Genomic DNA, 55,120 nt, shown 5'->3' with positions numbered 1-55,120 from the left:
CTTCGAGCCAGCTTTCCGGCGTTTGGAACTGTGTTTCTCCGGTTTCCAAGGATACTGCCGCCTGCGTGGTCGATGCGCGGGTCAGTTTTTCGCCGGTTTGCTCATCGGACAAAGTGTAGTCGATACGCAGGCAAGTGTCGATTTCGACGATTGCCATATCGATGCGGATGGTTTGTCCGAACCGTGCGGGGCGTATGTATTTCAAGTCCATTTTGACGATGGGCCAACTGAAGCCCCGCCTGCCCATTTCACCGTAGCCGTAGCCTATGCTTTCAAGGAAGGCGCAGCGTGCGACTTCGAGGTATTTGACGTAGTTGCCGTGCCAGACGATCTGCATCGGATCGACATCGAAAAACGGGACTCGGACGGTGTGGCTGTGGCGGCAGAAAATGTGTTTTTTGTTCATCAGGGATGGTGCTCCGTGTGCCAAAAGTCGTAAAAATTGAACCATTGCAGCGGATTCAGACAGCATTCTTCTTCTAAAATGCGGGCGAAATGTTGCGCGGATTCTTTGATTTTTTGCGTGCGTTCTGACCGCGTCCAATCCGATGTGTCGGTCATAGGGCGAAGTTTCAGGCGGTAGCGTCCGTCCTCCTGTTTGATGCAAAACAGCGCGTTGACCTTGGTTTTCAGCAGCGATGCCAGAATCCACGCACCTTGCGGTATTTCGGTGCGGTGTTGCAAAAAATCGACGGTTACGGTTTTTTCGCCCCGGACGGGAATGCGGTCGGCGGCGATTGCCAACCATTCCCCTGCTTCAATGCGCCGGTTAAGCGTCATCATCAGTGATGCGTCCAAGTCGCTTACCTGTATCAGTTGGATTTTGTCCGCGCCCGCCTGTTGCAGGGCTTCGTTGAACATTTGTGCGTGGCGGCTATGTACGAGGACGTTGAGTTTGAAATTCCGGTGGTGGGAAACCAGTGCGCGGCAGATTTCCGTATTGCCCAGGTGCGAACAGGCAAAAATCTGTCCGCGCCCGTTTTGATACATGGCGGCGGTCAGGTTGTCGGGGTCTTCGATAATCAAGTCTTCGTAACGTATTTTGCGCTGCCATACGGCAAACCGGTCGCAAACGGCTTCGCCGAATGCCAAAAACTGCGCGAATATGCGGTTTTCAGACGGCATAGCGTCGGGAAAGGTATGCCGCAGGCGGTTTTGGTAGGTATGGAGGTTTTTCCGCGCCCGAGGCGAGGTCAGGTAAAAATATAGGACGACAAACCAAATACACGGTTTCATTAAAAAAGGGGGCAGATAACGGACAATTACCGCCGTCAGCTTGAGGAACAGGCGGTTGCCGCGTTCGTTTTGTTCCGCCCAGTGTCGGGATGCGCCGTTCATCGGAATATGCCTTTCAAGATGCGCCAACGCCATTTGAGCATACCGAAAAACAGCCGTGTGTGCATTTGGCTGATAAGGATGTTGTCGGCAAGGGCGCGGAAGTGGGAAATGCCGTCTGCGGCGTAACGGACGGGCGTGGGTATCCAAACGGTTTTGATGCCGCGCCAATATAGCCGGATCAGGATTTCGATGTCGAAGTCCATACGGTTGCCGACGTATTCTCCGCGTATGACCGCCAACGCAGGCGGCAACGGATAAAGGCGGAAGCCGCACATACCGTCTTTAATATCGGACGACCAGGTGTGAATCATATTCCAAAAGTCGGTAATTTTGCGCCCGTACAATCGGGATTTGGGCGCGTCGCCGCCGTATTGCGGCTGACCGCAGATGAGGGCTTCGGGATTGAGTTGCGCGGCACGGACGAACTTCGGCACGTCGTCCAAACAGTGTTGGCCGTCGGCATCGATTTGTAGGACGTGGCTGTATCCCAGCTCCGCCGCCGCCTCGAAACCTGTGCGTACTGCCGCGCCTTTGCCGCCGTTGCTTGTGCGGCGGATGACGCGGATGCCGTCTGAAGCCAGATTTTCTAAAACGGGTATGCAGTCGGGGCGGGAGCAGTCGTCCACGACCAACACGTCCAAACCGCAGGCGCGCAGGCCGCGCGCGACCGCGCCGACGGTTGCCGGGTGGTTGTAATGGGGGATGAGGGCGAGGATGTTCATATTTATATTAAGGTAAGGCGGTAATCTTATTTGCCTGTGCGAAGGCGGTTCATCGTTCTTCCCTTGCGGTTGGGTTGGGGCTGTCCTGCGGCGCGTCGAATACCAGTTTCCCCGAGGCGCAGGCGGCATCTTGTTTTCGGATGGTAAACGACAGTTTGTTTTTATCGGCATCGTATCCGAGTTCTACGGAAATGTCGTCATACGGGCGGATAAACTGTTGGTATTTCAGGTTTTCGATGCGGATAATGTTTTGCCTGCCGAAGGGGTGCCGTGCGGCAAGCCGGCGTACCCATTCCAATTCGACTGCGCCGGGGACGAGTGGAAAGGTGGAAAAATGTCCGCCGAAATAGGGTAAATCCGGCGGTACGCGGGTTTGATAGCGCAACCGGTTTCCTTCGGGCGGCAAGGTGTGCCATTGCGGCGCGGCGGGTTCTGCCAATGCCGTCTGAAAGTCCGCTGCGGTAATTTTCCCTTGTCCGTTGCGCGGCAGACGGTCTGTAAAACGCCAGTAGCGCGGCAGGGCGGCCGTGTCTTGCGTTTGGGCAAGGTGTTGCTTGAGTGCGGCGATAACGGCGGTGCGCCCCTGTTCCAGCCACGCCGTGATGCCTTCCGTATCGAGTGCCGCCCAAACGGCAATGCGCCCGTGTTCCGGATGCAGGGCGCAATGTGCGTCGGCAATCCAAGGGTGTTTCAGTAATTCGTGTTCGATTTGGTTGAGCGAAATGCGTTTGTCTGCCAATTTGATTATCCTGTCCTGCCTGCCCAGCAGGGCAAAACCGTCTTCGTGTGTTTCGATGCAATCGGCAATGTATTGCACGCCGTTTGTCCACGGCGAAGAGATTTCCACCGATTTGCCGGTATTGCGGACGGCAACATCGGGAAACGGCTGCCACAAGCTTTGTTTTTGGCGGGATGCAATGATGCCGGTTTCCGTACTGCCGTAAACTTCATAAGGGCGTACCGCATATTGTTCCAACAGGGCGGCGGTTTCCGGTGGGAGTTCCCCGCCTGCGGAAACGATGCCGGCCATCCTTCCGTTTAACGCCGCCCAATCCCGATTTTCGCCGAAACGGTTGAGCAGGGCGGGGCTGGCAATCCAGACATTTTGATAATCGGACGGCACGTTCAGGCTTGCCGACAGCAGCAGTTCGGGATAGGCGTTTTGCCTGCGGATCATCGCCCACCCCGTCAGCAGCGGAAGCGCGAAGCGGAAGGTCAGTCCGTACATATGTTGCGGCGATACGCTGCCGAGGACGGCGGTTTTGCCGCGTCCGAACGGAATTGCCGCAGCCAGCGCGCGGGCTTCCGATTCGATTTGCGCGGCGGTTTTGACGATTGTCTTGGCTTCCCCGCCGGAACCCGAAGTACGCAAATGCACTTCTGATTCGGGCAGGATGTCCAATGCTTTCGGTATGCGGCTTTCAGATGGCATACCGCCGCAAGGATCCAGTATTTGCCAAACGCTGATGCCGTCTGAAACAATATCGGTGTCGGTCAGCAGGATTTGTGCGGATTTCGCCCAAGTCAGGTTTCCGGGCGCGGTATTCGGCAGCAGCAGGGCTTTGCCTCCGCTATTCCAAACGGCAAGCAATGCGGTTGCGAACAGCGCGGCATCGTCAAACCACAATGCCGCCGAACGGATGTTGTTTTGCTTTAATTTTAACGACAGGGTGTGTACCGTACGTATAAAATCGGCGCGGGTCCATAGCGGGTCGAGGGCAATCGGCGTATTGTCGGAGAAGTTGATGTCAAACATTCGGGTCATATATTCCAAATGGCAGAACGGAGGGTGTCGTGCCGGATAAAAAAACAGTATTGCAGTGCCGCCTTGCCGATGCGTCGGCCGCTGCCGCTTATCGGGAATCCTGTCTGGACGATGCAGACAGGGCGCGTTTGCTGCGCGCACCGAAATTGGCAGGGCGGACGGATTGGCGGGTCAGCCGCTTCCTGAAGCAGCAGGGCGGCAAGATATGTTCGCTTTCGCACAGCAAAGGGCGGGCGGCGGTTTTGGTCTGCGGCGGCGGCACGGTTTGCGGCGTCGATATTGAAACGGTTCGTCCGCGCAATTTTCAGGCACTTGCCGAATGGGTTTGTTCCCCTGAAGAACGGGTTTTTTTGGCACGTTCCGGTTGGCAGGCAGAGGCTTTTTACCGCCTGTGGTGCATTAAGGAAGCACTGCTTAAAGCCTGCGGTTTGGGTTTTCCGCAAGATATGGCGAAAGTCGGTTATCTGACCGACGGTTCGGCAGTTTGCGGCTTGCGTGCGGATGGCGGGGCCGGTTGGCACGCCGTCAGCGCAATCTGGTGCGGCGACGCGGTTGTCGCCTGCGTGTGGCGCGGAGCTGCCGAATTGGCGTGGCAATATTGCGGAACGGATGCCGTCCGGACGGTTTGCCATATCGAGCGGATAGGCGGCAAGGAAGTCTGAAAGCGGCAGTTTGTTGTTTTATTCCGTTTTGAATCAATATGATGTAATCGGATTATGCGGCTTTATCCGTCCTTCCAACGTTTGAACACCAGCGAGGTATTCACGCCGCCGAAGGCAAAATTGTTGCTCATCACGTAATCGGTTTGGATTTCACGTCCGCCGCTTAAAATATAGTCCGCCTTGCCGCAGCGCGGATCGATGTTGTTTAAATTTAGGGTAGGCGCAAACCAGCCGCCGTTCATCATTTCAATCGAGAACCACGCCTCCAGCGCGCCGCACGCGCCGAGCGTGTGTCCCAAATAGCTTTTTTGCGAACTGATGGGCACAAATCCGAACACGGCTTCAGTCGCCAGCGTTTCGGCGATATCGCCTTTTTCGGTTGCTGTGCCGTGCCCGTTCACATAACCGATTTTGTCAGGCGTGATGCCCGCGTCTTGCAGCGCGAGTTCCATACATTTCTGCATCGTGTCTTTTTGCGGCTGGGTAACGTGGCTGCCGTCGCTGTTGGCACCGTAGCCGACGAGTTCGGCGTAAATTTTCGCACCGCGCCGTTTGGCGTGTTCCAATTCTTCCAACACGAAAATCCCCGCGCCTTCGCCGATGACCAGCCCGTCGCGGTTTACGTCGTATGGGCGCGGAGTTTTTTCCGGTTCGCCGTTGCGGCGGCTGGCGGCATAAAGCGAGTCGAAAACATAAACTTCGGACGGGCAAAATTCTTCGCCGCCGCCCGCCAACATCATATCGGTCAGCCCGTATTTGATGGCTTCGTAGGCATAACCTATGCCTTGGCTGCCGGACGAACACGCGCTCGATGTCGGGATGATGCGCCCTTTCAGCCCGAAAAAGATGCCGATATTGGCGGCGGTGGTGTGCGGCATCATACGTACATAGGTGTTGGCACTGAAGTTGCGCGACGTGCCGGTCAGCAACAATTCGCCCACATCGCCGATGTCTTTGGTGCTGCCGCTGGAAGAGCCGCAGGCAACGCCCATCCGTCCGTCGGTAATGCTTTCGTCCCCGAGCAAACCGGCATCCGTCAAAGCCTGCTCCGCCGCATCGACGCACAGGTACGACACGCGCCCCATACTTCTGAGCTGCTTGCGCGTCCAATGTTTCGGCGGCGCGTAATCCTCAATCGGCGCACCCAGTTGCGCTTCCAATTCGGGGAAACGTTCGTGCCAATCCATATATTTGACGGCGTTTTTTTCGGCTTTGAATGCTGCCTGTATGCTTTGCCAATCCCGGCCGAAGGCGGTAATGCCGCCTATGCCTGTTACTGCGACCCTTCTGGTATTCAACACAAACCTCCGTTCACCGCAATCACCTGGCGCGTGATGTACGCCGCTTTTTCATCCATCAAAAAGCGCACCGCGTGCGCCACTTCTTCCGGCAGTCCCATACGCGCTGCGGGGACGGCTTTCAAAATTTCTTCGACGGGTACATTTTCATCGACAATGTCCGTATCGATCAAACCCGGCGCCACGCAGTTGACGGTGATTTTGCGTTTCGCCAGTTCGACCGCCAAGGCTTTCGCCGCACCGATTAAGCCCGCCTTAGACGCGCTGTAATTGACCTGCCCGCGGTTGCCCGTCAAGCCGGACACCGACGCCATGCACACAATCCGCCCGGCTTTGCGGCGGCGTATCATCGGCATGGTCAACGGGTGCAATACATTATAAAAACCGTCCAAATTAGTTCGCAGCACCAAATCCCAATCGTCGTCTGAAAACGCGGGGAAGGCATTGTCGCGCGTCAGTCCGGCGTTCAACACCACGCCGTAATACGCGCCGTTTGCTTCGATGTCGGTAGTCAAAATATCGCGGCAGGCTGCGCGGTCAGACACGTCAAACTGCAACACCCTTGCCTGTCTGCCCAAAGCGCGGATTTCTTCCGCTACGGCTTCGGCTTCATCGCGGCGGCTGCGGCAATGGACGATGATATCAAAGCCGTCTTCTGCCAAACTGAGTGCGACAGCTTTGCCTATGCCTCTGTTTGAGCCGGTAATCAGGACGGTTTCGGTCATGGTTGTTCTCCGTATGTGTGTGCCTGTTCAGACGGCATTAAGTTATTTCGACAGGGTGTTCGGGACTGTACACGTTCAATGAGGCGCGTGCCAAAATGCCGTCTGAAGGGAGTGTTTCGGACGAAGTTTTTGGTGCGTCCGTCCAACGCAGTTCGCAGTCGAACACGCCCATTCCCCCGGCATCTTGAATAGACATATGCGCCGTTGCCAGCAGATGCGTGCCGACAGGGACGGATTGGGCGAAGATTTCAAGTTTGCGCGTGCCGAGCAGGAAGCCGAGCCGGACCGGCCGTGCGTTTTTTCGGGCTTGGATGCCGGCATATGCGCCGACAGCCTGCGCCATCAGTTCGATAAATGCCGTGTAGGGCAGTATGCCGCCGACCAGCAGGATGTGGTCGGGTTTTATCTGCGCCCCTGCTTCGACAAAATCATCGCCGTATCGGGTAATGCGGTCTATCAGAACCATACGCCCGCTGTGCGGCAGCAGGGAGGCGGTGTCGGTAATCGGGCATTCTGGCAGTGTGTCCATATATTGCGGCGGCAGGCTGGCAAATACGGGCATTATAATGATAAATGTAAATTCAGGCTAATTCCGGCGGTTTGCCGAGAGGCGGCGTTGTCGGAGAAAGGGGGCAGAAATGCGTTTGGCTTTCGGCATTGTCAGGCAGATAGGCTTTGGTTAGAATGTGGCACAGTGTAAATTTTTGAAAGAAACTATGCCGCCGATTATTTGCCGGTTCCACTTCGACATCGCCGACTGGCGGGTTTCGGGCAGCAAAATGCGCGATATGGCCCAGTGGGCAAAATGGGCGGAATGTCCGGATTTTGCCGACGGTTTGCCCGATGTCAGGCCGGAATTGCCGTTCCTGCCCGCTATGCAGCGCCGCCGTTTGAGTAAGGCGGCGCGTTTGGTATGCGACGCGGCTTGGGACATTGCCTCCGCCCATCCCGGCAGTCCGGTAGTTTATGCCTCGCACGACGGGGAAATGGCGCGCAGTTTCGATTTGTGGTTGGAACTGTTGAAATCGCATACCGTGTCGCCGACTTCGTTCGGTTTGTCGGTGCACAATGCAACGGCGGGGCAATGGTCGATATTGCGTCAGGATATGAGCGAGCAGACGGCATTGGCCGTGTGTGCCGACGGTGTGGAAACGACATTGGCGGAAGCGGCGTCCCTGTTGGAAGAGGGATGCGGGTCGGTTTTGGTTTTGGCGGCGGACGATCCGCTGCCGGAAGGATATGCCGTATCGGCAACGCGCGCGCCGTTTGCTTATGCTTTGGCGATGGTTCTGACCAAAGGGACGCGTTACAGCCTGACTTTGTCTGCTTCGGACGATATGCCGTCTGAAGCCGGTATGCTGCCCGAGGCATATTGGAGCGGTTTGGAATGGGTGCGTTTTCTGCTGAACGGCAGTCGGGAATGCCGCCGGGTATATCGCAATCGTGAATGGCTGTGGCAGCGGAATGGATAAATTGGATTATTGCCGCCGTTTTTTGGCGACTTGGTTGGGATTCGTGATTTTCGGTGTCGGCGGCATTATGATGAAATTGGTTTTGCTGCCTTACACTTTAAACGGCACTTCAGAGTCTGTCGCTCGCCAATTGGCGGCGCGCCGGATTATTGGAACATCTTGGCGTTTGTTCGTTGCTTATTTGAAATGGTCGGGCGTGTTGGAGGTATCGTTCAGGGGGGTTGAAAAACTCAACCGCCCGGGCCAGTTGATTTTGGCAAACCATCCGTCTTTGCTGGATGTGGTGCTGCTTGTCGGTCATGTGCCCGAAATGAACTGCATCGTGAAAAAAGATTTGCAGCACAATCCGGCAATGAGCAGCCAGATTAAAGGTGCGGGCTATATTCCGAACGAAGAGTCGGAAGCAATGCTGGAAATGGTAAAGGCGGTTTTTGACAGCGGGCAGAGCCTGCTGGTGTTCCCCGAAGGAACGAGAACGGGGTGGGACGGACGGGTCAAGATGAACCGGGGCGCGGTTTCTTTGGGACTGCGGTATGCCGAAGTGATTACGCCTGTATGTATCAAAATGAATCCGCCCAATTTTAAAAAAGGACAGCCGTGGTACCGCATCCCCCCGAAAAGGATACGGTATGAAATTACTGTCGGAGACGACATCCTCCCCCAAGACTGGCTCGCCGAGAAACCGTTGCCGATTGCGGCGCGGCGGCTGAATGAATATCTGCAGGACTATTTTACAAGGAAAACCATATGAACGACTTGGAAAACCAAATCAAGCAACTGATTATCGACAGTTTGGCTTTGGAGGATATAACCGCTGCCGACATCGGCAGCGAAGACGCGCTGTTCGGCGACGGGGGGTTGGGCTTGGATTCCGTCGATGCGCTGGAATTAGGCTTGGCGGTACAAAAACATTTCGGTTTCCGCCTGGACGGTGAGCAGGACAACTTGCGCGAACATTTTGCCAATGTCAAAACACTCGCCGCTTTTGTCAAAAACCGTCAAGCATAAGGATGAAACATATGACCGAACAAGAAATCTACCGGTTGTTGCGCGATACCCTGACCGAGTTGTTTGAAATCGAACCGGAACGGATTACGCCCGATACCAATCTTTACGAAGATTTAGAAATCGACAGTATCGATGCCATCGATTTGATTGACCGTATCAAGCGTGAAACCGGCCGCAAGCTGCAAGCTGAAGATTTCCGCAATGTCCGCACCGTCAACGACGTAGTACAGGCGGTATTGAAGATTCAGGCTGGCTAATCGGGTATTTCTAATTATTTTTCAGACGGCATGTTTTTATCGGATGCCGTCTGAAAACGTTTGTGCGGATTCAAAATGAAACTCGGTTTTTTCGGACATATTTTTCTGACCGTATCGAGTATTGCCTATCCCGCTTTGTGGTATTACGGCAGGGAGGCAGGGTGGTTTGTCTGGCTGGCGGCGGCGATGTGCGGGTTGTGGCTGCTGCGCGCCCTGACTGCCAAACTGCCCCAACAGCGTTATGCGGCTTTGTTTATTACACTGTTTTTTGCCGCAGTATTGGTGTTCGGGCGGCACGATTCGATGTATTGGTATCCCGTCCTCGTCAATCTGATGATGTTGGCGGTGTTCGGGGGAAGCCTGTTTGCCGGGCAGACGGTGATTGAAAAACTTGCGCGGCTGCAACAGCCCGACCTGCCTGAAAAAGCCGTGCGCTATACCCGCCGGGTAACGCAGGTTTGGTGCGTATTTTTTATAATCAACGGGACGCTTGCCGCTTTGTTGGCCCGGTTGGGGCGATATGATTGGTGGGCGGTTTATACAGGCGTGATTGCCTATGTATTGATGGGGATATTGTTTGCCGGCGAATGGCTTTACCGCAAACTCGTTTTGAAAGTCTGAAACCTTATGCACACTTGCACTTCCTGCGGCGAAAAACATGAAGATATGCCCGCAATTGGCTTTACCGCCCCCTATCCCTATAATCAACTCAGTGAAGAAGAACGCATTGCTTATCAAGCGGAATGCGATTCTGATTTCTGCATCATCCGTTATCCCGACCAAACTGACCGCTTTATCCGCACGGTGCTGCATATCCCCATTATCGGACATGAGGAAACGTTGGAATACGGCGTATGGGTATCTGTCAGCGAAAAGAGTTTTAATGATTATAAAAGCCACTTCCATGATAATCCAGAAAACGTTGTTTATTTCGGTATGATATGCAACTGGCTGCCACCATATGAAACCAACACCTTCGGTCTGCATTGTAATGTCGTTACACAGTCCAATAACCAACGCCCTCTGCTGCAACTCCATCAAAGCGACGAACATCCGCTGGTACGCGACTTTTACCAAGGCATAGAATACGCTGAAGCGCAGGTAAGGATAGATGCGGTATTTGGATCGGATTACTAAGGACAAAAAGGTAAATATTCCTTTCTTGAACGAAACCATACTTGATGTTTCCTGCCTTTTCCTACAACTGTTGTAAATCTGTCCGCTATTGAGCAAATTGTCCACTTCGGCGGAATGCCTACTGCCTTCGTGTCTGATACGATTACAGGCGAAACGTGGATAGATTTCGGTTACAAGGGCTGGAAGTTCAGCATTCACAACCCATATGATGAATATTGGTTTTTGCTGAAAACAGCGAATGCCCAAAACCATATTGCAATATATGATTCAGGCCGTCTGAAATCCAAAATTTGGTTTTCAGACGGCCTCAAATAAGGATCAACATGAAATACAAAGACCTACGCGACTTCATCGCCATGCTCGAGCAGCAGGGTAAACTCAAGCGTATTACCCATCCCGTTTCCCCGCATTTGGAAATGACCGAAATTGCCGACCGCGTGCTGCGCGCCGAAGGGCCGGCGTTGTTGTTTGAAAACCCGATTAAGCCCGACGGTACGCGCTATGATTATCCCGTGTTGGCAAACCTGTTCGGCACGCCCGAACGTGTGGCGATGGGGATGGGCGCGGACAGCGTGTCCAAGCTGCGTGAAATCGGGCAGACGCTGGCGTATTTGAAAGAACCCGAACCGCCCAAAGGCATCAAAGATGCGTTTTCCAAACTGCCGCTGCTGAAAGACATTTGGAGCATGGCGCCGAACGTGGTGAAAAACGCGCCGTGTCAGGAAATCGTATGGGAAGGCGAAGACGTTGATTTGTATCAACTTCCGATTCAGCATTGCTGGCCGGAAGACGTTGCGCCGCTGGTAACGTGGGGCTTGACTGTCACCCGCGGGCCACACAAAAAACGCCAAAATCTCGGTATTTACCGCCAGCAACTCATCGGCAAAAACAAGCTGATTATGCGCTGGCTGTCGCATCGTGGCGGCGCGTTGGATTATCAGGAATTCCGCAAACTCAATCCCGATACGCCGTATCCCGTCGCTGTCGTGCTTGGCTGCGACCCTGCCACCATTTTGGGTGCGGTAACGCCCGTTCCCGATACCTTGAGCGAATACCAGTTTGCCGGACTGCTGCGCGGTTCGCGGACAGAACTGGTGAAATGTATCGGCAACGATTTGCAAGTGCCTGCCCGCGCAGAAATCGTGTTGGAAGGCGTCATCCATCCAAACGAAACCGCGTTGGAAGGTCCATACGGCGACCACACGGGCTATTACAACGAGCAGGATCATTTCCCTGTGTTCACGGTCGAACGCATCACCATGCGCGAAAACCCGATTTACCATTCGACCTACACGGGCAAACCGCCCGATGAGCCTGCCGTTTTGGGCGTGGCGTTGAACGAAGTGTTCGTACCGCTTTTGCAAAAGCAGTTCCCCGAAATCACCGATTTTTACCTGCCGCCCGAAGGCTGCTCCTACCGCATGGCGGTGGTCAGCATGAAAAAACAGTACGCCGGACACGCCAAGCGCGTGATGATGGGCTGCTGGTCGTTCCTGCGCCAGTTTATGTACACCAAATTCATCATTGTGGTGGATGACGATGTGGACGTGCGCGACTGGAAAGAAGTCATCTGGGCGGTAACCACGCGCATGGACCCCGTGCGCGACACCGTTTTAGTGGAAAACACGCCCATCGATTATCTTGACTTCGCCAGCCCCGTTAGCGGACTCGGCGGCAAAATGGGTTTGGATGCGACCAACAAATGGCCGGGCGAAACCGACCGCGAATGGGGACGGGTGATTAAAAAAGACCCTGCGGTTACAGCGAAGATTGATGAGATTTGGGGGGAACTCGGCTTATAGTAGATTCAAATAGGATTCCTCGTGTCGTCATTCCCGCGCTGGCGAGAATGATGATAACTGAGTATTTTTTATTTTAAATCAATATATTGAAAGTTAGTTTGATACGCAATGCCGCCCTACGGTTGCAGGGCGGCATTGCTATGCCGCCGTTTGGATTTTCAGACGGCATTTGTGTGTTGCCTGTGTGGTTTTGTGTTGGGATGGCAATTTCGAGGCAGCCGATGCCGTCTGAAAGGCGATTGTCTGGCGGGACAGACGCGTTCTGTTTGTCTGTTTGGAAACGGTTGGGAAAGGCGTATGTCGGCGGATTTGTTGGGCGTAGTGGCTGGGCTTTTGCGGCAAGCTGTGATTTTGTCCGTTACGGATTGCGGCGGCTGAAAATCCTGTACCACGCCTGGAAACGAGGTGGCTGGCGGAATGTGCGGCGCGTGTCGCTGCGGCGGAAGATGGCGGTCTCGGCATGGTCGGTGTTCGCCGCACTGCTTGCGGCGTCGTCGATATTCGGCTGGTGGCTGGTTTTTTGTCGGTTGGGCCGGTTTTTAGGATGGCATGGGGGGAAGACACATGGACGAACTGTTCAAATGGGCGGTCAGGATTTTGGCGGAGGTGGCGGACTGGATACTCGAGCTGATGTGTTCGGCATTCCCGTTTGCGGAACCAAGCCGTTTTTTCCATCGGACCGCACGTATTGTTGTGCCGGTTTTGAGCTTGGGTCTGTTTCGTGTCGAAGATTATGGAAACACGGAATGTTTGGATTGGCGGACGTTTTCTGCCGATATGGGCGAATCGATAGGCGGTTGGTTTTGGTTCGCGTTCTTGCTTGCCTTTTCAGTATGGGCAGCCTATGCCCTGTCGTGAAATATAACCGACATACTTTGTTTTTGATGCGGCAACGAAAAATCGCTGCGGGTTGACGAAAATACAAATGGAGGCATTGCCAGCCGACACCAAGCCAAACAGATATGGGGCTTGTGTTTCCGATGTGGTACGGTCGGTCGGAAAAGTCATGCCGTCTGAAGCGCGGGGGCGTTTCAGACGGCATTTTTGTACGCAGGGTATTTACGGTTCTTTAGGTTTGAGCCACTGCCATTGTTCCAGCAGGGTGTCTTCGAGGATTTTCTGTTTCTCTTTGCGCGAATTGATGCCGCCGGTCAGCCTGCCGTAATCGACGGTAATGGACGGCTTGTCCACGGTACCGGTGATTTTCAGGGGAATCGGTTTGTTTTTCGGATGGACGGCGTTGCGGATAAGGACATCTTCAGACAATTCCTGCGTATCCAGATTGGTATAGCCGTTGCTGGTAACATAGAGGCTGTCGGAGAAGAGTTCGGTATCGATGTGGCGGCTGATGCCGTCTGAAATTTCGCTGTTGAGCGTGAATCGGTGGAAGGGTGTGCTGGGTGCGGCACTGTCGGCAGTTTTGCCCGAAATGCCGTTTTTCAGGATATTGTCCATGTCGATACCGTGCCACGCGCCATTGGAAATATTCAGCGACAGGCTGCCTTGAAGCGAGCGGATAAGCTCTTTTCGGGTTTCGCCGCTCGCGGTCAGGTCGATGACCGCATCGCCGTTGCCGCTGAAGCTGTGGAAGCCGAACAGGTCTTGCAGCAGCGGTTGGATTTGGATGTTGCTTGCATTCTGTTGCAGGCGGTAAGTGGCGGGGCGAGTGTTGGCGATGCTGATGCCGCCTTCGGTATGGCCGCCGTAAAGCCCTGACTTGAAACGGCTGAGCGCGATATGGCCTTTGTCGGCATGGAGATAGGTTTCCATATCGTCCAGTTGCAGGCCGGGAAGTTGGACATTGCCGATTTTAAGGTGGGCCTCGATATCTCCGGACAGCCTGCCGAGGGTGTCGGGAAATATTTTGCCGTTTTGTTGCCGCACGTCGTCAAGATAGGGGGTCAGGTTCAATTTTTGCAGTGCGACGGCGGCTTCCAGGTGCGGTGCATCTTCATGTGTGTATCTGAATTTCGCGGCAACGGTTTGGCGGTCGAACGAACCGTTGAGTTCGGCATGCCACTGATGAAGGTTTTTTATGGACATCGAACCGTCGAGCTGGCTGATGAAACGGGGTTGCGGCAGGCGGTTGACGGTATCCTGAAGGGTCGATACATGCAGGCGCGGCGCCTCCAGACCGTTGTTCCGGCTCCAAACCAATGGCGAGCCGAGGGAAAAGTTGGTTTGAAGGCGGGGTGTTTTGACGTTGCCGGAGATTTCGGCGTTGCCGATGTTGCCGATGCCGGAGTGCAGGTTGGCCTTATCGAGTTTGAACGATCCGCCCCATTGGAAATTCCCGTCGTCGGCGGTAGCGGTAAATGTCCCGTTGACGGTTTCAATTTTAATGCGGTTGTTCCTGAGTGCCAGCGTAGGGATTTGGGCGGTCAGGTGGAGGTTGTGGAAGGCGGTGTCGGCACGCAGGCCGAGGTTGGCCGCATCCGCTCCGCCAGCGTTAAAACGGATAGTGGGGTTGCCGGTGGTGGAAACGGTAATGCCATGCCCGTTTAGAGCGGTCTCGGCTTCGAAATGGAACGGTGAGATTTCGGGCGGATTGATGCCGTCTGAAATGAAAAGCCCTTTGCTTTTCCATGAGGCAGACAGGTTTTCGCCGGTCAGTGTGCCCGAACTTTCAAACTGTTGTCCCGATGAAACGGGGGATTGCAGGTTGAGGTGGACTTCCTTCAGGGTAAACCGCTCTTGCAGGAAGTCGAGGTGGACGGTGCTGTTTTCGATAATGATGCGGTTTACCGAGGCTTTGCGTTTTGGGTTGTCGATCAGGTCTTGGATGTTCCAAACGCCTTTCTCGTCGCGCGTCAGGGCAAGTTCCGCACCCGAAACCACCCATTTTTCAACCTGTATCTGATCCGACCACAGATTTTTCCAGCTCAATCCGATTTTGGTTTCTTTGATGGAAACGGCAGTCCGGTTGCTGCCGGGTTCGGTAATGGTCAGGTTTTTCAGGATGACGGTCGGCCGGGGCAGAAGCCTGCGCTGTATATCCGCATCAAACGAGATTTTCCGGTGCGTATGGGCAATGCTTTGTTGGAGGCGGCTTCGGATGTTTTCAGGTGTGAAGATGCGATATACGGAAGCGTGCAGCCCGATTGCCGCCAAAAGCAGTATCGTCAGCACGGCTACCGCATATTTTAGACGGTATTTGTGGAAGACCGATAATAAATCCATAGCCTGAAAAGTCTGTAAAACACGCCACAGTATAACACGGCTTGTGGCAATCCTATTTTGTGCGGGCGGATTATCTTGTATAAAGGGGTAATGCCCATAAGCAGGCATACCGCCGGATCAGGTATCGTGGGCGTTGCCGCGTTTGCAGGGGCAGTGTATGTTTCATACGGCGGCGGATTCTGCAAGATACTTTTTTGAAATACTGATGCCGTCTGAAACGGACAAGTTTTGTTCAGACGGTATATAATTTGCTTTTTATTCCGGAGGCACGGATATGGTCGGATGCGTTTGGCAGGCAGGACGGTTTGAAATCGGTTTGGACAAACCGAAAATCATGGGTGTCGTGAATCTCACGCCCGATTCTTTGCCCGACGGCGGCGCGTATTCGCAAAACGCCCAAACAGCTTTGGCGCATGCCGAACGGCTTTTGAAAGAGGGCGCGGACATTCTCGACATCGGCGGCGAATCGACGCGGCCGGGTGCGGGTTATGTTTCGCCTGAAGAAGAATGGGCGCGGGTTGAGTCTGTATTGGCGGAAGTGGCAGGGTGGGGCGTTCCCGTCAGTTTGGACACGCGCCGCACGGTGATTATGGAAAAAGCGTTGGCACTCGGTGGCATCGATATTATTAACGATGTGGCGGCGTTGACCGACGAAGGCGCGGTCGAATTGCTGGCGTGTCAGGCGGATACGGGCATTTGCCTGATGCACATGCAGGGTGTGCCTGAAAACATGCAGATTAATCCGAAATATCAGGATGTTGTCGGTGAAGTGGCGCGGTATTTGAAAGCGCGGGCGGCGGAATGCATCGCGGCAGGCATCGCCCCGCAACGCATCGTGCTTGACCCCGGTTTCGGCTTCGGCAAAACCTTGCAACACAATATCGCACTGATGCGGCATTTGCCCGAATTGATGGCGGAAACCGGTTTGCCGCTGCTGATCGGTGTGTCGCGCAAAACCATGATAGGCGAACTGACCGGCGAGGCAAATGCGGCGGAACGCGTACACGGCAGCGTGGCGGCAGCGTTGGCTTCCGTAGCGCGCGGCGCGCAAATCGTGCGGGTGCATGATGTGAAGGCGACGGCGGATGCGTTGAAGGCGTGGGAAGCGTTGGGCATCAATCTGTAAAGAGCGGTTCACATACTTCATGCCGTCTGAAAAGGACGGGGCGGCTTCAGACGGCATCAACGGTGCAGACAGCAAGGCACAAACTGACTGTATAATCTCGGACAACGGTTCACATTCTCGGAGCAACACATGGCAAAAAAATATTTCGGCACGGACGGCGTGCGCGGCGAAGTCGGGCAGTTTCCGATTACGCCCGATTTTGTATTGAAACTCGGCTATGCGGCGGGGCAGGTGCTGGTGCAGCACGACACCGACCAGAAACCGACTGTTTTAATCGGCAAGGATACGCGGATTTCCGGCTATATGCTGGAGGCCGCTTTGGTGGCGGGTTTTACCGCCGCAGGTGTCAACGTTATCCAAACCGGTCCGCTGCCTACGCCCGGCGTGGCTTATCTGACCCGTGCGCTGCGTTTATCCGCCGGTGTGATGATTTCCGCGTCGCACAATGCCTATTCCGACAACGGCATTAAATTCTTTGCCGAGGGCGGCGTGAAGCTTTCCGATGAAATCGAGTTGGAAATCGAAGCCAAAATCGACGAAGAAATGAAAACCCAGCCTTCTGCACGCCTCGGGCGCGCACGCCGCATCAGTGGTGCGGACGACCGCTATATCGAATTTTGCAAATCCACCTTTCCCAGCCATTCCGACCTTCGGGGTTTGAAGTTGGTTATCGATACCGCCAACGGCGCGGCTTACAGCGTCGCACCCAAAGTGTTTCACGAACTGGGCGCACAAGTCGTCAGCATCGGCAACGAACCTAACGGCTACAATATCAATGAAAAATGCGGCGCAACCCATACCAAAACCCTCCAAGCCGCCGTGTTGCAAAACGAGGCAGACTACGGCATCGCGCTGGACGGCGACGGCGACCGCCTGATGATGGTCGATAAAAACGGGCAGGTTTACGACGGCGACAGCCTGATTTACGTCATCGCCAAAGCCCGCGCCCGAGAAGGTATCAACATCGGCGGCGTGGTCGGCACGGTCATGACCAATATGGCGATGGAAATCGCCCTGAAAGAGCAGGGCGTCGATTTCTGCCGCGCCAAAGTCGGCGACCGCTATGTGTTGGAACAGCTGAACCAACGCGGCTGGCTCATCGGCGGCGAAGCCAGCGGCCATATTTTGTGCATGGACAAACACAACACCGGCGACGGCATTATTTCCGCGCTGCAAGTTTTGGCGGCGCTGAAAACGCTGAACCAAGACCTCGCCACCGTTTGCGCCGACTGGCAGCCGTATCCGCAAACTATGATTAACGTGCGCATCCAAAAAGGTCAGAAATGGCAGGAAGCTTCGAAAGACGTGTTGGCCGAAGTGGAAAAAGAACTCGAAGGCAAAGGGCGTGTCGTGTTGCGCGCTTCGGGAACCGAACCCGTCGTGCGAGTGATGGTTGAGGCGCGTCAGGCCGATTGGGCGCGCGAAGGGGCGGAACGTATTGCTTCCGCCATCGGCAGCCTTTAGGCAAAATCAGGAAAAACCGTTTTCAGAACCGGCCGGTTTTCTGTTTAAATGCCGTCTGAACATGCGGAGGATGCGCGAATCTGCCTTTTTTCCGCTTTCAGACGGCATAATCTTTGATAGAATGCCTGCTTCATGTAGAAAATGTTTCGGTTTGTTCTGACTTTTTATCTCCGACAATGGAATATCCGCCATGTTTGCTTTTTTAGAAGCCTTTTTTGTCGAATACGGTTATGCGGCTGTTTTTTTTGTATTGGTCATTTGCGGTTTCGGCGTGCCGATTCCCGAGGATTTGACCTTAGTAACAGGCGGCGTGATTTCGGGTATGGGTTATACCAATCCGCATATTATGTTTGCAGTCGGTATGCTCGGCGTATTGGTCGGGGACGGCATCATGTTCGCCGCCGGACGAATTTGGGGGCAGAAAATCCTAAGGTTCAAACCTATTGCGCGTATCATGACGCCGAAACGTTATGAGCAGGTTCAGGAAAAATTCGACAAATACGGTAACTGGGTCTTATTTGTCGCCCGTTTCCTGCCCGGTTTGAGAACGGCCGTATTTGTTACAGCCGGTATCAGCCGCAAGGTTTCATACTTGCGTTTTATCATTATGGATGGACTGGCTGCACTGATTTCCGTCCCTATTTGGATTTATCTGGGCGAATACGGTGCGCACAACATCGATTGGCTGATGGCGAAAATGCACAGCCTGCAATCGGGTATTTTTGTTATCTTGGGTATAGGTGCGGCCGTTGTCGCTTGGATTTGGTGGAAAAAACGCCAACGCATTCAGTTTTACCGCAGCAAATTGAAAGAAAAGCGGGCGCAGCGCAAAGCCGCCAAGGCGGCCAAAAAAGCCGCGCGGAACAGGCAATAAGGCAGGGCCGCCGGTATTCGGCGGCTGCCGCGCCTTTTTGAGTTTGCCGGTTTTCAAATGCAAATCGCCGGGAAGGAGGAATATCGGCAGCTTCGGTGTTTTTTCATTTCAATGCCGTCTGAAAGCCGCTTCCGCCGCCAAATTGCCGGACGGTGCGAAATATAGTTAAATAAGCCGCATCATTAATGTTCAGACGGTACGACAACGCTATGAAACAAAAAATCTTCGTCCTCTACACGGGCGGCACAATCGGTATGACCCAAAGCAGCGAAGGCCTGCGCCCCGATACCGCGCTGGTCAGCCAAGCCCTTTCCCCTTTTTCAGACGGCCTCGACTTCGAGTGGCACGTCTGCAATCCCTTGATTGATTCCTCTTCCGTTACGCTGCAACACTGGTGCGATTGGCCGGACATCATCGCCGCCAAACTCTCTTCATGCAACGGTATCCTGATACTGCACGGCACGGACAGCATGGCGTACACCGCCAATCTCCTCTCGCTCGCCCTGCAAGGTTTGGACAAACCGATCGTCCTGACCGGTTCGCAATGGCCTTACGCCGCCGAAAATAGCGATGCCCCGCGCAACCTCTCCACCGCCGTCGCCGCCTTCAGCCTCAAGCTCAAACAAACCGTCATCGCGTTTGACGGCAAACTGTATCCCGCCGTCGGCAGCAGCAAAGTCAGCACCGAAACCGCTGCAGGCTTCGACAATCCGCATTTCGGCGCACTTGCCGAATGGGACGAAACCCGGGGTTGGCACAATCTCCGTATTCCGTCCCAAGACGTAGCAGCCGTTTCAGACGGCCTCGAAATCCGCTATCCCGATCCGCAGGCGAAAATCGCCGTCCGTACGCTTATCCCCGGTTTTGCCGTCCAAGAACTTGCGGACGGACTCGGACAGCTTCCCGCCCAAGCCCTTATCCTGCAAAGCTACGGACACGGCAACACGCCCGCAGACGAAGGTTTCATCCGCGCCGTGCAAGACTTTACGCGGCAAGGCAAATTGTTGCTCAACATCAGCCAAGTCCGACAAGGCAGAACTGCTGCCGTTTACGCGCAAGGCAACGCGTTCCGCAACTCGGGCATCATCAACGGCGGCAAATGCAACCTCGAAACCGCCACCGCGCTTATGACCCTCGCCGTATCGCAAGGCTGGGGCGCGGAAGATGTTCACAAAGAATTGGTAAGGCTGAAGTTAGTGTGAAATCGATGAACCTCACCGACACCCATTGTCATCTTGCCGATCCCGCCTTACGCGAAAACCTGCCGCACATCCTGACCGCTGCGCGGAAAGTTGGGGTGAAGCGGTTTATCGTTCCCGCCACCTGTCCGCAGGATTGGCAAAGCGTGGCGGAACTGTCGGAAATGCCGTCCGAACACGGTCAAATCCATATCGCGCTCGGCATCCATCCTTGGTTTTCAGAAGACGTTTCCGAACCGGATTTCCGGCATTTGGAACAAGCATTGAAAGCGCGTCCGACGGCATGGGTCGGCGAAATCGGCTTGGACTTTTACGATAAAACCCAAACGCCGCAGCAGCGCGAACGGCAAATCCAAGTTTTCAGCCACCAGCTTGCCATCGCGCAAACCCTGCGCCGCCGCGTGATTATCCATAATCTCAAAGCCACCGCCGACATCGCCGCCGCCGTCAAACAGACAGGCTTTGCCCAAGGCGGCATTGTCCACGCCTTCTCCGGCAGCGCGGAAGAAGCACGCATGTTGACGAAATTGGGTTTCAAAATCGGTATCGGTTCGCTGCTGCTCAACCCGAACGCCCGCAAAATACGCGAAACCCTCAAAACCCTGAATGACACCGATTTCGTCTTGGAAACCGACAGCCCGTTTATGCTGAAAAAAGAGATTAATACGCCTGCCAATATTCCGGGTATTGCAAAGATTGCTGCGGAAATCCGCGGAACCTGTGTAGAAGAGGTTGCCAAGGTAACGGAGCGCAATGCCGATGCCCTGTTGGGACGGTAGGTTATCCATCTAAGATTATCTTTTTGAATATCCGGAAAACCTATTATAATAATCCAGTGTTGATGCCGTCTGAACATTCAGGCGGCGTTTGTTATGGAAGAATTATGAAGCCGTCTATCTTAGAAAAACTGCAACAACTCGGCGACCGGTTGGAAGAAGTTACCCACCTTTTAGGGCAACCCGAAGCCACGGCAGATATGGACAACTACCGCAAGCTCACGCGCGAACACGCTGAACTGACCCCCGTCGTCGAAGTGTTCCAAAACTATCGGCTTGCCCAAAGCGACTTGGCAGATGCCGAAGAAATGCTGTCCGATCCCGAAATGAAAGACTTTGCCGCCGAAGAAATCGAAGCGGCAAAAGCCAAAATCAACACGCTCGATACCGAACTGCAAAAACTGCTGCTGCCCAAAGATGCCGACGACGACAAAAACATCTTTATTGAAATACGCGCCGGCACGGGCGGCGACGAAGCCGCGCTGTTTGCCGGCGATTTGCTGCGTATGTACAGCCGCTACGCCGAGCGCAACCGCTGGCAGGTTGAAATCGTTTCCGCTAACGAAAGCGAATTGGGCGGCTATAAAGAAGTCATCGCCCGTATTGTCGGACTCGGGGCGTACAGCCGTTTGAAATTTGAATCGGGCGGACACCGTGTGCAGCGCGTCCCCGCCACCGAAAGCCAAGGCCGCATCCACACCTCCGCCTGTACCGTCGCCGTCATGCCCGAAGCGGACGAACTGGAAGACATCGAGTTGAACCCCGCCGACCTGCGCATCGACACCTTCCGCGCATCCGGCGCGGGCGGTCAGCACATCAATAAAACCGACTCCGCCGTCCGCATCACCCACCTGCCGACAGGCATGGTGGTCGAGTGCCAAGACGGTCGCAGCCAACACGCCAACAAAGCGCAGGCGATGAAAGTCCTCGCCGCCCGCCTGAACGACGCGCAAAAACGCGAAGCCCAAGCCAAAGAAGCCGCCGAGCGCAAATCCCTCATCGGCAGCGGCGACCGCAGCGAGCGCATCCGCACCTACAACTATCCCCAAGGCCGCGTGACCGACCACCGCATCAACCTCACCCTGCACAAGCTGGATTTCGTGATGGACGGCGATTTGGCAGAAATCACCGATGCCCTGATTGCCGAACATCAGGCCGAGCTTTTGGCGGCGATGGGCGATTGAGTTTTGTGTCCGGATAAAAAACGGTGTTTGAACAAGGGGACGGTTTTGTCTGTTTGCAAGGGTAAGACGGTTTCATTGGTTCAAATGGCGGACTGTTTTGCCGGATAAAACAAAACCGTACCGGCGGCATATGGCGGACAGCCTGAAAAATGCCGTCTGAAAAAGAAATGCTTTTTCAGACGGCATTTTTCCGCCAATCGGATGATAAGCGGAAGGGATGTGCCTGCATATTCCCGGTTTTTTTGTTCGGGAATAAGGAAAAAAAGGGGATTTGAACGCGCGCCTCTTTCGGAAGCATAAGGCGCAAACGGCGTTCAGACGGCATTTTGACGTTCCGGGCGGTCGGGCAGGGTGCGCCTACGGCGCAAAACCGCGAAAACAAGCCGCCGGCTTTGCCCGAATCCAGTGTATGATGCCGTTTTCGACAACGGACAAGGGATAGGAATCCGGATGAAGATTGCGATTTACGGTACGAAAAGCTATGACCGCGAACATTTTACCCGCGCCAACAGGCATTTCGGCTTCGAGCTGGAGTTTTTTGATTTTATGCTGGATGTAAAAACGGCGAAAATGGCAGAAGGTGCGGAAGCGGTCTGTATTTTTGTAAACGACGACGGCAGCCGGCCCGTGTTGGAAAAATTGGCGCAAATTGGCGTGAAAACTGTGGCGTTGCGTTGTGCCGGCTTCAATAATGTGGATTTGAAGGCGGCTGAAGAATTGGGCTTGAAAGTCGTGCGCGTTCCCGCCTATTCGCCCGAATCGGTTGCAGAACATACCGTGGGGCTGATGCTGACCTTGAACCGCCATATCCACAAAGCCTACCAGCGTACCCGCGATGCCAATTTTTCTTTGGAAGGGCTGACCGGTTTCAATATGTACGGCAAAACGGCGGGCGTTATCGGCACGGGGAAAATCGGTATCGCAACGATGCGGATTTTAAAGGGTTTCGGTATGAACCTGCTGGCTTACGATCCGTTTTGCAATCCCGAAGTGGAAAAACTCGGCGGCAAATATGTGGATTTGGACGAGCTGTATGCCCGATCGGACATCATCACGCTGCATTGCCCCGCCACTCCGGAGAACCACTATATGCTGAACGAAGCGGCGTTTGCCAAGATGAAGGACGGCGTGATGATCATCAACACCAGCCGGGGCGGGCTGATTGACAGTGCCGCCGCCATCGAGGCGTTGAAGTGTCGGAAAATCGGCGCATTGGGTATGGACGTGTATGAAAATGAACGCGAATTGTTTTTTGAAGACAAATCCAACGACGTGATTACCGACGACGTGTTCCGCCGGCTGTCGTCCTGCCATAACGTGCTGTTTACCGGACATCAGGCATTTTTGACGGAAGAGGCGTTGGGTAATATTTCGGAAGTTACGTTGTCCAATATCCGCGAGGTCGGACAGACCGGCGATTGCGGCAATGCGGTTTGTGCCGACGGCTGACGTGTTTTAAGAGTTTAAAGGAAATGCCGTCTGAACCAAGTTTCAGACGGCATTTATGTTCAGGGTTAAGGCTTATTTCACTTCCAACTTGGCAACACCGCCCATATACGGTTGCAGTGCGGCTGGGATATTGATACTGCCGTCGGCGTTTTGATGGTTTTCCAATACGGCGACCAGCGTTCTGCCGACTGCCAAACCGGAGCCGTTCAAGGTATGTACCAAGCGGTTTTTGCCGTTTTCGTCTTTGAAACGCGCCTTCATGCGGCGTGCTTGGAAATCTTCGCAGTTGGAGCAGCTTGAGATTTCGCGGTAGGTATTTTGCGCCGGTACCCAAACTTCCAAGTCATAGGTTTTGGTTGCGCCGAAGCCCATGTCGCCGGTACACAGGGTAATCACGCGGTAGGGCAGTTCCAAAGCCTTTAGGATGTTTTCGGCATGGCCGACCATTTCTTCCAGCACTTCGTATGATTTTTCGGGATGAACGATTTGTACCATTTCCACTTTGTCGAACTGGTGTTGGCGGATTAGGCCGCGTGTGTCTTTGCCGTATGATCCCGCTTCACTGCGGAAACAGGGCGAATGCGCGGTTAGTTTCAGCGGCAGTTCGCTTTCGGACACAATGCTGTCGGCAACGGTATTGGTCAGGGTAACTTCAGCTGTCGGAATCAGATATTGCGTGGTTTTGGTTTCATCACCGCCACGGGTAACGTGGAACAGATCTTCCGCAAACTTCGGCAGCTGGCCCGTGCCTTGCAGCGTCGTATCGTCAACGATATAAGGCGTGTAATGCTCGGTGTAGCCGTGTTTCAGCGTGTGCGTATCGAGCATGAATTGCGCCAGCGCGCGGTGCAGACGGGCGATTTGTCCGCGCATCACGGTAAATCGTGCGCCGGAGAGTTTTGTGCCGCCTTCGAAATCCAAACCCAAAGGTTCGCCCAAATCGACATGGTCTTTGATTTCAAAGTCAAATTCGCGCGGCGTGCCGACTTTGCGGACTTCGACGTTTTCGGTTTCGTCTTTACCGGCAGGTACGCTTTCGTGCGGCAGGTTCGGAATGCTCAACAGCCATGCGTCCAGTTCCTTTTGCACGGCTTCCAAATCGGCGGCGGCCTGTTCCAAATCGGTTTTGATTCGGGCGACTTGATCCATCGCCGCCTGCGCTTCTTCGTGTTTGCCCTGACCTTTCAGTGCGCCGATTTTCTTGGAAAGGCTGTTGCGCGCGGCTTGTAGTTCTTCGGTTTTCACTTGGACGGCTTTTCGCTGTTCTTCCAGCGCATTAAAACGCGCGGTATCGAATTCATAACCGCGTGCGGCCAAGCGTTCCGCCACAGCGGCGGTGTTGCTGCGGAGCAATTGGATGTCTAACATTTTCTGATTCCCGAATAATTTGAAACACATTATTGTAAACCAAATTCAAGATATTTTCCCAAATCCCCCCGTGTTTCGGCACGCGTACCACCATGCCGTCTGATTTGTCAAAACCGTCCGATTTGTGGGAAAATCCAAAGATTAAATTTAACGGAGGGCGACACCGTGTTGGACAGAGAAGGCTATCGCCCCAATGTCGGTATCATCTTAATCAACAACCGCAACGAGGTCTTTTGGGGTAAGCGTGTACGCGAACATTCTTGGCAGTTTCCGCAAGGCGGCATCAAGCCGGGCGAAAGCCCTGAGACCGCCATGTACCGCGAGTTGTACGAAGAAGTCGGCCTGCTGCCGCAACATGTCAAAATTATCGGCCGCACGCGCGACTGGCTGCGCTATGACGTGCCCAGCCACTGGGTGCGCCGCGAATGGCGCGGTTCGTATCGTGGGCAGAAGCAGATTTGGTATCTTTTGCGCCTGACCGGCCGGGATTGCGATGTCAACCTGCGCGCCACCCGCCACCCCGAATTTGACGGCTGGCGTTGGCACCAATATTGGGCTCCCGTTGACGAAGTGATTGATTTCAAACGAGACGTTTACTTGGGGGCATTGGAAGAACTCTCTTCCCGCTTTCTGCGCGGTATGGAAAGTTATGGAGACTTTGCCGCCCGCCAACCTTCCGGCAACCGGTAAAACAACGGAACGCAACGCTTTCAGGTCGTCTGAAAGCGTTGTTTTTCTTACTTTCAGATTATTCCTATGGCTAAAAACAACCAATACAGCGAATCCAGCATTACCGTCCTCAAAGGCTTGGAGCCGGTCAAAGAACGTCCAGGCATGTACACCCGCACCGACAGCCCGACCCACATCTGCCAAGAAGTCATCGACAACGCGGCGGACGAGGCGTTGGGCGGTTTCGCTACGGCAATCGACGTGCAAATTCATGAAGACGGTTCGCTTTCCGTGCGCGACAACGGTCGCGGCATTCCCGTCGGTTTGCACCCTGAAGAAGGCGTACCCGTGGTCGAACTCGTATTCACCCGTCTGCACGCAGGCGGCAAGTTCAACAAAAAAGACGGCGGCAGTGCGTATGCCTTTTCAGGCGGCCTGCACGGCGTGGGCGTATCCGTCACCAACGCCCTTTCCACCCGCCTTGAGGTGACCGTCAAACGCGAAGGCAAAATCCACCGCATCGTGTTTGCCGGCGGCGACGTGGTCGAACCGTTGGCAGAAGTGGGCAAATGCTCCGTCAAAGACAGCGGCACCGAAGTGCGCGTCTGGCCGGACGGCAAATATTTTGAAAGCCCGAATTACAGCATCCCCGAACTTGAACGCCTGCTGCGCGCCAAAGCCGTGCTGCTGCCGGGCGTGCGCGTTTCCCTGACCCGTCCGGTCAAAGGCGGAAACGAAGCGCACACCCAAACCTGGCACTACCCGGACGGTCTGAAAAGCTATCTGACCGACCTGATTGCCGATGCACAAGAAGCCGTGCCTATCTTCTCTTGCGAAAACTACATTTCAGACGGCCACAACGGCGATTTCAGTATCGGCGAAGGCGCGGCGTTTGCCCTGACTTGGCTGGAAGAAGGCTCGTGCGCCAACGAAAGCTATGTCAACCTGATTCCCACCCCGCTGGGCGGCACGCACGAAGCAGGCTTGAAACAAGCCGTGTTCAACGCCGTCAACAACTTCATCAATCTGCACAACCTCTTGCCGCGCGGCGTAAAAGTGCAAAGCGACGATGTGTTCGGCAAAACCGCCTTCGTCCTCTCCGCACGCGTCCTCGACCCTCAGTTCCAAGGTCAAACCAAAGACAAGCTGACCAACCGCGATGCGCTGAAACTCGTCGCCGCCGTAGCGGGCGACCCTTTGGAATTGTGGCTGAACCAAAACGTGGACTTCGGCAAAAAAATCGCCGAACTCGCCATCCGTCAGGCACAGGCGCGGCTGCGTTCGGTTAAAAAAATCGAAAAGAAAAAAGGCAGCGGCGTCGCCGTCCTGCCCGGCAAACTGACCGACTGCGAAAGCGAAGACATCCGCGAAAACGAACTCTTCCTCGTCGAAGGCGACTCCGCCGGCGGTTCCGCCAAACTCGCCCGCGACAAAGCCACCCAAGCCATCCTGCCCCTGCGCGGCAAAGTGCTCAACAGCTTTGAAGTCCACCCAGACCAACTCTTCGGCAACGCCGAAATCCACGACATTTCCGTCGCCATTGGTGTCGATCCGCACGGCATCAACGACCATCCCGATTTAAGCGGCCTGCGCTACGGAAAAATCGCCATCCTGTCCGATGCCGACGTGGACGGCTCGCATATTCAAGTTTTGCTGCTGACCCTGTTCTACCGCCACTTCCCGAAACTGGTCGCTGACGGACACATCTACGTCGCCCAGCCGCCGCTGTTCCGCGTCGATGTCAACGCACAAGGCAAAAGCAAACCCGCCCGCAAATTCTACGCCCTCGACCAAAACGAACTCGACAGCATTTTGGAGCGGCTGCAAAAAGAAGGCGTCAAAGAAACCGCCTATTCCATCAGCCGCTTCAAAGGCTTGGGCGAGATGAACCCCGACCAGCTCAAAGACACCACCATGCACCCCGACACCCGCCGCCTGTTGCAGGTACAAATCCCCGAAGGCGCGGATGACGAAACACGCGACATCTTCGTCAAACTGATGGGCAAAGGCGAAGCCGCCGCCCGCCGCGCCTGGATGGAACGCGAAGGAGATACGGCGGAATTGGATATTTGAACCGTGGTTGCCGCATACGAAAAAATGCCGTCTGAAACCAAATCGGTTTTCAGACGGCATTTTGTTTGGGGATTTATTCTGCTGCGGAAGATTCGGCTGCTTCGGCTTCAACAGACGGCGTTTCGGCGGACTGCTGTTGCAAAGCCTGCTGCACGAAAGGATGGTTTTGCGCGATCGCCTGTTCTTCGGAGGTAACTTCGCCTTTGAAACGGTTGTTCAAATCGAAACGTTTGCCGCCGCGCGCCAAGGCTTTCAGATAACGCGGACGGCGGCAGTGGTTGGCGAGGACGCGTGCAATCAGTGCGGAATCGTATTGCGGCAAAGCGGCAATCAAATCCTGATCGATGCCGAGCGCCAACGGTTTGAAGCGTTTGAATACATCGTATTTGCCGTAGATGTGGTCGGCGATCATTTCGGTCTGTTTCTTTTTGCTCATAGTTTGGACGGCGGATTTCAGTGCCGCACCCAAAGCGGTTTCTTGTGTCATGTCGGTTGTGTTCCTCTAAACAGAACCGTGCGTCAAGGCTGCACGGCAATGCTTGATATTCTATTATAAAGTCTGTGTTTTGGCTAAATTTTTATTTGTTTGAAAGGGTAATGTCGGGCGTATTAACCTGAACGTCGGCATTTTGCGCACGATGGCGCAGGGCGTGGTCGATTAAAACCAATGCCAGCATAGCTTCGGCAATCGGCGCGGCGCGCAAGCCGACGCAGGGATCGTGCCTGCCGTGGGTGGCGAGTTCGACGGGGTTGCCGTAAATGTCGATGCTTCGGCGCGGAGTGGCGATGGAGCTGGTGGGTTTGATGGCGATATTGACGCAGATGTCTTGCCCGGTGCTGATGCCGCCGAGGATGCCGCCTGAGTGGTTGGACAGGAAGCCTTGCGGGGTCAGTTCGTCGCCGTGTTCGCTGCCGCGTTGCGTTACGCTGTCAAAACCTGCGCCGATTTCCACGCCTTTGACGGCGTTGATGCCCATCATCGCGTAGGCGATTTCGGCATCGAGGCGGTCGAAAACGGGTTCGCCCAAGCCGACAGGGACGTTAGACGCTTCAATATGCAGTTTCGCACCGACGGAATCCAAGGATTTGCGCACGCCGTCCATATAGTTTTCCAAGTCCTCAATTTGGCTTTGGTTGGCGGCAAAAAAAGGATTTTGGGAAATATATTCGCAGCCTTCAAACCGGATTTCTTTTTCGCCGACTTGGGTAACGTAGGCGGTGATTTCCGTGCCGAATTTTTCTTTCAGCCATTTTTTGGCGACGGCTCCGGCGGCAACGCGGGCGGCGGTTTCGCGGGCGGAACTCCTGCCGCCGCCCCGGTAGTCGCGCGTGCCGTATTTGTGCCAATAGGTATAGTCGGCATGGCCGGGACGGAAGCTGGTGGCGATGTTGCCGTAGTCTTTGCTGCGTTGGTCGGTATTGCGGATTAAGAGGGCGATGGGCGTGCCGGTGGTTTTGCCTTCGAATACGCCGGAGAGGATTTCGACTTGGTCGGCTTCGCGGCGTTGGGTAACGTGGCGGCTGGTGCCGGGTTTGCGCCGGTCGAGGTCGGCTTGGATGTCTGATTCGGTCAATGCCAGTCCGGGCGGGCAGCCGTCGATGATGCAGCCCAAACCCGCGCCGTGGCTTTCGCCGAACGTGGTCATGGTGAAGAGTTTTCCGAAAGTGTTGCCTGCCATATTTTCCCTCTGTCGGCGGTATGTTGGAGACGGCGGATTTTAGCATAAAAGCCGGAGGAAAACGGGTTATATGCCGGTAAAGGGGTTGCGTGTTTTGCAGTGAATCGGCTTATAATCCGGTCTGATTTTTCAGGATAGCGATATGAGCGACTACACGCAGCAGCTTCAAGATAAAAAAGACCGCCTTAAAACCCTTTTTGCAGGTTTGGATGTTCCCGAGTGGGAAGTGTACGAATCTCCGGACAAACACTACCGTATGCGTGCTGAGTTCCGTATTTGGCACGAAGGCGGGGAAATGTTTTACGCCATGTTTGAAAAAGGGCAGAAAGCCAGCAGCGCAAGCATGATACGCTGCGACCGTTTTGAAGCGGCTTCCGAGGCCGTCAACCGCCTCATGCCCGAGCTGATCGCCGCCGCGCAATCCCCCGAACTCAAAAAACGCTGGTATGCCGTCGAATTCCTCTCCACGCTCAGCGGGGAAATGCTGGTTACCATGATTTACCACAAAAGGCTTGATGATGAGTGGATACGGGCGGCGCAAGCGTTACAGCAACAGTTGGATATTTCCGTTATTGGACGGAGCAGGGGGCAGAAAATAGTCTTAAAACAGGACTATGTGACGGAAACTTTGAAGGTCGGCAACCGGGATTTCCGTTATCGGCAAATTGAAGGCGGTTTTACCCAACCCAATGCTGCCGTGTGTCAAAAAATGCTTGAATGGGCATGCGGTGCGGCAGAAGGGCTGGGTGGGGATTTGCTTGAACTATATTGTGGAAACGGCAACTTTACGCTTCCTTTATCTGAAAAGTTTGAACGTGTTTTGGCAACCGAAATCTCCAAAACCTCCGTCAGCGCGGCGCAATGGAATATCGAAGCCAACCGCATCGGCAACATCAAAATCACCCGTCTGTCTGCTGAAGAATTTACCGAAGCCTATACCGGAAAACGTGAGTTTAAACGCCTTAAGGATGGCGGTATTGCTTTGACGGATTACGCATTTTCCACTATTTTTGTTGATCCGCCGCGTGCCGGTATCGATGAGGAAACTTTGAAGCTGGTGTCGCAGTTTGACAACATCATCTACATTTCCTGTAATCCTGAAACGCTGCGCGCCAATTTGGATACCTTGGTGGAAACCCATACGGTTGAACGTGCCGCCCTGTTCGATCAATTTCCGTTTACGCACCATATTGAAAGCGGTGTGCTGTTGAAAAAGAAAATCCTTGGAAAAAGCAAGAGGTAAGGACTATGTACCGACACATCGAATACTATCCCGGCGACCCGATTTTGAGTTTGGTCGAAACCTTCAAAAACGACCCGCGCCCTGAAAAAGTCAATTTAAGCATAGGCATTTATTTCGACGACGAAGGCAAGATGCCTGTGTTGGAATCCGTGCGCCGTGCCGAAGCCGCCCGCGCCGCCGCGCCTGCGCCGTCGCCCTACCTGCCGATGGAAGGTTTGGATGCTTATCGCAGCGCGGTGCAGCATTTATTGTTCGGCAAAGACAACCCCGCGCTCGCACAAGGACGCATCGTTACTGTGCAAACCTTGGGCGGCTCGGGCGCGCTCAAAGTCGGAGCGGATTTCCTGCACCGCTGGTTTCCCGAAGCGCGCGCCTACGTCAGCGACCCGACTTGGGACAACCATCGCGGCATTTTTGAAGGCGCAGGTTTCGAAGTCGGCACTTACCCATATTACGACCCTGCTGCCGTCGGCGTGAAATTCGACGAAATGACCGCGTTTTTCAACACCCTGCCCGAACACAGCGTCTTAATCCTGCATCCCTGCTGCCACAACCCGACCGGCGCGGATATGTCGGAACGGCAATGGGACGAAGTGTTGCACATCATCAAAACGCGCAAACTGATTCCGTTTATGGACATTGCTTACCAAGGCTTCGGCGGCGATTTGGACAGCGATGCCTATGCCGTCCGCAAAGCTGTGGAAATGGATTTGCCGCTGTTCGTCAGCAATTCCTTCTCGAAAAACCTGTCGCTCTACGGCGAACGCGTCGGCGGTTTGAGCGTGGTTTGCCCGAATAAAGAAGAAGCGGAATTGGTGTTCGGACAACTCAAATTCACCGTCCGCCGCATCTACTCCAGCCCGCCCGCATACGGCGCGTATATCGCCGCCGATGTGATGAGCAGCCCCGAACTTTATGCTTTGTGGCAAAACGAAGTTTATATGATGCGCGACCGCATCCGTGCGATGCGGCAGAAACTTTATGATGTCTTAACTGCGCAAATCCCCGATCGCGATTTCACTTATTTCATCAAACAGCGCGGAATGTTCGGCTACACGGGGTTGAGCGTGGGGCAAGTCCGCAGGCTGCGCGACGAATTTGCCGTTTACCTGCTGGATTCCGGCAGGATGTGCGTCGCCGGACTGAATACATCAAATATCGCCTATGTCGCCGATGCGTTTGCCGAAGTGTTGAAATAAGAATTTGAAGTAAGTCAAAAGGCCGTCTGAAAAGTATTTATCTTTCAGACGGCCTCTTTATAATTGGCGCACCCAACAGGGATCGAACCTGTGACCTCCAGCTTCGGAAACTGACACTCTTCCAACTGAGCTATGGGTGCGGAAAACGTAAGGTTAACGTAAATTCTGCAAATTGGCAAAGGTTATCTTGCGCCGGCAGGCGGCGTATGGCGGCATAAGGGAAGTTTTCTTGGAGGTAATCCAGTATTTTCAACGGATTATTTGTTTTATACAGATACCGTTGGCAAATTTTTTCATATTTTCAATGATAGCGATTGGAAAGACCCTGTGAATTCAGTATAATCCAGCAAAATATTGTTAACTGCGTTTAACACACCAAACTATAATTTACAGCACAACCTAACCTGACGGCGAGGCCTACCAAATGAAACAACTCCGCGACAACAAAGCCCAAGGCTCTGCACTGTTTACCCTTGTGAGCGGTATCGTTATTGTTATTGCAGTCCTTTATTTCCTAATTAAGCTGGCGGGCAGCGGCTCGTTCGGCGATGTCGATGCCACTACGGAAGCGGCAACGCAGACCCGTATCCAGCCCGTCGGACAATTGACGATGGGCGACGGCATCCCCGTCGGCGAACGCCAAGGCGAACAGATTTTCGGCAAAATCTGTATCCAATGCCACGCAGCGGACAGCAATGTGCCGAACGCCCCGAAACTGGAGCACAACGGCGATTGGGCGCCGCGTATCGCACAAGGTTTTGATACCTTGTTCCAACACGCGCTGAACGGCTTTAACGCCATGCCTGCAAAAGGCGGTGCGGCAGATCTGACCGATCAGGAACTCAAACGGGCGATTACCTATATGGCGAATAAAAGCGGAGGTTCTTTCCCAAATCCTGATGAGGCTGCACCTGCCGACAATGCCGCTTCAGGAGCAGCTTCTGCTCCTGCCGATAGTGCAGCTCCGGCAGAAGCGAAGGCAGAAGACAAAGGTGCTGCCGCACCTGCAGCCGGTGCAGACGGCAAGAAAGTTTTTGAAGCAAGCTGTCAGGCGTGCCACGGCGGTTCGATTCCCGGTATTCCCGGCATAGGCAAAAAAGACGATTGGGCACCGCGTATCAAAAAAGGCAAAGAAACCTTGCACAAACATGCCCTTGAAGGCTTTAACGCGATGCCGGCCAAAGGCGGTAATGCAGGTTTGAGCGATGACGAAGTCAAAGCGGCTGTTGACTATATGGCAAACCAATCCGGTGCGAAATTCTAAATTCGGATTAAATTAAAAAACGGGGCAGGTATCTGCTCCGTTTTTTTATGGGAATTTATTTGTTCGTCCATGTGGAAATGACATCAAAGGGTGTGAATAGGCTTTTCATCTTTGAAATCTGTCTGCCCGATCGGATGAATAAAAAGTAGGATGATAAAAAAGCTGATGTATGGATACTGGTTTAACCCATTTGTTTTGAAGTTATAGTCGAGATACGTGTATCGGTGCAACCGGTCTGCCGTTGACGAAAATGCCGTCTGAAAATGTTTCAGACGGCATTTGTCTTCGGGGTTTCAACGGTCAGTCTTCATAATTTTCCATCGGTGGGCAGCTGCACACGAGGTTGCGGTCGCCGTACACGTCGTCCACGCGGTTGACGCTCGGCCAGAATTTGTGTTCGCGGACGAACGGCAACGGGAAGACGGCTTCTTCACGGGAGTACGGATGTGCCCATTCGCCGGTTATATCTGCGGCGGTGTGCGGCGCGTTGACCAGCGGATTGTCCTCTTTCGGCCATTCGCCGCGCCCGACTTTCAGCACTTCCTGTTTGATTTGTTTCAGGGCGGCGATGAAGCGGTCGAGTTCGGCTTTGCTTTCGCTCTCGGTCGGTTCGATCATCAGCGTACCGGCAACAGGGAAGGAAACCGTCGGCGCGTGGAAGCCGTAGTCCATCAGGCGTTTGGCGATGTCGGTTTCGGTGATGCCGCTTTCGGCTTTGAGCGGACGCAAATCAACAATACATTCGTGCGCGACACGGCCGTTTTTGCCTGTATACAGAATCGGATAGTCTTCGCTCAAGCGTTTAGCGACGTAGTTGGCGTTGAGCAATGCCCAGCGTGTTGCCTGCTCCATGCCTTGTTTGCCCATCATGGTCAGGTACATCCAAGTAATCGGCAGGATGGATGCAGAACCATATGCTGCGGCAGCCACGGCAGTTTGATCGGCACTGGCGTTGTGCATATCGGTTACCACATGGCCTGGTGCGAACGGAGCCAAATGGGCTTTCAAGCCAATCGGACCCATGCCCGGGCCGCCGCCGCCGTGGGGGATGCAGAAGGTTTTGTGCAGGTTCATGTGCAACACGTCCGCGCCGACTTCTGCGGGCTGCATGATGCCGATTTGGGCGTTGAGGTTGGCGCCGTCCATGTAAACCTGTCCGCCGTTTTCGTGGATGATGCGGCAGATGTCGCGGATGCCTTCTTCGTACACGCCGTGGGTGGACGGATAGGTAATCATGATGGCGGACAAAGCGTCGCGGTGTTGTTCGGCTTTGGCTTTCAAATCGTCGATGTTGACGTTGCCGTGTTCGTCGGTATCGACGACGACGACTTTCAAACCGAGCATGGCGGCGGTGGCGGGGTTGGTACCGTGGGCGGATTTGGGAATCAGACAGATGTTGCGCTGCGCTTCGCCTTGCGCTTCCTGATAGCGGCGGATGGAGAGCATACCGCTGTATTCGCCCTGCGCACCGGAGTTGGGCTGGAAGGAAATCGCGTCAAAGCCGGTGATGGCTTTCAGGCTGTTTTCCATGTCGGCAAGCAATTCGCGGTAGCCGGCGGTTTGCGCTTCGGGAGCGTAAGGGTGGATGTCGGAGAACTCCGCCCAAGTAATCGGCAACATTTCCGCAGTGGCATTGAGTTTCATGGTGCAACTGCCCAGCGAAATCATACTGCGGTTCATCGCCAAGTCGCGGTCTTCGAGTTTTTTCAGATAGCGCAACATTTCGTGTTCGGTGTGGTAACGGTTGAACACGGGATGTTGCAGAATGTCGTCCTGACGCAGCAGTTCGGCGTTCAGACGGCCTTTGACATCATCGGCAAATGCGAACGTATCCTTGCCGGTAAACGCGCGATACAAATCGACCAAATCTTCGTATGCCGACGTTTCATGGAATGCAGCCGCAACTTGAGTATCGTTGACGCGGCGCAGGTTGTAACCCGATTCCAGAGCAGCGGCAAACACTTGGTCTGCTTTCTCTTTGCTGCCGAAATCGACGGTAACGGTATCGAAGAAGACTTCGTGAACCACTTTAATGCCGTCTGAAACCAGCGCGTCAGCAAAGGCAGAAGCCAGCGCGTGAATGCGGTTGGCAATGCGTTTCACGCCTTCAGGACCGTGGTAAACGGCATACATACCGGCCAAGTTCGCCAGCAATGCTTGTGCGGTACAAATATTGGATGTCGCTTTTTCGCGGCGGATGTGTTGCTCGCGGGTGGACAAAGCCATGCGCAAGGCAGGTTTGCCCGATGCGTCTTTGGATACGCCGATGATGCGGCCCGGAGCGGAACGTTTGAACTCGTCTTTAAACGCGAAATAAGCAGCGTGCGGACCACCGAAGCCCATCGGCACGCCGAAGCGTTGGGTGTTGCCCAAAGCAATGTCTGCACCCAATTCAGCCGGAGACTTCAGCAAAACCAAGCTCATGATGTCGGCGGCAACGGCCACGATTGTACCTTTGGCTTTCAGACGGCCGATAACGCCCTGCAAGTCTTGCACATCGCCGTCTTTGCCGACGTATTGGAGCAGCGCGCCGAAGTATTCGCCTTCATCCGCTTGGGCAAAATCGCCGACCACCAGTTCAAAGCCGAAATATTTGGCGCGGGTTTTCATCACGTCCAAAGTTTGCGGATACACGCGTGCATCCACAAAGAAACGCTCGGATTTCACTTTGCCCACGCGGTGCGCCATCGCCATTGCTTCAGCGGCGGCAGTTGCTTCGTCCAGCAAAGACGCGCCTGCCACAGGGAAACCGGTCAAATCGATACACACTTGTTGGAAGTTCAACAAAGCTTCCAAACGACCTTGGGCAATTTCCGCCTGATACGGGGTGTAGGCGGTATACCAACCCGGATTTTCCAATACGTTGCGCAAAATCACATTCGGCACGCGGGTCGGGTAATAGCCCAAACCGATATAGGACTTGTTGATCACGTTTTTCGATGCAATGCCTTTCAATTTTGCCAACGCGTCCGCCTCGGTCAACGCTTCGGGCAAATCGAGTTTGGACGGCATACGGATGCTTTGCGGCACGGTATTGCCGACAAATTCGTCCATGCTCTTCTCGCCGAGCACTTCCAAAAGCGCAGCCTCATCGCCAAAGCTCAAATGGCGCGCGGCAAATTCGTTCGGGTTGAACAATTCAGATAGTTTCATTTCTACTCCTTCGGGTTTGTAGGGCTGCCATCAGGCAGAATTTTTAGACATCGGATGATTCGGGCAAGGGTAGCACAAAAGACGGGATAATGGCGGACAATGCGCCAGAATGCAGCAGGTCAGGACAAGCAGCGCCACAAGCGGCAGCGATAAGGGAAAGCCGCCGACCAAAACCATGAAACCTGCAGGTACCAGCCAAGCCAAGGGATGCGCCGGAAGCGGAAAAACAATATTGAGCAGAACCAAAATCACGACAAACAGCGGCAGCACCGCCATCAGGTTGGCACGCCTGTATATTGCGTACGGGTCGGATGCTTCTTCAGGTTTGCAATATTCCATGATTTCAGCCTGTCCGGGCTTTATCCACAGCAGGCTCGGACGGTCGGTCATGCCGTCTGAACCGGCAGACCGTCTTTTTCAAAAAATGCCATACCGCTGCAACTTCATGCGGCTGTATGGCGTAGGTTTTGCACTTCAGACGGCATATGCGTCCCGAAGCAGTTTGGTGTCCCAGTCGGTTCATGATTATATAAACAACTTGGGTGCGGATAAACCTTTGTTTATCTAAACCCCTGTTTCCTCAAAAATTGATTCAAATCTTCGGCAAATTTCCGATAGCCTTTGCCGTTGGCGTGGATTTGGTCGGATTTCAGATTATTATCGCCCAAAATTTCCGCCCACGCGCCGCCGAACAGCGGAATGCCGTATTCCTCGGACAAATCCTCATACAGCGGATGGTCGCTCAAATGCCCGAACAACGCGCCCAGTGTGATGTGCGGCACGCCGACGAGGACGGTGGGGATGTTTTCCTTTTGCACGGTTTCGATGATTTTCGCGATATTGGCGCGGGTCTGCTCCTCGGGAACTTTGTGCAGAAAGTCGTTGCCGCCTATGCCGACAATCACAAGCTTGGGTTTGCGTGCCAACAGCGCGGGCAGGCGCGACAGGGCTTGGGCGGATGTATCGCCCGATACGCCGCCGTTGACAATATTCCAACCCGTCAGTTTTTGCAGTTGCGCGGGGTAGGATTCGCCGGGGTTTGCGCCGTAGCCGAAGGTAAGCGAATCGCCCAAGGCAAGCACGGTGCTTCCTTCGGGAATTTTGGCGTGGGTTCGGGCGGATTTTCTGCCGCAGGCGGTAAGAAGCAACGCGCCTGCGCCAAGGAGGAAGATTCTTCTGTTCATTGGTTTTTCAGACGGCATCGAGCCATTTCGGTTGGTATTTCAGGGTTTTACGGTAAATAGGACAGCTTTCGGCGTGCGCGCCTTTGAGGTAGCCGGTACTTATCAGAAATTCACCGACGATTTCGCCGCCAACAAATTTGAAATGTTTTTTAAAGAGTTTAACCCATTCGTCTTTGCTTCGCGGATGGTGCGCGTCGAGCCAGTTCTTGAACGAGCCGTATTCTTGTTGCAACGCTTGGATTTGCCGTGCATTGAAAATGGCGGCATCGATTTTCAGGCGGTTGCGGACGATGCCAGCATCGGTAAGCAGCCGTTCAATATCGGCTTCGCCAAATGCGGCGACCGTATCGATGTCGAAACCTTCAAATGCCGTCTGAAATGCCTGCCGCTTCTTCAGCATCAGCGTCCAGCTTAATCCTGCCTGATTGATTTCCAACACCAGCCGCTCAAACAATTCATTGTCGTCCTCAATCGGAAAACCGTATTGGGTGTCGTGGTAATGTTTGTTCGGGTTATCGGTGTTTTCGGGAAGTGAGGCGGCAAATTCGCAATAGTTCACGGTTTACTCGACCATCTGTTGCGCCGCCTGTTTCAGTCCCTGTTCGAGTGCGGCGGTCATCGCGGCGTAGCCGTCACCCTGCTGTTCGGTTTCGATATGGAAGGGTCTGTTCGTACCGTCGGGTAGGACGGCGTAGCCGCTGATGAGGGTTTTGCCCGTGTAACTGCCTTGGAATGCGTCGATATAGACCGTCCATTTTTCGGTACTGCCGCTGCGTGAGGCAGGAACAAAGATGCGTGTGCTGTCCAAACGGTTGAATGCATTGCTCAACGCCGCTTCGAGCATATCGTCCAAGGTGTCTGCCCAAACGTGGTTTTGTGCGGTGTTGATGCGGTAGGGGTCGGTTTGATAGACCAGTCCGCCGCGTTTGAGCGGTTCGGCAAGACGGACTTCGACGGCGGTTTCGCCGCCTTGCGTTGCAGGACGGATGTACTGGCTGTCGGGCAGAACGAAATATTGTGTGCTTTGCGCAGTACCGCAGGCGGCAAGCGTCAGGGCGGCGGCAATCGGGAAGAGGCGCATTATCGGCTTCCTTTCGGGATAGGGTCTTTGCTGCTGCTGTTGAAAATCAGCGCGTTGGGTTTTTCTTTCAAAGTATTAATCACGGGTTGAACGTCTTTTAAGGTTTTGTCCAAACTTTGCAGCGTATTTTGTACGTCGCCGTAGATAGGCGATTGAGGCGATACGCCTTGCAGGGTTTGACGCAATTCTTTCAGGGTTTGGTTCAACTCGTTAGGGATGTTTTGTGTCTGCGGTTTGCCAACCAGTTTGTCGATGGAGCTTAGGGCGGCATTGGCAGATTTAAGTGCGGACTTGAGCTCGGCAAGCGAACCGTTCAATTCGGCAACCGTCTTATCCAAAGGCAGTTTGTCGAACTTGTCCAGCAAATCCACCACTTTCGCCTGCAAATCGTCCAAACCGCCGCCCCGTGTGGCAATGACGGTATCGCCTGCATAAACGGTATGCGGTCGCAGCTTGGGCGAAGACGAAGGCTGATCGTTCAACTCAATCATTTTGCTGCCGGTCAGCAGGTTGTTGCTGGAGATGGTGGCGGTCAGGCCTTTGTTTAAAGCCGTCTGAAATTGTTGTTTCCAATGTTCTTTGCTTTGTTCGTCGGCATTGATTTCCAAACGGGAAGGCTCGATGCGGATGCGTACGGGAATCCAGCCGTTTTCAAATAAATGCAGGCTGTCGTTGCGGTCGAAATAAGGGACATCGGAAACCACGCCGACATTCAGCCCTTTGTACTCGACGGGCGAACCGACGGTCAGTCCGCGCACGGATTGTTTGAAAAACGCGGTGTAGTACAGCGAGCGGTCGTCAGGCAGGTTGGCGACTTCGCTGCGGCTGTCGTAAAGCGTGAAGCTGTCTTCGCTTTTAACGTTTTTACTGTTTTTGGTTTTCGGCGAATCAAATGAAATCGCGCCCGACAGCAGGGCAGGCAGAGGGGCGGAATTGAGTTTGATGCCGCTGCCTGTGGTTTCGATATTGATGCCGCTTTCCAGCCAAAAACGGCTGGCGGAATGAATCAGTTTGTCGTTGGGGCTTTGGATGAAGATGGTGTAATGCACGCTTTGGTCGGACGGGTCGAAATGCGCGCTTTCGACTTGCCCGACCATAAAGTTTTCATACAAAACAGGGCTGTTGACGTTGAGGATGCGGTCGTTTTTACCAATCAAATTCAAGCGCAGCCCGCTTTGCCCGATGGCGGTAACGGGCGGAATGTCCTGCACTTGGAACACGTCTTTTGCCTCGTCGCTTTTGCCGGGTGTAAAGGCGATGTACGAACCCGAAAGCAGCGTACCCAAACCGGTTACGCCGCTTTGGTCGATACGCGGCTTGACCACCCAAAACTGGGTATCGCTGCGGATGAGGCCGGATACGTCCGCATTGAGTTGGGCGGTTACTTCCACGCCTTTTTGGTCGTCGCGCAGTTTGATTCGGGTAACGCGTCCGACATCGATGCTCAATACTTTGATGACCGTATTGTTGACCTCAATGCCTTCCGCGCTGTCCATCAAGAGCGTAACCACAGGCCCCCTGTTGCGGATTTCCTTAATCCACAGCCAGCCACCGGCAATCAGCGCAATCAGCGGGACCAGCCAGACGGCAGAGAGGAAGGTGTTGTTTTTGCGGACGCGTGCTTGAGCGTGTCCGTTTGAAGGAGGGCTGTTGTCAGTCATATTTTTCCGTTTCGTTGAAAGCAATGCCGTCTGAAGCGCGTTTGTCCCAAAGCAGGCGCGGGTCGAAATAATAGGCGGACAGCATCGTCAGAATCACGACCAGGCAGAAATAGACTGCCGCACTGCCCGGAATGACGCGCGCGGCATAAGTGTGGAACGAACACATCAAAATAATAATCACAAAAATATCAATCATCGACCAGCGGCCGACCGCTTCGGTGATGCGGTAGAGGTGCGACAATTTCTTTGCGCCCGTTGGCAAAGCGAACCGTGCCGCCGCAATCAAAACCGCCATTGCCGCAATCTTCAGCACCGGCACCAAAATACTCGCGCTGAAAATAACCGCCGCAATCAGCCTGTCGCCCTCGTCCCACATATAAGCGATGCCGCTAAGGATGGTGTTGGCCTCCGTGGCGGCAGGATTGGACGAAATCATAATCGGCAGGATATTGGCAGGGAAATACAAAATAACCGCCGCCGTCAGAAACGCCGACGAAATACTCAGACTTTTCGGCCGTCGGCGGTACAGTTCCGCGCCGCACACCCCGCAGGGGGATTCGGCACTGTCGCGGAAATACAGGCAGCGGCTGCAACAGGTTTTGCCTTCTGATGCCGTCTGAACCGCATTATCCCCCGTCAGCTGCCCGATTTGAAAATACACCCAATGCTGGGGAACGGATACCGAAGTCCGAATCAGCATAACCGACAGCGCGAACATCAGATAAAACGCCGACCCGAAGCGAACCTCTGCCACAGACGAGAGCTTGATATACGCCACCAGAGTGGAAACAAAAAACACATCCACCATCATCGCCTGCCTCAAGCGCACCATCACACGCGTTGCCAAACGCAGCGCAGGATACACCCGTTTCCGTATCAGCGCGGCATAGACATACAGGCACAGCAGCAGAAACAGAACCGGCGCGCCGAAAGTCAGCACAAACATCACTTCGGCCAAAAAACCATAATCCTGAAACACCATCAGGCGTACCATTTCGGGCAGCGAAAGGACGGATGCCGCACCCGGTATCCCGACCTCGATATACGTCATACCGTAAGCAAACGCCATCAAAATCAGCGAAGCCGCCGCATAGGCGGGCGGGGCCGAAAAAGGATGCCTGCCCACCCTGAAGAGTTTGTGTCCGCAACTGGGACAGAACGCCGCCTCTCCACTGTCCAACCGAGGTACATCCGCGCGGCAGCTGCATTCCGGACAATCTACCGTATGCGGCGGCAGGGCTTCGTCGCGGCAGTTGCCGCGAAGGCTGTGGGGGATATTTTCGGCAAACGGCTTCATCGGGAAAGTGGCAAATATAAGTGGCGGCATTATAAAGGAAAAAAGGCGATACACCCAATCAGGATGTAAAACCGGCAGGTTCGGCAGTATGAACAAACCCTTGGTGTCCGGCAAAAATATTTTTTGAGCGGCTGTCCGCCGACTGCCGAACCCATTTGATAAAATCTCGATTCTGTAAAGAATAGTAAAATACCTGCTTAAAAACATCACGCAAATGATATTTTTTTCCAAAAATATGTGATAATAAATCTCGTTTATTATTTTTGTATGCGGTCAGGTACGGATTTTGCCCGCACCGCATCCTTATCCCTTACCGACAAAGGAAAAGCTATGAGCGAAACCGAAAATCAAGCCCTGACGTTTGCCAAACGCTTGAAAGCAGATACCACCACCGTTCACGACAGCGTAGACAATCTCGTTATGTCTGTCGAACCGTTTTCCAGCAAAGAAAACTACATCAAATTTTTGAAACTCCAATCCGTTTTCCACAAGGCGGTCGATCATATTTATAAAGATGCCGAATTAAACAAAGCCATTCCCGAGTTGGAATATATGGCGCGATACGATGCCGTAACGCAAGACCTTGCAGACTTGGGCGAAGAGCCTTACAAATTCGACAAAGAATTGCCACACGAAACCGGCAACAAAGCAATCGGCTGGCTTTATTGCGCCGAAGGATCCAATTTGGGCGCGGCGTTTTTGTTCAAACACGCCCAAAAACTCGATTACAACGGCGAACACGGCGCGCGCCACCTCGCTCCCCATCCCGACGGGCGCGGCAAACACTGGCGCGCCTTCGTCGAGCATCTGAACGCTTTGAACCTGACTCCCGAAGCCGAAGCGGAAGCCATCCAAGGCGCGCGCGAAGCCTTTGCATTCTACAAAGTCGTGTTGCGCGAAACCTTCGGCTTGGCAGCCGATGTCGAAGCCCCCGAAGGTATGATGCCGCACAGGCATTGATATATTTTACGGTTTCGCCTCGGCTCGTGAAGCGGAACCGTATTTTCTGCCGCGTATGACGGCATTTTTCAAACCATCAAATATAAATAATTATCATATTTTTTATTAAAAATATGCCATTAGGAGATAATTATGACGATTCCTTTCAAACCAAGCCTGCTTGCAATGGCATCCGTCCTTGCCCTTTCCGCCTGTATTTCAGGAGGAGGGGATGCGCCTGCGGTCAAATCCTCGGAAACACCGTCAAATAAAGTTGCCCCCCCCCACACTGATACGGGAAACCCTGCTACAGGTGCTGATACGGCAAGCCCCTCGGCAGGTGGGGATGGCGGGGATTCTAAAACAGAAATACCGCCTAAAGATACGCAAGGGGAAAGCGCACCGGCAGGCACTGATGGCGGAGTGCAAAATGATGCGCCCCAACATAATGATAATGCGCCGGCAAACGGCACATCCGACACGCAGCCTGAAAACAACCGTGATATGCCCGTCAGTGATGCAGGAAGGGCGGATGGCGGAGTGCAAAATGATGCGCCCCAACATAATGATAATGCGTCGGCAAACGGCACATCCGACACGCAGCCTGAAAACAACCGTGATATGCCCGTCAGTGCCGCCGGAGGGGCGGATGTCGGCAATCAAGATACCGATGCGCCGAAAAATGCGGAATCTCAAGATGGTACGGAAGGAAACGCTGTAAGCGAAGGCACAGGGATGCCGGCAAACCCTTCTTCTGAAAACGCCGAACATACTGAGGTTGCGACGAATACCGAAGGTGCAAACCCGCCGTCGGAAGCCGAAAATTCCGAAGGGGCGGGGCAAGACGGGATGCAGGCTGATGACGGCAGGCAGGATGCGAAAGAGGGATTGCAAGGCGATGACACGGCTGCTCATTCCCCCCAAGATCAAGACCAACCCCCCAAAAATGCTGCCGATAATCAACCTAAAACAGGCGTGTTTGGCGAGAAATATTTTGACGGTACGGGAGAAATCACGGCGTTGATGATTAGTGGGGAAACCATTGACTTAACGAAAGCTGATGAGCAAGTATCACGTAGGAATCACCCCAGTTTGATGAGTGATTTTGATAAGGTAATGGTTTCTCAAAACCAATATAAGCACCTGATTTATGGGGCGGCTAAATTAAAAGATGGCTCATATACTCTTTTCGTACAGGGTAAGCCGACAGAACAATTGCCGGTGGGTAATGCAACATACAATGGAAAGGTGCTGCATTTTAGGAAAGCATACGAAAACAATTGGTTTAATGATAGCGCATATCAAGCTGCAGGAACGTTTACGGCAAATGTTGATTTCTCACAGAAAACCGTAACAGGAAAAATTGATACCAAAGATCCTTCAGGTATGGGTACGCAAAACTTTACCGCGCAATTTGATGGAAATAACAGCTTTAAGGGAACGTGGCAGGCAAACGAAGAAGGAAAAGGCGATATTTCCGGAAGATTTTATGGTGAAGATGGCGCAGAAATGGCAGGCAGATACAGCTATAAAGATAACAATGAGCATAAGAGCGGCTTCGGCGTATTTGCAGGCAAAAAAGAAGCAAAAGCCCGTTGATATTTATCCTGTGTTTCACAGTCGGAAACAGTGGCGTTTTCTTCAGACAGGGCATCGGGCAACACCTTAATGTGTTGTCCCACCTGCAGAAGCAATCCTAATTGAACGATTATCTGTATTACCGATTTGATTTATAAACTATGCCGTCTGAAAAATGTTTCAGACGGCATTTTTTGATTGCCGATATGTTTAACGGACGATGACCACGCGGACGTGGAACGAGCCTGCCTGACAGTCGTATTGTCCGCCTTGCAGCGGCTGCTTGTCGAAATAGCTGAGGAAGCCGGTAACGCCGCGTCCGCAAGGGTGGCGGCAGATGCCGCATTGTGTTTATAATGCCGTGTCAGACGTTTGATTTATGGGAAAATAATGATGCTTACCAATCAGGAAGTAACCGGTGTCAAACTGGGATACCGCAAAGCCGTTTTACAAGAGCTGGCCCGGGATTTCGGGGGCAGTGTGCACAGTATCGTATTGGATGCGGTGGATGGTCATATAGAACGCTTGAAAGCCAAACAAGCCTACGATAAGCGGGCGATGCAGGCTTTTCAGGATTATCGGGAAACAGGATTGCATATTACGCTTAATGAGTTTGCAGACTGGGTGGACGGCTTGGGTGGCGATGAATTGAAGGATATGCCCGAATGCCGCAAGTAAAGCTGATAATTACACGCCCCGCTCAATCTGATTTGGTCAGGATTTATAATTTTTTGAATGATTTGGGTGCGGAACATCAGGCAAATACAGTGATGCGGCTGCTTAAAAATTCTTTTGTTTCTACACAAGGCAGCCCGAGTAATGGGAAACCTTATGATTTGTCGGTGGCGGGGGAAACTTTGCAAAATGTAAGGGAAGTAATCGTGCCTTATGGCAAAAGCGGTTATAGCTATTTGTTTTGGCACGATAAATCAGGTAAGCAAATATTGATTTTGACGGTGAGGCATTTCCGTGAAAATGCCTACCGCCTGAGCTTTCCTTTTTTATAACGGTATTTGGTTTGGCGGCTTTCACTTGTGCGGGGCAATGCGTTTCGGCTTTGTTGCGGCACGTTCGGATAAACCGCCTTCAAGAACATAACTGGACTGCCGCTTTGATTCCGTTCCGCAGGCGGGATGTTTGAACGGTGCAGATATGGAAGTATGGAGTGTCCCGATCTGAATCTGCCGCACAATAAGGCAAGGGGATTAAAAATGCCGTCTGAAAAATGTTTCAGACGGCATTTTTGGTCGCCGATATGTTAACGGACGACATTGGCGCGCATGACCACGCGGACGTGGAACGAGCCTGCCTGACAGTCGTATTGTCCTCCTTGCAGCGGTTGCTTGTCGAAGTAGCTGTGGAAGCCGGTAACACTGCGCCCGCCGAGTTTGCCGGCGGTCTGCTGGAATTTGCGGGCGGCATTGATTAGGGCGCGTTCGCAGGCCTCGGAGTCGGATTTGCCTACGCCGTTTGCTGCTTGCCGTGTAACCAGATTCCTGCCGTTTGCAACCGGCACGCCGCCGCCGCCGAAGCTGACGGGAATCCCGGATTCCAATACGCCGTCTGCAATGGCTGCATTTATTGCCGCCTGACCGTTGCTGCAACGGTAAATGATGTTTTTGCCGCTTCCTGCGGTGTCTCCGCGGATGACTTTGCATGATTCTCCGGCCGGTGTGCCGGCGGATGCCGTGTGTACGTTTTTAGGCGCGCGGCCGGATTGGCAGGCTGCCAGCATCAGGGCGGCGGCGGAGAGTATGAGGATTTTTTTCATGTCGGATGTCCTTGTTTGCTGTGGGAAATCATTAGCATTGTACCGTAAGATTCAACAAAATGCCGTCTGAAAACAGGTTTCAGACGGCATCGTGGCTTAGGGGTTCAATACGCGTGCGATGAGGGCTTTTTCTTTGCCTTGCATATTCGGGATTTTGACCTGAATACCGTTGCCGGGTGCGACATCGACAGGCTGGCCTTTACGGGTCATTTGTTCCAATTTGATGGTTTGGTTGCCGCTCGGGTGGATGATTTCGAGCGAATCGCCGACGGCAAAGCGGTTTTTGACTTCCACTGTTGCCCAGCCGTTTTCGTCGATTTCGGTAACGTGGCCGACGTATTGGCTTTGTTTGGCGGTGGAATGGCCGCTGAGGTAGTTTTGATAGTCTTGGGTTTGGTGGCGCTCGAGGAAGCCGCTGGTGTAGCCCCGGTTGGCGAGGCCTTCAAGTTCGCTCAACAGGCTGTAATCGAACGGACGACCTGCGACAGCATCATCAATCGCTTTGCGGTAGGACTGGGCGACGCGTGCAACATAATAGAGCGACTTGGTGCGGCCTTCGACTTTGAGGCTGTCCACGCCGATTTTGGCGAGTTTTTCGACCACTTCGATACCGCGCAGGTCTTTGGAATTCATGATGTAGGTGCCGTGTTCGTCTTCCATAATCGGCATCATCTCGCCCGGGCGGTTGGACTCTTCAATCAGGAAAACTTTGTCGGCATAGGGATGGCGTTTTTGACCGTTGATGCCTTCAAAGTTTTGGTTGGCTTCTTCTTGGGATTTTTCAAAGTTGAAGCCTTGCAGAAGTTGGGCATCGCCCGCATCGCTTTCCGTGGCGTTGTGGACTTTGTAGTCCCAACGGCAGGAGTTGGTGCAAGTGCCTTGGTTGGGGTCGCGGTGGTTGAAGTAGCCAGAGAGCAGGCAACGGCCGGAGTAGGCGATGCACAATGCGCCGTGAATGAAGACTTCGAGTTCGATGTCGGGACATTCTTGGCGGATTTCGGCGATTTCTTCCATGCTCAATTCGCGCGACAGGATGATGCGTTCGACACCGATATTTTGCCAGAATTTTACGCCCCAGTAGTTGGTGGTGTTTGCCTGAACGGACAGGTGAATCGGCATTTCCGGCCATTTTTCGCGCACGGTCATGATCAAACCCGGATCCGCCATAATCAGCGCGTCGGGTTTCATGGCAATCAAGGGTTCCATATCGGAAACGAAGGTTTTGAGCTTGGAGTTGTGCGGCAGCGTGTTGACGGTCAGGAAGAATTTTTTGTTGCGCTCGTGCGCTTCTTTAATGCCTTGTTCTAAAGCATCAAGTTTGGCAAATTCGTTGTTGCGGGCACGCAGTGAGTAACGCGGGCTGCCGGCATAAACGGCGTCTGCGCCGTAATCGTAGGCGGCGCGCATTCTTTCCAATCCGCCGGCGGGCAATAAGAGTTCGGGTGCTTTCATCGTGTTTCCTTTTCGGTTGAAACCCCGCCCTTTAGGGCGGTAGAATCAGACTTTATTTGGGAGGGGCGTAACCCCTTCCGAATCAGGGCAACATATAGGGCGACGCTTTATGTGTCGTCCTGTGTGTTGAAACATGATTTGTGTGCTTTGTAAAAATGTTTCAGACGGCATTGCTGCAAATGCCGTCTGAATGGTGTTTGAAGATGGGCGGATTATCCGCCTTTTCGTGTTCGCGGTCAATTTTGCCGGGAAATTTATAAGGATTTATCAAGTATTTGCCTGCTTGGGATACAATGCGGCAGTTTGAATGCGAGAGAGAATGTGATGAATCCTAAAATCGTGTTTTTCGACATTGACGATACGCTGTACCGCAAATATACGGATACTTTGCGCCCTTCCGTGAAAACGGCGGTGGCGGCTTTGCGCGGCAAAGGTATATTGACGGCGTTGGCAACGGGGCGGTCTTTGGCGACGATTCCTGAAAAGGTCAGGGACATGATGGCGGAAACGGGAATGGATGCCGTGGTAACGATAAACGGGCAGTTTGCGCTGCTGCACGGAAAAACTGTGCGCGAAGTACCGATGGATGCCGGTTTGATGGGCAGGGTTTGCGCGCATTTGGATGGCTTGGGCATGGATTATGCGTTTGTCGGCGGAGAGGGGATCGCCGTGTCCGCGCTGTCGGAATGCGTGTGCCGCGCCTTGAAGCATATCGCCAGCGATTTTTTTGCCGATAAGGATTATTTCTCAAGCAAACCGGTGTATCAGATGCTGGTGTTTGCGGAGGAAAGCGAAATGCCGCTCTGGTCGGATATTGTGGAACGGGAAGGCTTGAAAACGGTGCGCTGGCACGAGGAGGCGGTCGATCTGCTGCCTGCGGGAATGTCGAAAACAGACGGCATCAGAAGCGTGGTTGAAGCATTGGGATGGGAAATGGCAGACGTGATGGCGTTCGGCGATGGTTTGAACGATGTGGAAATGCTGTCTGAAGTCGGGTTCGGCGTGGCAATGGGCAACGGGGAACAGGCGGCGAAAGAAGCGGCGAAATATGTTTGCCCCGGCGTTGATGAAGACGGTGTGTTGAGGGGCTTGCAAGATTTGGGCGTGATTTGAACGCATCATAAACAACCCTGCCGGTTTCAGACGGCAGGGTCGGTTTTCAGCCCTTCATACAGCCTTCGTTTTGAAGCAGGGTAAATAAGGGCGCGCCGCTTGCGCGGATATTCTTGCCGCCTTGAAGGTCGGTAAATTCCAAAATGGCGGCGGCTTCGACAATTTCCCCGCCGAGTTTGCGGATCAGCTCCAGCCCGGCAAGCATCGTGCCGCCCGTGGCAACCAAATCATCGACCAGCAGCACGCGCGAACCGGGTTTGACGGCATCGGTGTGGATTTCCACCGCCGCTTCCCCGTATTCGAGCGCGTAGCTTTGCGATACGGTTTCAAAAGGCAGCTTGCCTTTTTTGCGGATGGGGACGAAACCGACGTTGAGCTGGTAGGCGAGTGCCGCGCCGATAATGAAGCCGCGCGCGTCCAAACCGGCAACGATGTCGATTTTCTGATCCATATAGCGGTAAACCAATAAATCAACCAAAAGTCGGAAGTATTCCGCGCTTTGCAGGACGGGCGTGATGTCGTGGAATAAGATGCCTTTTTGCGGCCAGTTTTCGATTTTGCGGATTTTGTCGGCGAGCGCGCCGACACTCATAGCTTCGGGATGAACCAGCATTGTGTGTTCCATGTTTGATGTTTTTAACGCCATATTGTAGCCGTCAGCCTGCCGCTTGCCAAATCAATCAAAACAATAGCGGCAAAATATGGGCATCGGCAAATAGGAAACCGAGTGTCCGTTGTGATACAATCGGCTAGAAAATATACAGGTAAAAAATATGTCCGCTTATCGAAAAGGCAACATCTTTATCATTTCGGCCGCTTCCGGCACGGGCAAAACCACGCTGGTGTCGCGGCTGTTGGCAAACCATAACGGTTTGCGCGTTTCCGTGTCGCACACGACGCGCCCGCCGCGTGAAGGCGAAGCAAACGGCGTACATTATCACTTTGTTTCCAAAGAAGAGTTTGAGTCGCTTATCGCGCAGGAGGCTTTTTTGGAATACGCAGACGTATTTGGCAACTATTACGGCACAAGCGCGGAGGGCGTGAATGCGTTGGCGGCGGCAGGCTATGACGTGATTTTGGAAATCGACGTTCAGGGCGCGGCTCAGGTTCGCGACGCGCTGCCCGAAGCCGTCGGCATCTTTATCCTGCCGCCTTCTTTCGACGTACTTGCCGCGCGCCTCAACGGACGCGGGACGGACAGTCGGGAAGTTATCCAAAGGAGGCTGTCGAAGGCAAGGCATGAAATCGAACAGTCCGTATTGTTCGACTTTGTCGTGGTCAATGACGACTTGGCGCGTGCGGAGGAGGATTTGCTCCATATTGTGAATGCCTGCCGTCTGAAAAGGTCGAGGCAACTGGGATTTATTGCAGATTTGTTGGAAAATTCCTAAAAAACCGCGAAAATACTCGGTTTCCCATTTTAAATATTTTTGAAAGAAAGCAAATAATATGGCACGTATTACCACCGAAGACTGTACCGGAAAAATTTCCAACCATTTTGACCTGACATTGGTAGCGGCCCGCCGCGCCCGCCAGCTTGAGAACGGCAACACGCCGCTTGTGGACGATGTCCGCAATAACAAACCGACCGTTACCGCATTAAGGGAAATCGCCGCCGGGCATATCGGTACGGAACTGTTGACGCGCAATAAATAAATCCTGCCGGAAACGCACGTCGGCACATTCTGCCGCCGTGCAGTCCGACGGTTTGAAACGAAAAATCAAATATGTTCCGAAAGCCGTCTGAAATGCCTGTCCCACAACCTACCGCACCTTACGACTATTTAACTGCCGAAGCACGTACCCTGCTTTTCCGTACCGCTTCCTATCTCAAGCCTGAAGAACAGGTTGAGCTCGAGAAGGCTGTTGCCTATGCATTTCACGCTCATGACGGACAAACCCGGAAAAGCGGGGAGCCCTATATCACGCATCCGATTGCCGTTGCGACACAGCTCGCCCTTTGGCATATGGACATACAGGGTCTGTGTGCAGGTGTAATGCACGATGTGCTGGAAGATACAGGCGTTACGAAAGAGGAGATGGCAGCAAGATTCGGCAATACGATTGCCGAGATGGTGGACGGTCTGTCCAAACTCGAAAAACTCAAATTTGAAGATCATGCAGAGCATCAGGCGGAGAGTTTCCGCAAACTGATTTTGGCAATGACCAAAGATGTACGCGTGATTGTCGTCAAACTTGCCGACCGCCTGCACAATATGCGGACGCTCGGTTCGATGCGCCCGGACAAGCGTCGCCGTATTGCAAAAGAAACCCTTGAAATCTATGCGCAAATTGCCAACCGTATAGGTTTGAATAATGCGTATCGGGAGCTTCAGGATTTATCGTTCCAAAACCTGCATCCCAACCGCTACGAAACTTTAAAAAAAGCGATGGACAAGAGCCGGAGGAACAGGCAGGACGTTGTCGGCAAAGTCTTGCGCGCATTCGGTCAGCGGCTGGTAGGCGCGAATATAGAGGCCAAAATCAAAGGCAGGGAAAAAAACCTGTACGGTATCCATCAGAAAATGATGGCGAAAAAGCTGCGCTTTGCCGAGGTTATGGATATTTACGGTTTCCGCGTCATTGTCAACAGCATTCCCGCCTGTTATGCGGCACTCGGCGCATTGCACACCCTCTATCAGCCCAAGCCCGGGCGGTTCAAAGACTATATCGCCATTCCGAAAAGCAACGGTTATCAAAGCCTGCATACCACTTTGGTCGGTCCTTACGGCTTGCCGATTGAAGTTCAGATACGCACGCGGGAAATGGATGCCGTGGCGGAAGGAGGTATCGCCGGCCATTGGAGCTATAAATCAGATTCCCAAACGGTCGATCAGGCGGTGCTGCACACCAATCAATGGTTGAAAAACATTTTAGACTTACAGGCAAGCAGCGCCAATGCCATTGAGTTTCTCGAACACGTTAAAGTCGATTTGTTCCCGAACGAAATCTACATCCTTACCCCGAAAGGAAAAATTCTAACTTTGCCCAAGGGGGCAACGCCTGTCGATTTTGCTTATGCGGTACATACCGACATCGGGCATAAAACCGTTGCCGCGCGTGTCAATAACGTGATGATGCCGCTGCGTACGAAGCTCAAAACCGGTGATTCCGTCGAAATCATCACATCCGAACACGCCAAACCCAATCCCGCGTGGTTGAATTTTGCCGTATCCGGCAGGGCGCGCAGCGCCATACGCCAATATATTAAAAACCTTAACAGACACGATGCGATTGTTTTGGGTGAAAGCTTGTTGCAAAAAGCCCTGTCCAGTTTGCTGCCCAAAGATGTCCTGCTTTCAGACGGCATCAAAGAAAAATACCTTGCTGATCTCAACGACAAACAGACTTCATTTGAAGAAGTGCTGTACAACGTCGGCATGGGCCATACCCTGCCCGTTTATGTTGCCATGCATATTGCCGAGTTGGCAGGGGAGCATTTCGGCAGCGAGGTCAGGCTCAGTTCCATTAAAGTCGATGGGCAGGAAAGCGGGAATATTCATTTTGCAGAGTGCTGCCACCCTGTTCCCGGCGATTCCATCCGTTTGCTGTTGGTTAAGGGAAAAGGCATGATTATCCATAGGGATAGCTGCCCGACGTTGTTGAAGTCCGATCCCGAACAGCAGCTGGATGCAGACTGGGAAAATATGAATGGGCAGAACTACCGTGTCGGGCTTCAAGTCCAATCGGAAGACAGCCACGGCCTGTTGGCATTAATGGCGCAAGCGATTTCCGATTCCGGTGCGGACATCGAGTCGGTCGAAACACCGTCTAAATCCCAGTCGGGAACGGAAGGTTTTGTCGAATTCAAATTTTTATTGAAAGTCAAGAATTTGGATCAGTTGAATCAGATTATTCAAAATCTGCACAGTATCCCATATATCCGCAAAGTCATCAGAAGTTGAAGCAGGTAAAACGGGTTGTCTTTTGATTAACAGGCAATCCGTTTTATGGTTTATCCGTTCAATTGCTTATCTGCCTGTACGCCTTTGCCGATAAGCTGCATACCTTTGAGGGCTGTGTCTGCGCGGCTTCGGATGCTGGTTTTGCCGGGTGTGCTGCCGATATGGGCGTGGCGGTGGGCTGCTTTTGTCTGAAACTGTATTTGTTGTTTCAGACGACCTTTTGGCTCAAACTTTGAGAACCGTATGCGTGCGTTCCGCACACATCCTACTTGTTGAGTTTAGGTTTCATATGGACTATGGCTTGCTGATTTCAGACAATCTTTTTAATTTAGTTGGGTTTTCAACTCAACTTACACACTTAATCTGAAAGTTCATACAGCATATCCAAAAGGCATCAAAACTATCTGCAATATGGCTAGTTACCATTTTCGTATCTCCATTCTCATCTTCATAAAAATCATCATGATACATCAGAATGATACATGGATTTTCATTGCATTTTCTGTAATCAAAACAGATATAATCGCCATTAGCTGAAATCCCAAAAGCAATCACTTTTTTTGCATACCCATATTCATCATCAATACATGAATAGCTATAAATATCTTCATAGCCTAAATTTTGCTTATACCCTAAAAATGAAATGTCTCTTTCATCATTTTCACCGTATTGATTGACAAAATTGAAAATATTTTCTTTAGGGTATAAATGATCATGTTTGCTAAGAAGTGATACATATGAAACAGGAAAAACAACCCCTATATCTTCAGCAAATTGTTGAATTGTTCTTATTGGAACCAATCCCTCATCTGATGATATTGATAGTTCTTCCATGTTCACTAATCTTTCTTTAACGATTTTTGACCGGTATGCCTAACAGCGTTATGAATACTATTAGGAATTAACTGCATATTATTAGGAGGGCTTTGCGCATTATGATGCCATGTATAACCAGGAATTTTTTCATTTCCTGCTTTAATCTTCGTTATTTGTTCATTCTTTTAGAAATCATATCTCCCTGAGTTTAAATAAATAGACTCGTCTTCAGACTCTGTTAAACAACCATTGAAAACACTATCTATACTTAAAATATAGTGTCCGTGGTTATACGATATGTAATTACAATTCCCCCAGCCAGGCACGTTATAGCTAAAAAAATTACATCCTAAAATTTCATGTGGATAAATATTAATCTCGCTTAAATTAGATGGGTATCTTCCTTTCTGAGTTTTAAACAAGTGAACTCTATTATTTATAAAAATTATTTTTTTCATGCAATTCTGTTGATCATATTTATTAAATAATATAGTAAATATAATTATTGCTGCAGTGACAAAAAATTTTCTCAATTATTTCCCTCCTGTGAACATGGGTTTTGTGGTTCTATTTACAATTCCAGAGTGAGTTCCATCATCCTTTTTCGGTATTTCTTTATAATTCGGCGCCTTTTCTGGGTTTGTTGCTTTCAGAACATTGTTCAAATATCTTTCTAACTGTTGACCAAGTGTTAGTGAAGAATTCGGAAGTAAATTGATTTTTGGGCACTTGTTCACGTTCAATAGTTTTCCATAAATCTTTAGTAGCTGCCTTCATCTGTCCCGAATTTGTTCAAATATACGGCAAGCCTTTCAACAATCCGCATTGCCGCTTCATCTTTACTTGTTTCGGGAAAAGACAGTTCCCCGTCGTCCCCGATAATGGTAATCCGGTTGGTCGGTTTGCCCATCGCGATTGAAACATCATTGGCAACGATCACTGGTATTTTTTTCTTAATACGTTTTTCTCGCGCATATGCCATTACATTCTCCGTTTCAGCGGCAAAACCGATGCAGAACGGTGGGTTCGGCAATGAGGCAATAGAAGCCAAAATATCGGGGTTCTCATCCAATTCGATGGATAACGGTTTGGCATTTTTATCTTTTTTGAATTTTTGCGTACTCCTGTTTTTAACCTTATAGTCTGAGACGGCGGCAACAGAAATAAAAGCATCTTGTTTGTCGATTAAACGATGCACTGCGCGATGCATATTTTCGGCACTGACGGCTTGAACCGTATCAGATATGCCGAAAGGCAGTTCGGTTTGAAGTTGCCCGTAAATCAGGCTGACTTCCGCACCGGCGGCACGGCACGCCCGCGCCAAAGCCACGCCCATTTTCCCGCTGGAAATATTTGTGATGCCCCTGACAGGGTCAATGGCTTCAAATGTCGCACCTGCGGTAATCAAGATTTTCTTGCCCTTTAAAATTTTCGGTGTCCATAAATCCGGAAGCAGGTCCAGCAATTCTGCGGGTTCCGGCATCCTTCCCATACCATTTTCTCCGCAAGCCTGTTCGCCCGAGCCCGGCATATAGACAGTAATGCCGTCTGAAACCAGTTGTGCGATATTCCGTTGGTTGGCAGGGTTGAGCCACATTTCCACATTCATCGCGGGAGCGATGGCAAGAGAGCATTTCCGTGCGGCTGCCAGATTGGTCAGTAGGTTATCTGCCACGCCGTTACAGATTTTTGCCACGGTATTCATACTTGCCGGCGCAATCAGAAAAACATCCGCATTCCGGGTTAAGTTGATATGTTCCATACCGTTTGAACCGTTGCCGCCGTGCGTGTCGGTCAGAACGGGATTGCCGCTCAAAGCCTGAAAAGTCAGCGGAGAAACAAATTCAGTTGCCGAGCGGCTCATAATCACCGTAACCGAATGCCCCTGTTTTTTCAGCAGTCGCACCAACTCGCAAGACTTATACGCCGCAATACTGCCCGTTACACCTAAAAGAATATGTTTGCCCATTTTGACAATTTCTAATTACGAAGAAAAAACAGCAGCCATTCTATAACAAAGTACGGATACATTAGTTACCGTTTTGGATACAAAATGCCGTCTGAAGCCCCGAGTTTCAGACGGCATATTCACAAAGGCGCACCAGCCAGAGGAGGGGGAGGAAGGGATTATTGGGGGTGGTGCAGCGTTTGGCGGAAATAAAAACCCTTATCCGACAGGGATATGACAACAATTCCCGAAAAAATCCCACTGAAAGTATTGACCGTATACGTCTTCA

55 protein-coding genes, 1 tRNA gene and 3 pseudogenes (1 of these 59 cut by a window edge) are annotated in these 55,120 nt (G+C 52.8%); 30 read left to right on the top strand and 29 right to left on the bottom strand.

Annotated features, from left to right (window positions below):
• The 4 genes in view from Q3O12_RS07560 to Q3O12_RS07545 are tightly spaced (at most 49 nt apart) and all read right to left on the bottom strand, a layout consistent with a single transcriptional unit that may run on beyond the window.
• Nucleotides 1-406, bottom strand: partial view of an acyl-CoA thioesterase gene (locus tag Q3O12_RS07560; RefSeq protein WP_003750022.1) — the 5' portion only. Its footprint begins 35 nt before the window's first position; the window shows 406 of its 441 coding nt (coding positions 1-406); it begins with the start codon at nt 404-406; its stop codon lies off the left edge, out of view.
• Complete coding sequence (locus Q3O12_RS07555; RefSeq protein WP_003750024.1) at nt 406-1,338, bottom strand: lysophospholipid acyltransferase family protein; 933 nt, start codon at nt 1,336-1,338, stop codon at nt 406-408. The genes Q3O12_RS07560 and Q3O12_RS07555 overlap by 1 nt, the downstream gene beginning before the upstream one ends.
• Nucleotides 1,335-2,060, bottom strand: coding sequence for a glycosyltransferase family 2 protein (locus Q3O12_RS07550; RefSeq protein WP_301669924.1), 726 nt, complete (start codon nt 2,058-2,060; stop codon nt 1,335-1,337). The genes Q3O12_RS07555 and Q3O12_RS07550 overlap by 4 nt, the downstream gene beginning before the upstream one ends.
• A gap of 49 nt (nt 2,061-2,109) precedes the next feature.
• Nucleotides 2,110-3,825 (bottom strand): ApeI family dehydratase, encoded by a 1,716-nt coding sequence (locus Q3O12_RS07545; RefSeq protein WP_301669923.1) that lies wholly within the window; start codon nt 3,823-3,825, stop codon nt 2,110-2,112.
• A 29-nt stretch (nt 3,826-3,854) separates the two neighbouring features.
• Here Q3O12_RS07545 and Q3O12_RS07540 point away from each other — a divergent pair, with 29 nt between their 5' ends.
• Nucleotides 3,855-4,487, top strand: a complete 633-nt coding sequence (locus Q3O12_RS07540; protein WP_301669922.1) for a 4'-phosphopantetheinyl transferase family protein — start codon at nt 3,855-3,857, stop codon at nt 4,485-4,487.
• A 62-nt stretch (nt 4,488-4,549) separates the two neighbouring features.
• Here the strand turns inward: Q3O12_RS07540 and Q3O12_RS07535 are convergent, their stop codons facing one another.
• Genes Q3O12_RS07535 through Q3O12_RS07525 form a run of 3 tightly spaced genes read right to left on the bottom strand, consistent with a single transcriptional unit; the run spans nt 4,550 to nt 7,072 of the window.
• Entirely contained in the window at nt 4,550-5,788 is a 1,239-nt protein-coding gene (locus tag Q3O12_RS07535; RefSeq protein WP_301669921.1) for a beta-ketoacyl-ACP synthase, read from the bottom strand.
• The gene (gene fabG / locus Q3O12_RS07530; RefSeq protein WP_301669920.1) at nt 5,782-6,510 is read right to left on the bottom strand and encodes a 3-oxoacyl-ACP reductase FabG; all 729 of its coding nucleotides are present in this window, start codon (nt 6,508-6,510) and stop codon (nt 5,782-5,784) included. The genes Q3O12_RS07535 and fabG overlap by 7 nt, the downstream gene beginning before the upstream one ends.
• A 37-nt stretch (nt 6,511-6,547) precedes the next feature.
• Nucleotides 6,548-7,072 carry a hotdog family protein gene (locus Q3O12_RS07525; RefSeq protein ID WP_301669919.1) on the bottom strand — a complete coding sequence of 175 codons (525 nt, stop codon included), beginning with the start codon at nt 7,070-7,072 and terminating at the stop codon, nt 6,548-6,550.
• A 154-nt stretch (nt 7,073-7,226) separates the two neighbouring features.
• On the opposite strand from Q3O12_RS07525, the gene Q3O12_RS07520 reads away from it, so the two are divergent.
• From Q3O12_RS07520 to ubiD, 7 genes are all read left to right on the top strand, one after another.
• Nucleotides 7,227-7,982: a beta-ketoacyl synthase chain length factor gene (locus Q3O12_RS07520; RefSeq protein WP_301669918.1), complete on the top strand. Its 756-nt coding sequence runs from the start codon at nt 7,227-7,229 to the stop codon at nt 7,980-7,982.
• Nucleotides 7,975-8,733, top strand: a complete 759-nt coding sequence (locus Q3O12_RS07515; protein ID WP_301669917.1) for a lysophospholipid acyltransferase family protein — start codon at nt 7,975-7,977, stop codon at nt 8,731-8,733. The genes Q3O12_RS07520 and Q3O12_RS07515 overlap by 8 nt, the downstream gene beginning before the upstream one ends.
• Complete coding sequence (locus tag Q3O12_RS07510; protein ID WP_107997182.1) at nt 8,730-8,990, top strand: phosphopantetheine-binding protein; 261 nt, start codon at nt 8,730-8,732, stop codon at nt 8,988-8,990. The genes Q3O12_RS07515 and Q3O12_RS07510 overlap by 4 nt, the downstream gene beginning before the upstream one ends.
• An 11-nt stretch (nt 8,991-9,001) precedes the next feature.
• On the top strand, nt 9,002-9,247 hold the full coding sequence (locus Q3O12_RS07505) for an acyl carrier protein (protein ID WP_002222119.1): 246 nt from the start codon (nt 9,002-9,004) through the stop codon (nt 9,245-9,247).
• A 75-nt stretch (nt 9,248-9,322) separates the two neighbouring features.
• Nucleotides 9,323-9,868, top strand: a complete 546-nt coding sequence (locus Q3O12_RS07500) for a COG4648 family protein (protein ID WP_301669916.1) — start codon at nt 9,323-9,325, stop codon at nt 9,866-9,868.
• Nucleotides 9,869-9,874: 6 nt separating this feature from the next.
• Complete coding sequence (locus tag Q3O12_RS07495; protein WP_301669915.1) at nt 9,875-10,384, top strand: DUF2199 domain-containing protein; 510 nt, start codon at nt 9,875-9,877, stop codon at nt 10,382-10,384.
• Between the two features lie 323 nt (nt 10,385-10,707).
• Nucleotides 10,708-12,186 (top strand): 4-hydroxy-3-polyprenylbenzoate decarboxylase, encoded by a 1,479-nt coding sequence (gene ubiD / locus Q3O12_RS07490; RefSeq protein ID WP_301669914.1) that lies wholly within the window; start codon nt 10,708-10,710, stop codon nt 12,184-12,186.
• Nucleotides 12,187-12,324: 138 nt separating this feature from the next.
• Here the strand turns inward: ubiD and Q3O12_RS07485 are convergent, their stop codons facing one another.
• Nucleotides 12,325-12,648 carry a hypothetical protein gene (locus tag Q3O12_RS07485; RefSeq protein WP_301669913.1) on the bottom strand — a complete coding sequence of 108 codons (324 nt, stop codon included), beginning with the start codon at nt 12,646-12,648 and terminating at the stop codon, nt 12,325-12,327.
• A 102-nt stretch (nt 12,649-12,750) separates the two neighbouring features.
• On the opposite strand from Q3O12_RS07485, the gene Q3O12_RS07480 reads away from it, so the two are divergent.
• Complete coding sequence (locus Q3O12_RS07480; protein WP_039854657.1) at nt 12,751-13,044, top strand: hypothetical protein; 294 nt, start codon at nt 12,751-12,753, stop codon at nt 13,042-13,044.
• Between the two features lie 201 nt (nt 13,045-13,245).
• Here Q3O12_RS07480 and Q3O12_RS07475 read toward each other — a convergent pair whose 3' ends face one another.
• Nucleotides 13,246-15,366 carry an AsmA family protein gene (locus tag Q3O12_RS07475; protein ID WP_301669912.1) on the bottom strand — a complete coding sequence of 707 codons (2,121 nt, stop codon included), beginning with the start codon at nt 15,364-15,366 and terminating at the stop codon, nt 13,246-13,248.
• 274 nt (nt 15,367-15,640) lie between these two features.
• Between Q3O12_RS07475 and folP the strand changes: the two genes are divergently transcribed.
• The 6 genes from folP (at nt 15,641) to prfA (ending at nt 21,989) form a co-directional block, all read left to right on the top strand.
• Complete coding sequence (folP, locus tag Q3O12_RS07470) at nt 15,641-16,492, top strand: dihydropteroate synthase (protein WP_301669911.1); 852 nt, start codon at nt 15,641-15,643, stop codon at nt 16,490-16,492.
• A 129-nt stretch (nt 16,493-16,621) separates the two neighbouring features.
• Complete coding sequence (glmM, locus tag Q3O12_RS07465) at nt 16,622-17,956, top strand: phosphoglucosamine mutase (RefSeq protein WP_301669910.1); 1,335 nt, start codon at nt 16,622-16,624, stop codon at nt 17,954-17,956.
• Nucleotides 17,957-18,146: 190 nt separating this feature from the next.
• Nucleotides 18,147-18,830 (top strand): DedA family protein, encoded by a 684-nt coding sequence (locus Q3O12_RS07460; RefSeq protein ID WP_301669909.1) that lies wholly within the window; start codon nt 18,147-18,149, stop codon nt 18,828-18,830.
• 209 nt (nt 18,831-19,039) lie between these two features.
• Nucleotides 19,040-20,032, top strand: coding sequence for an asparaginase (locus Q3O12_RS07455; RefSeq protein WP_301669908.1), 993 nt, complete (start codon nt 19,040-19,042; stop codon nt 20,030-20,032).
• 5 nt (nt 20,033-20,037) lie between these two features.
• A complete protein-coding gene (locus tag Q3O12_RS07450) occupies nt 20,038-20,808 on the top strand; it encodes a TatD family hydrolase (RefSeq protein ID WP_301669907.1) in 771 nt (256 codons plus the stop codon).
• Between the two features lie 104 nt (nt 20,809-20,912).
• Nucleotides 20,913-21,989 (top strand): peptide chain release factor 1, encoded by a 1,077-nt coding sequence (gene prfA / locus Q3O12_RS07445; protein WP_061694664.1) that lies wholly within the window; start codon nt 20,913-20,915, stop codon nt 21,987-21,989.
• A 175-nt stretch (nt 21,990-22,164) separates the two neighbouring features.
• Here prfA and Q3O12_RS07440 read toward each other — a convergent pair whose 3' ends face one another.
• A complete protein-coding gene (locus Q3O12_RS07440; protein WP_301669906.1) occupies nt 22,165-22,314 on the bottom strand; it encodes a hypothetical protein in 150 nt (49 codons plus the stop codon).
• Between the two features lie 125 nt (nt 22,315-22,439).
• On the opposite strand from Q3O12_RS07440, the gene Q3O12_RS07435 reads away from it, so the two are divergent.
• Complete coding sequence (locus Q3O12_RS07435) at nt 22,440-23,438, top strand: 2-hydroxyacid dehydrogenase (protein WP_301669905.1); 999 nt, start codon at nt 22,440-22,442, stop codon at nt 23,436-23,438.
• 72 nt (nt 23,439-23,510) lie between these two features.
• Here the strand turns inward: Q3O12_RS07435 and serS are convergent, their stop codons facing one another.
• Nucleotides 23,511-24,806 carry a serine--tRNA ligase gene (gene serS / locus Q3O12_RS07430; RefSeq protein ID WP_301669904.1) on the bottom strand — a complete coding sequence of 432 codons (1,296 nt, stop codon included), beginning with the start codon at nt 24,804-24,806 and terminating at the stop codon, nt 23,511-23,513.
• A gap of 165 nt (nt 24,807-24,971) precedes the next feature.
• Here serS and Q3O12_RS07425 point away from each other — a divergent pair, with 165 nt between their 5' ends.
• Entirely contained in the window at nt 24,972-25,496 is a 525-nt protein-coding gene (locus Q3O12_RS07425; protein WP_301669903.1) for an RNA pyrophosphohydrolase, read from the top strand.
• Between the two features lie 66 nt (nt 25,497-25,562).
• Entirely contained in the window at nt 25,563-27,548 is a 1,986-nt protein-coding gene (gene parE / locus Q3O12_RS07420) for a DNA topoisomerase IV subunit B (protein ID WP_301669902.1), read from the top strand.
• A 73-nt stretch (nt 27,549-27,621) separates the two neighbouring features.
• Here the strand turns inward: parE and Q3O12_RS07415 are convergent, their stop codons facing one another.
• The gene (locus tag Q3O12_RS07415; RefSeq protein WP_301669901.1) at nt 27,622-28,035 is read right to left on the bottom strand and encodes a ProQ/FINO family protein; all 414 of its coding nucleotides are present in this window, start codon (nt 28,033-28,035) and stop codon (nt 27,622-27,624) included.
• A 91-nt stretch (nt 28,036-28,126) separates the two neighbouring features.
• Complete coding sequence (gene aroC / locus Q3O12_RS07410) at nt 28,127-29,227, bottom strand: chorismate synthase (RefSeq protein ID WP_301669900.1); 1,101 nt, start codon at nt 29,225-29,227, stop codon at nt 28,127-28,129.
• 142 nt (nt 29,228-29,369) lie between these two features.
• Between aroC and trmA the strand changes: the two genes are divergently transcribed.
• Together trmA and Q3O12_RS07400 are read left to right on the top strand one after the other, a co-directional pair.
• Nucleotides 29,370-30,470, top strand: coding sequence for a tRNA (uridine(54)-C5)-methyltransferase TrmA (trmA, locus tag Q3O12_RS07405; RefSeq protein ID WP_301669899.1), 1,101 nt, complete (start codon nt 29,370-29,372; stop codon nt 30,468-30,470).
• Between the two features lie 5 nt (nt 30,471-30,475).
• Nucleotides 30,476-31,669: an amino acid aminotransferase gene (locus Q3O12_RS07400; protein ID WP_003750094.1), complete on the top strand. Its 1,194-nt coding sequence runs from the start codon at nt 30,476-30,478 to the stop codon at nt 31,667-31,669.
• A gap of 64 nt (nt 31,670-31,733) precedes the next feature.
• Here Q3O12_RS07400 and Q3O12_RS07395 read toward each other — a convergent pair.
• Nucleotides 31,734-31,809: transfer RNA gene (locus Q3O12_RS07395), tRNA-Arg, on the bottom strand.
• 284 nt (nt 31,810-32,093) lie between these two features.
• Here Q3O12_RS07395 and Q3O12_RS07390 point away from each other — a divergent pair.
• A complete protein-coding gene (locus tag Q3O12_RS07390) occupies nt 32,094-32,933 on the top strand; it encodes a c-type cytochrome (RefSeq protein ID WP_003750099.1) in 840 nt (279 codons plus the stop codon).
• Between the two features lie 300 nt (nt 32,934-33,233).
• Here the strand turns inward: Q3O12_RS07390 and gcvP are convergent, their stop codons facing one another.
• Nucleotides 33,234-36,086 carry an aminomethyl-transferring glycine dehydrogenase gene (gene gcvP, locus Q3O12_RS07385; protein ID WP_301669898.1) on the bottom strand — a complete coding sequence of 951 codons (2,853 nt, stop codon included), beginning with the start codon at nt 36,084-36,086 and terminating at the stop codon, nt 33,234-33,236.
• Between the two features lie 30 nt (nt 36,087-36,116).
• Complete coding sequence (locus Q3O12_RS07380) at nt 36,117-36,476, bottom strand: hypothetical protein (RefSeq protein ID WP_180301028.1); 360 nt, start codon at nt 36,474-36,476, stop codon at nt 36,117-36,119.
• Here Q3O12_RS07380 and Q3O12_RS07375 point away from each other — a divergent pair.
• A complete protein-coding gene (locus Q3O12_RS07375) occupies nt 36,475-36,654 on the top strand; it encodes a citrate (Si)-synthase (protein WP_239994880.1) in 180 nt (59 codons plus the stop codon). The genes Q3O12_RS07380 and Q3O12_RS07375 overlap by 2 nt on opposite strands.
• Here the strand turns inward: Q3O12_RS07375 and Q3O12_RS07370 are convergent.
• Genes Q3O12_RS07370 through Q3O12_RS07350 form a run of 5 tightly spaced genes read right to left on the bottom strand, consistent with a single transcriptional unit; the run spans nt 36,647 to nt 41,339 of the window.
• A complete protein-coding gene (locus Q3O12_RS07370) occupies nt 36,647-37,288 on the bottom strand; it encodes an arylesterase (RefSeq protein WP_101141154.1) in 642 nt (213 codons plus the stop codon). The genes Q3O12_RS07375 and Q3O12_RS07370 overlap by 8 nt on opposite strands.
• Entirely contained in the window at nt 37,278-37,829 is a 552-nt protein-coding gene (locus tag Q3O12_RS07365; RefSeq protein WP_118997577.1) for a DNA-3-methyladenine glycosylase I, read from the bottom strand. The genes Q3O12_RS07370 and Q3O12_RS07365 overlap by 11 nt, the downstream gene beginning before the upstream one ends.
• A gap of 3 nt (nt 37,830-37,832) precedes the next feature.
• Nucleotides 37,833-38,351, bottom strand: a complete 519-nt coding sequence (locus Q3O12_RS07360; RefSeq protein ID WP_118880313.1) for a PqiC family protein — start codon at nt 38,349-38,351, stop codon at nt 37,833-37,835.
• A complete protein-coding gene (gene pqiB / locus Q3O12_RS07355) occupies nt 38,351-40,012 on the bottom strand; it encodes an intermembrane transport protein PqiB (protein WP_301669897.1) in 1,662 nt (553 codons plus the stop codon). Before pqiB ends, Q3O12_RS07360 begins: the two co-directional genes overlap by 1 nt.
• Nucleotides 40,005-41,339 carry a paraquat-inducible protein A gene (locus Q3O12_RS07350; protein ID WP_301669896.1) on the bottom strand — a complete coding sequence of 445 codons (1,335 nt, stop codon included), beginning with the start codon at nt 41,337-41,339 and terminating at the stop codon, nt 40,005-40,007. Before Q3O12_RS07350 ends, pqiB begins: the two co-directional genes overlap by 8 nt.
• 300 nt (nt 41,340-41,639) lie before the next feature.
• Here Q3O12_RS07350 and Q3O12_RS07345 point away from each other — a divergent pair, with 300 nt between their 5' ends.
• Both Q3O12_RS07345 and Q3O12_RS07340 read left to right on the top strand, forming a co-directional pair.
• Nucleotides 41,640-42,269 carry a biliverdin-producing heme oxygenase gene (locus Q3O12_RS07345; protein WP_301669895.1) on the top strand — a complete coding sequence of 210 codons (630 nt, stop codon included), beginning with the start codon at nt 41,640-41,642 and terminating at the stop codon, nt 42,267-42,269.
• A gap of 132 nt (nt 42,270-42,401) precedes the next feature.
• Nucleotides 42,402-43,847: a transferrin-binding protein-like solute binding protein gene (locus Q3O12_RS07340; RefSeq protein WP_301669893.1), complete on the top strand. Its 1,446-nt coding sequence runs from the start codon at nt 42,402-42,404 to the stop codon at nt 43,845-43,847.
• A 189-nt stretch (nt 43,848-44,036) separates the two neighbouring features.
• Here the strand turns inward: Q3O12_RS07340 and Q3O12_RS07335 are convergent.
• Nucleotides 44,037-44,147 (bottom strand): annotated as a pseudogene (locus tag Q3O12_RS07335) (excinuclease); the annotation flags it as partial.
• A 69-nt stretch (nt 44,148-44,216) separates the two neighbouring features.
• Between Q3O12_RS07335 and Q3O12_RS07330 the strand changes: the two are divergent.
• Both Q3O12_RS07330 and Q3O12_RS07325 read left to right on the top strand, forming a co-directional pair.
• The gene (locus tag Q3O12_RS07330; RefSeq protein WP_301669892.1) at nt 44,217-44,504 is read left to right on the top strand and encodes a hypothetical protein; all 288 of its coding nucleotides are present in this window, start codon (nt 44,217-44,219) and stop codon (nt 44,502-44,504) included.
• Complete coding sequence (locus Q3O12_RS07325) at nt 44,492-44,833, top strand: type II toxin-antitoxin system RelE/ParE family toxin (RefSeq protein WP_002235099.1); 342 nt, start codon at nt 44,492-44,494, stop codon at nt 44,831-44,833. Before Q3O12_RS07330 ends, Q3O12_RS07325 begins: the two co-directional genes overlap by 13 nt.
• A gap of 251 nt (nt 44,834-45,084) precedes the next feature.
• Here the strand turns inward: Q3O12_RS07325 and Q3O12_RS07320 are convergent, their stop codons facing one another.
• Nucleotides 45,085-45,597 carry an excinuclease gene (locus tag Q3O12_RS07320; RefSeq protein ID WP_407074735.1) on the bottom strand — a complete coding sequence of 171 codons (513 nt, stop codon included), beginning with the start codon at nt 45,595-45,597 and terminating at the stop codon, nt 45,085-45,087.
• Between the two features lie 96 nt (nt 45,598-45,693).
• On the bottom strand, nt 45,694-47,049 hold the full coding sequence (gene trhP, locus Q3O12_RS07315) for a prephenate-dependent tRNA uridine(34) hydroxylase TrhP (protein WP_301669891.1): 1,356 nt from the start codon (nt 47,047-47,049) through the stop codon (nt 45,694-45,696).
• 324 nt (nt 47,050-47,373) lie between these two features.
• Between trhP and Q3O12_RS07310 the strand changes: the two genes are divergently transcribed.
• On the top strand, nt 47,374-48,162 hold the full coding sequence (locus Q3O12_RS07310; RefSeq protein ID WP_301669890.1) for a Cof-type HAD-IIB family hydrolase: 789 nt from the start codon (nt 47,374-47,376) through the stop codon (nt 48,160-48,162).
• Nucleotides 48,163-48,208: 46 nt separating this feature from the next.
• Here the strand turns inward: Q3O12_RS07310 and Q3O12_RS07305 are convergent, their stop codons facing one another.
• A complete protein-coding gene (locus Q3O12_RS07305; protein ID WP_014580597.1) occupies nt 48,209-48,808 on the bottom strand; it encodes an adenine phosphoribosyltransferase in 600 nt (199 codons plus the stop codon).
• 127 nt (nt 48,809-48,935) lie between these two features.
• Here Q3O12_RS07305 and gmk point away from each other — a divergent pair, with 127 nt between their 5' ends.
• The 3 genes from gmk to Q3O12_RS07290 all read left to right on the top strand — a co-directional run bounded on the left by gmk (nt 48,936) and on the right by Q3O12_RS07290 (nt 52,067).
• Nucleotides 48,936-49,553, top strand: a complete 618-nt coding sequence (gene gmk, locus Q3O12_RS07300; protein WP_002242918.1) for a guanylate kinase — start codon at nt 48,936-48,938, stop codon at nt 49,551-49,553.
• A 58-nt stretch (nt 49,554-49,611) separates the two neighbouring features.
• The gene (gene rpoZ / locus Q3O12_RS07295; RefSeq protein WP_002212665.1) at nt 49,612-49,818 is read left to right on the top strand and encodes a DNA-directed RNA polymerase subunit omega; all 207 of its coding nucleotides are present in this window, start codon (nt 49,612-49,614) and stop codon (nt 49,816-49,818) included.
• Between the two features lie 92 nt (nt 49,819-49,910).
• Complete coding sequence (locus Q3O12_RS07290) at nt 49,911-52,067, top strand: RelA/SpoT family protein (protein WP_301669889.1); 2,157 nt, start codon at nt 49,911-49,913, stop codon at nt 52,065-52,067.
• 68 nt (nt 52,068-52,135) lie between these two features.
• On the opposite strand, the pseudogene Q3O12_RS07285 reads toward Q3O12_RS07290, so the two are convergent.
• The 4 genes and pseudogenes from Q3O12_RS07285 to coaBC all read right to left on the bottom strand — a co-directional run.
• Nucleotides 52,136-52,312: pseudogene (locus tag Q3O12_RS07285) on the bottom strand (hemagglutinin repeat-containing protein); the annotation flags it as partial.
• A 113-nt stretch (nt 52,313-52,425) separates the two neighbouring features.
• Nucleotides 52,426-52,901: pseudogene (locus Q3O12_RS07280) on the bottom strand (SMI1/KNR4 family protein).
• Nucleotides 52,902-52,906: 5 nt separating this feature from the next.
• The gene (locus Q3O12_RS07275) at nt 52,907-53,056 is read right to left on the bottom strand and encodes an HNH endonuclease (RefSeq protein ID WP_301669953.1); all 150 of its coding nucleotides are present in this window, start codon (nt 53,054-53,056) and stop codon (nt 52,907-52,909) included.
• A gap of 587 nt (nt 53,057-53,643) precedes the next feature.
• The gene (gene coaBC / locus Q3O12_RS07270) at nt 53,644-54,852 is read right to left on the bottom strand and encodes a bifunctional phosphopantothenoylcysteine decarboxylase/phosphopantothenate--cysteine ligase CoaBC (RefSeq protein WP_301669887.1); all 1,209 of its coding nucleotides are present in this window, start codon (nt 54,850-54,852) and stop codon (nt 53,644-53,646) included.
• Nucleotides 54,853-55,120: the final 268 nt, after the last annotated feature.

It is taken from the genome of Neisseria benedictiae (assembly GCF_958267435.1).
Taxonomy (GTDB): Bacteria; Pseudomonadota; Gammaproteobacteria; order Burkholderiales; family Neisseriaceae; genus Neisseria; species Neisseria bergeri.
Note: the sequence above shows the minus strand (reverse complement) of the source record. Positions and strands in the feature narration are given on the sequence as shown.

Excerpts from the sequence above, each read along its gene's own strand:
- gmk (WP_002242918.1), top strand. The coding sequence starts at position 48,936 with ATGTCCGCTTATCGAAAAGGCAACATCTTTATCATTTCGGCCGCTTCC.
- Q3O12_RS07505 (WP_002222119.1), top strand. The coding sequence starts at position 9,002 with ATGACCGAACAAGAAATCTACCGGTTGTTGCGCGATACCCTGACCGAG.
- Q3O12_RS07340 (WP_301669893.1), top strand. The coding sequence starts at position 42,402 with ATGACGATTCCTTTCAAACCAAGCCTGCTTGCAATGGCATCCGTCCTT.
- Q3O12_RS07350 (WP_301669896.1), bottom strand. The coding sequence starts at position 41,339 with ATGCCGCCACTTATATTTGCCACTTTCCCGATGAAGCCGTTTGCCGAA.
- Q3O12_RS07500 (WP_301669916.1), top strand. The coding sequence starts at position 9,323 with ATGAAACTCGGTTTTTTCGGACATATTTTTCTGACCGTATCGAGTATT.
- Q3O12_RS07455 (WP_301669908.1), top strand. The coding sequence starts at position 19,040 with ATGAAACAAAAAATCTTCGTCCTCTACACGGGCGGCACAATCGGTATG.
- Q3O12_RS07345 (WP_301669895.1), top strand. The coding sequence starts at position 41,640 with ATGAGCGAAACCGAAAATCAAGCCCTGACGTTTGCCAAACGCTTGAAA.
- Q3O12_RS07415 (WP_301669901.1), bottom strand. The coding sequence starts at position 28,035 with ATGACACAAGAAACCGCTTTGGGTGCGGCACTGAAATCCGCCGTCCAA.
- Q3O12_RS07390 (WP_003750099.1), top strand. The coding sequence starts at position 32,094 with ATGAAACAACTCCGCGACAACAAAGCCCAAGGCTCTGCACTGTTTACC.
- Q3O12_RS07520 (WP_301669918.1), top strand. The coding sequence starts at position 7,227 with ATGCCGCCGATTATTTGCCGGTTCCACTTCGACATCGCCGACTGGCGG.
- Q3O12_RS07525 (WP_301669919.1), bottom strand. The coding sequence starts at position 7,072 with ATGCCCGTATTTGCCAGCCTGCCGCCGCAATATATGGACACACTGCCA.
- Q3O12_RS07450 (WP_301669907.1), top strand. The coding sequence starts at position 20,038 with ATGAACCTCACCGACACCCATTGTCATCTTGCCGATCCCGCCTTACGC.
- Q3O12_RS07555 (WP_003750024.1), bottom strand. The coding sequence starts at position 1,338 with ATGAACGGCGCATCCCGACACTGGGCGGAACAAAACGAACGCGGCAAC.
- Q3O12_RS07545 (WP_301669923.1), bottom strand. The coding sequence starts at position 3,825 with ATGACCCGAATGTTTGACATCAACTTCTCCGACAATACGCCGATTGCC.
- Q3O12_RS07435 (WP_301669905.1), top strand. The coding sequence starts at position 22,440 with ATGAAGATTGCGATTTACGGTACGAAAAGCTATGACCGCGAACATTTT.
- aroC (WP_301669900.1), bottom strand. The coding sequence starts at position 29,227 with ATGGCAGGCAACACTTTCGGAAAACTCTTCACCATGACCACGTTCGGC.
- serS (WP_301669904.1), bottom strand. The coding sequence starts at position 24,806 with ATGTTAGACATCCAATTGCTCCGCAGCAACACCGCCGCTGTGGCGGAA.
- ubiD (WP_301669914.1), top strand. The coding sequence starts at position 10,708 with ATGAAATACAAAGACCTACGCGACTTCATCGCCATGCTCGAGCAGCAG.
- Q3O12_RS07515 (WP_301669917.1), top strand. The coding sequence starts at position 7,975 with ATGGATAAATTGGATTATTGCCGCCGTTTTTTGGCGACTTGGTTGGGA.
- Q3O12_RS07310 (WP_301669890.1), top strand. The coding sequence starts at position 47,374 with ATGAATCCTAAAATCGTGTTTTTCGACATTGACGATACGCTGTACCGC.
- Q3O12_RS07440 (WP_301669906.1), bottom strand. The coding sequence starts at position 22,314 with ATGCCGTCTGAACGCCGTTTGCGCCTTATGCTTCCGAAAGAGGCGCGC.
- Q3O12_RS07360 (WP_118880313.1), bottom strand. The coding sequence starts at position 38,351 with ATGCGCCTCTTCCCGATTGCCGCCGCCCTGACGCTTGCCGCCTGCGGT.
- parE (WP_301669902.1), top strand. The coding sequence starts at position 25,563 with ATGGCTAAAAACAACCAATACAGCGAATCCAGCATTACCGTCCTCAAA.
- Q3O12_RS07375 (WP_239994880.1), top strand. The coding sequence starts at position 36,475 with ATGCCGTCTGAACCGGCAGACCGTCTTTTTCAAAAAATGCCATACCGC.
- Q3O12_RS07320 (WP_407074735.1), bottom strand. The coding sequence starts at position 45,597 with ATGAAAAAAATCCTCATACTCTCCGCCGCCGCCCTGATGCTGGCAGCC.
- Q3O12_RS07460 (WP_301669909.1), top strand. The coding sequence starts at position 18,147 with ATGTTTGCTTTTTTAGAAGCCTTTTTTGTCGAATACGGTTATGCGGCT.
- Q3O12_RS07475 (WP_301669912.1), bottom strand. The coding sequence starts at position 15,366 with ATGGATTTATTATCGGTCTTCCACAAATACCGTCTAAAATATGCGGTA.
- pqiB (WP_301669897.1), bottom strand. The coding sequence starts at position 40,012 with ATGACTGACAACAGCCCTCCTTCAAACGGACACGCTCAAGCACGCGTC.
- Q3O12_RS07325 (WP_002235099.1), top strand. The coding sequence starts at position 44,492 with ATGCCGCAAGTAAAGCTGATAATTACACGCCCCGCTCAATCTGATTTG.
- glmM (WP_301669910.1), top strand. The coding sequence starts at position 16,622 with ATGGCAAAAAAATATTTCGGCACGGACGGCGTGCGCGGCGAAGTCGGG.
- Q3O12_RS07400 (WP_003750094.1), top strand. The coding sequence starts at position 30,476 with ATGTACCGACACATCGAATACTATCCCGGCGACCCGATTTTGAGTTTG.
- Q3O12_RS07370 (WP_101141154.1), bottom strand. The coding sequence starts at position 37,288 with ATGCCGTCTGAAAAACCAATGAACAGAAGAATCTTCCTCCTTGGCGCA.
- gcvP (WP_301669898.1), bottom strand. The coding sequence starts at position 36,086 with ATGAAACTATCTGAATTGTTCAACCCGAACGAATTTGCCGCGCGCCAT.
- Q3O12_RS07290 (WP_301669889.1), top strand. The coding sequence starts at position 49,911 with ATGCCTGTCCCACAACCTACCGCACCTTACGACTATTTAACTGCCGAA.
- Q3O12_RS07305 (WP_014580597.1), bottom strand. The coding sequence starts at position 48,808 with ATGGCGTTAAAAACATCAAACATGGAACACACAATGCTGGTTCATCCC.
- rpoZ (WP_002212665.1), top strand. The coding sequence starts at position 49,612 with ATGGCACGTATTACCACCGAAGACTGTACCGGAAAAATTTCCAACCAT.
- fabG (WP_301669920.1), bottom strand. The coding sequence starts at position 6,510 with ATGACCGAAACCGTCCTGATTACCGGCTCAAACAGAGGCATAGGCAAA.
- Q3O12_RS07510 (WP_107997182.1), top strand. The coding sequence starts at position 8,730 with ATGAACGACTTGGAAAACCAAATCAAGCAACTGATTATCGACAGTTTG.
- Q3O12_RS07380 (WP_180301028.1), bottom strand. The coding sequence starts at position 36,476 with ATGACCGACCGTCCGAGCCTGCTGTGGATAAAGCCCGGACAGGCTGAA.
- prfA (WP_061694664.1), top strand. The coding sequence starts at position 20,913 with ATGAAGCCGTCTATCTTAGAAAAACTGCAACAACTCGGCGACCGGTTG.
- Q3O12_RS07550 (WP_301669924.1), bottom strand. The coding sequence starts at position 2,060 with ATGAACATCCTCGCCCTCATCCCCCATTACAACCACCCGGCAACCGTC.
- Q3O12_RS07485 (WP_301669913.1), bottom strand. The coding sequence starts at position 12,648 with ATGCCGAGACCGCCATCTTCCGCCGCAGCGACACGCGCCGCACATTCC.
- folP (WP_301669911.1), top strand. The coding sequence starts at position 15,641 with ATGGTCGGATGCGTTTGGCAGGCAGGACGGTTTGAAATCGGTTTGGAC.
- trhP (WP_301669891.1), bottom strand. The coding sequence starts at position 47,049 with ATGAAAGCACCCGAACTCTTATTGCCCGCCGGCGGATTGGAAAGAATG.
- Q3O12_RS07495 (WP_301669915.1), top strand. The coding sequence starts at position 9,875 with ATGCACACTTGCACTTCCTGCGGCGAAAAACATGAAGATATGCCCGCA.
- Q3O12_RS07330 (WP_301669892.1), top strand. The coding sequence starts at position 44,217 with ATGATGCTTACCAATCAGGAAGTAACCGGTGTCAAACTGGGATACCGC.
- trmA (WP_301669899.1), top strand. The coding sequence starts at position 29,370 with ATGAGCGACTACACGCAGCAGCTTCAAGATAAAAAAGACCGCCTTAAA.
- Q3O12_RS07480 (WP_039854657.1), top strand. The coding sequence starts at position 12,751 with ATGGACGAACTGTTCAAATGGGCGGTCAGGATTTTGGCGGAGGTGGCG.
- coaBC (WP_301669887.1), bottom strand. The coding sequence starts at position 54,852 with ATGGGCAAACATATTCTTTTAGGTGTAACGGGCAGTATTGCGGCGTAT.